50 protein-coding genes (1 of these 50 running past the window's edge) are annotated in these 57,671 nt (G+C 72.3%); 28 read left to right on the forward strand and 22 right to left on the reverse strand.

Annotated features, from left to right (window positions below; all coding sequences use genetic code 11):
* Positions 1-364: 364 nt before the first annotated feature.
* From AB0C36_RS14550 to AB0C36_RS14560, 3 genes are all read left to right on the forward strand, one after another.
* Entirely contained in the window at positions 365-2,377 is a 2,013-nt protein-coding gene (locus AB0C36_RS14550; protein ID WP_358353625.1) for an ABC transporter ATP-binding protein, read from the forward strand.
* A gap of 299 nt (positions 2,378-2,676) precedes the next feature.
* Positions 2,677-3,513 (forward strand): alpha/beta hydrolase family protein, encoded by an 837-nt coding sequence (locus tag AB0C36_RS14555; RefSeq protein ID WP_358353627.1) that lies wholly within the window; start codon positions 2,677-2,679, stop codon positions 3,511-3,513.
* A gap of 177 nt (positions 3,514-3,690) precedes the next feature.
* Positions 3,691-4,887, forward strand: coding sequence for a serine hydrolase domain-containing protein (locus AB0C36_RS14560; RefSeq protein WP_358353628.1), 1,197 nt, complete (start codon positions 3,691-3,693; stop codon positions 4,885-4,887).
* A 175-nt stretch (positions 4,888-5,062) separates the two neighbouring features.
* Here AB0C36_RS14560 and AB0C36_RS14565 read toward each other — a convergent pair whose 3' ends face one another.
* Together AB0C36_RS14565 and AB0C36_RS14570 are read right to left on the reverse strand one after the other, a co-directional pair.
* Positions 5,063-6,250 (reverse strand): hypothetical protein, encoded by a 1,188-nt coding sequence (locus AB0C36_RS14565; RefSeq protein WP_358353630.1) that lies wholly within the window; start codon positions 6,248-6,250, stop codon positions 5,063-5,065.
* A gap of 108 nt (positions 6,251-6,358) precedes the next feature.
* Positions 6,359-7,012 (reverse strand): TetR/AcrR family transcriptional regulator, encoded by a 654-nt coding sequence (locus tag AB0C36_RS14570; protein WP_358353632.1) that lies wholly within the window; start codon positions 7,010-7,012, stop codon positions 6,359-6,361.
* Positions 7,013-7,153: 141 nt separating this feature from the next.
* Here AB0C36_RS14570 and AB0C36_RS14575 point away from each other — a divergent pair, with 141 nt between their 5' ends.
* On the forward strand, positions 7,154-7,543 hold the full coding sequence (locus tag AB0C36_RS14575; protein WP_358353633.1) for a Dabb family protein: 390 nt from the start codon (positions 7,154-7,156) through the stop codon (positions 7,541-7,543).
* Here the strand turns inward: AB0C36_RS14575 and AB0C36_RS14580 are convergent.
* Positions 7,540-8,265, reverse strand: coding sequence for a TetR/AcrR family transcriptional regulator (locus AB0C36_RS14580; protein WP_358353635.1), 726 nt, complete (start codon positions 8,263-8,265; stop codon positions 7,540-7,542). The two genes, AB0C36_RS14575 and AB0C36_RS14580, sit on opposite strands and share 4 nt — an antisense overlap.
* A gap of 94 nt (positions 8,266-8,359) precedes the next feature.
* Between AB0C36_RS14580 and AB0C36_RS14585 the strand changes: the two genes are divergently transcribed.
* Entirely contained in the window at positions 8,360-9,394 is a 1,035-nt protein-coding gene (locus AB0C36_RS14585) for an alpha/beta fold hydrolase (protein ID WP_358353637.1), read from the forward strand.
* Positions 9,395-9,600: 206 nt separating this feature from the next.
* Here the strand turns inward: AB0C36_RS14585 and AB0C36_RS14590 are convergent, their stop codons facing one another.
* Positions 9,601-10,218 (reverse strand): helix-turn-helix domain-containing protein, encoded by a 618-nt coding sequence (locus AB0C36_RS14590; RefSeq protein ID WP_358353723.1) that lies wholly within the window; start codon positions 10,216-10,218, stop codon positions 9,601-9,603.
* Positions 10,219-10,306: 88 nt separating this feature from the next.
* Between AB0C36_RS14590 and AB0C36_RS14595 the strand changes: the two genes are divergently transcribed.
* Positions 10,307-11,521, forward strand: a complete 1,215-nt coding sequence (locus AB0C36_RS14595) for a saccharopine dehydrogenase family protein (RefSeq protein WP_358353639.1) — start codon at positions 10,307-10,309, stop codon at positions 11,519-11,521.
* A 72-nt stretch (positions 11,522-11,593) separates the two neighbouring features.
* Here AB0C36_RS14595 and AB0C36_RS14600 read toward each other — a convergent pair whose 3' ends face one another.
* The gene (locus AB0C36_RS14600) at positions 11,594-13,867 is read right to left on the reverse strand and encodes an MMPL family transporter (RefSeq protein ID WP_358353641.1); all 2,274 of its coding nucleotides are present in this window, start codon (positions 13,865-13,867) and stop codon (positions 11,594-11,596) included.
* 258 nt (positions 13,868-14,125) lie between these two features.
* On the opposite strand from AB0C36_RS14600, the gene AB0C36_RS14605 reads away from it, so the two are divergent.
* From AB0C36_RS14605 to AB0C36_RS14620, 4 genes are all read left to right on the forward strand, one after another.
* A complete protein-coding gene (locus AB0C36_RS14605; RefSeq protein ID WP_358353643.1) occupies positions 14,126-15,535 on the forward strand; it encodes a tetratricopeptide repeat protein in 1,410 nt (469 codons plus the stop codon).
* Positions 15,536-15,601: 66 nt separating this feature from the next.
* Positions 15,602-16,516 (forward strand): SDR family NAD(P)-dependent oxidoreductase, encoded by a 915-nt coding sequence (locus AB0C36_RS14610; RefSeq protein WP_358353645.1) that lies wholly within the window; start codon positions 15,602-15,604, stop codon positions 16,514-16,516.
* Between the two features lie 151 nt (positions 16,517-16,667).
* Positions 16,668-17,267, forward strand: a complete 600-nt coding sequence (locus tag AB0C36_RS14615; protein ID WP_358353647.1) for a TetR/AcrR family transcriptional regulator — start codon at positions 16,668-16,670, stop codon at positions 17,265-17,267.
* Positions 17,264-18,151, forward strand: coding sequence for a LysR family transcriptional regulator (locus AB0C36_RS14620; RefSeq protein ID WP_358353649.1), 888 nt, complete (start codon positions 17,264-17,266; stop codon positions 18,149-18,151). The genes AB0C36_RS14615 and AB0C36_RS14620 overlap by 4 nt, the downstream gene beginning before the upstream one ends.
* A gap of 147 nt (positions 18,152-18,298) precedes the next feature.
* On the opposite strand, the gene AB0C36_RS14625 is transcribed toward AB0C36_RS14620, so the two are convergent.
* A complete protein-coding gene (locus tag AB0C36_RS14625; RefSeq protein WP_358353650.1) occupies positions 18,299-19,276 on the reverse strand; it encodes a C40 family peptidase in 978 nt (325 codons plus the stop codon).
* A gap of 704 nt (positions 19,277-19,980) precedes the next feature.
* Between AB0C36_RS14625 and AB0C36_RS14630 the strand changes: the two genes are divergently transcribed.
* The 7 genes from AB0C36_RS14630 (at position 19,981) to AB0C36_RS14660 (ending at position 28,484) form a co-directional block, all read left to right on the forward strand.
* Positions 19,981-21,267: a condensation domain-containing protein gene (locus AB0C36_RS14630; RefSeq protein ID WP_358353652.1), complete on the forward strand. Its 1,287-nt coding sequence runs from the start codon at positions 19,981-19,983 to the stop codon at positions 21,265-21,267.
* Entirely contained in the window at positions 21,264-22,922 is a 1,659-nt protein-coding gene (locus AB0C36_RS14635) for an amino acid adenylation domain-containing protein (protein ID WP_358353654.1), read from the forward strand. The genes AB0C36_RS14630 and AB0C36_RS14635 overlap by 4 nt, the downstream gene beginning before the upstream one ends.
* Positions 22,923-23,036: 114 nt before the next feature.
* The gene (locus tag AB0C36_RS14640; RefSeq protein ID WP_358353655.1) at positions 23,037-23,429 is read left to right on the forward strand and encodes a DUF302 domain-containing protein; all 393 of its coding nucleotides are present in this window, start codon (positions 23,037-23,039) and stop codon (positions 23,427-23,429) included.
* A gap of 184 nt (positions 23,430-23,613) precedes the next feature.
* Positions 23,614-24,855 (forward strand): metal-dependent hydrolase family protein, encoded by a 1,242-nt coding sequence (locus tag AB0C36_RS14645; protein WP_358353657.1) that lies wholly within the window; start codon positions 23,614-23,616, stop codon positions 24,853-24,855.
* A gap of 459 nt (positions 24,856-25,314) precedes the next feature.
* A complete protein-coding gene (locus AB0C36_RS14650; protein WP_358353725.1) occupies positions 25,315-25,767 on the forward strand; it encodes a cell wall hydrolase in 453 nt (150 codons plus the stop codon).
* Between the two features lie 76 nt (positions 25,768-25,843).
* Positions 25,844-27,004, forward strand: a complete 1,161-nt coding sequence (locus AB0C36_RS14655) for a hypothetical protein (protein WP_358353659.1) — start codon at positions 25,844-25,846, stop codon at positions 27,002-27,004.
* Complete coding sequence (locus AB0C36_RS14660) at positions 26,991-28,484, forward strand: hypothetical protein (RefSeq protein ID WP_358353660.1); 1,494 nt, start codon at positions 26,991-26,993, stop codon at positions 28,482-28,484. Before AB0C36_RS14655 ends, AB0C36_RS14660 begins: the two co-directional genes overlap by 14 nt.
* Before the next feature lie 12 nt (positions 28,485-28,496).
* Here AB0C36_RS14660 and AB0C36_RS14665 read toward each other — a convergent pair whose 3' ends face one another.
* A complete protein-coding gene (locus tag AB0C36_RS14665; protein ID WP_358353662.1) occupies positions 28,497-29,906 on the reverse strand; it encodes an MFS transporter in 1,410 nt (469 codons plus the stop codon).
* A gap of 198 nt (positions 29,907-30,104) precedes the next feature.
* Here AB0C36_RS14665 and AB0C36_RS14670 point away from each other — a divergent pair, with 198 nt between their 5' ends.
* From AB0C36_RS14670 to AB0C36_RS14680, 3 genes are all read left to right on the forward strand, one after another.
* On the forward strand, positions 30,105-30,443 hold the full coding sequence (locus AB0C36_RS14670) for a hypothetical protein (RefSeq protein WP_358353664.1): 339 nt from the start codon (positions 30,105-30,107) through the stop codon (positions 30,441-30,443).
* Positions 30,443-30,595: a hypothetical protein gene (locus AB0C36_RS14675; RefSeq protein WP_358353666.1), complete on the forward strand. Its 153-nt coding sequence runs from the start codon at positions 30,443-30,445 to the stop codon at positions 30,593-30,595. The genes AB0C36_RS14670 and AB0C36_RS14675 overlap by 1 nt, the downstream gene beginning before the upstream one ends.
* Positions 30,596-30,679: 84 nt before the next feature.
* Positions 30,680-31,444, forward strand: coding sequence for an LppU/SCO3897 family protein (locus AB0C36_RS14680; protein WP_358353667.1), 765 nt, complete (start codon positions 30,680-30,682; stop codon positions 31,442-31,444).
* A gap of 23 nt (positions 31,445-31,467) precedes the next feature.
* On the opposite strand, the gene AB0C36_RS14685 is transcribed toward AB0C36_RS14680, so the two are convergent.
* The 3 genes from AB0C36_RS14685 to AB0C36_RS14695 all read right to left on the reverse strand — a co-directional run bounded on the left by AB0C36_RS14685 (position 31,468) and on the right by AB0C36_RS14695 (position 35,280).
* Positions 31,468-33,132 carry a SpoIIE family protein phosphatase gene (locus AB0C36_RS14685; RefSeq protein ID WP_358353669.1) on the reverse strand — a complete coding sequence of 555 codons (1,665 nt, stop codon included), beginning with the start codon at positions 33,130-33,132 and terminating at the stop codon, positions 31,468-31,470.
* 192 nt (positions 33,133-33,324) lie between these two features.
* Positions 33,325-33,966, reverse strand: a complete 642-nt coding sequence (locus AB0C36_RS14690; RefSeq protein ID WP_358353671.1) for a response regulator — start codon at positions 33,964-33,966, stop codon at positions 33,325-33,327.
* 6 nt (positions 33,967-33,972) lie between these two features.
* Positions 33,973-35,280: a sensor histidine kinase gene (locus AB0C36_RS14695; RefSeq protein WP_358353673.1), complete on the reverse strand. Its 1,308-nt coding sequence runs from the start codon at positions 35,278-35,280 to the stop codon at positions 33,973-33,975.
* A gap of 181 nt (positions 35,281-35,461) precedes the next feature.
* Between AB0C36_RS14695 and AB0C36_RS14700 the strand changes: the two genes are divergently transcribed.
* Positions 35,462-36,028 carry a GlcG/HbpS family heme-binding protein gene (locus AB0C36_RS14700; RefSeq protein WP_358353675.1) on the forward strand — a complete coding sequence of 189 codons (567 nt, stop codon included), beginning with the start codon at positions 35,462-35,464 and terminating at the stop codon, positions 36,026-36,028.
* A gap of 81 nt (positions 36,029-36,109) precedes the next feature.
* Here AB0C36_RS14700 and AB0C36_RS14705 read toward each other — a convergent pair whose 3' ends face one another.
* Positions 36,110-36,742 carry a carboxymuconolactone decarboxylase family protein gene (locus tag AB0C36_RS14705; RefSeq protein WP_358353676.1) on the reverse strand — a complete coding sequence of 211 codons (633 nt, stop codon included), beginning with the start codon at positions 36,740-36,742 and terminating at the stop codon, positions 36,110-36,112.
* 159 nt (positions 36,743-36,901) lie between these two features.
* Here AB0C36_RS14705 and AB0C36_RS14710 point away from each other — a divergent pair, with 159 nt between their 5' ends.
* Together AB0C36_RS14710 and AB0C36_RS14715 are read left to right on the forward strand one after the other, a co-directional pair.
* Positions 36,902-37,870 carry a metallophosphoesterase family protein gene (locus AB0C36_RS14710; protein WP_358353678.1) on the forward strand — a complete coding sequence of 323 codons (969 nt, stop codon included), beginning with the start codon at positions 36,902-36,904 and terminating at the stop codon, positions 37,868-37,870.
* Positions 37,867-38,622 (forward strand): 4'-phosphopantetheinyl transferase family protein, encoded by a 756-nt coding sequence (locus AB0C36_RS14715; protein ID WP_435839044.1) that lies wholly within the window; start codon positions 37,867-37,869, stop codon positions 38,620-38,622. The genes AB0C36_RS14710 and AB0C36_RS14715 overlap by 4 nt, the downstream gene beginning before the upstream one ends.
* Here AB0C36_RS14715 and AB0C36_RS14720 read toward each other — a convergent pair.
* Positions 38,607-39,218 carry a TetR/AcrR family transcriptional regulator gene (locus AB0C36_RS14720; RefSeq protein ID WP_358353679.1) on the reverse strand — a complete coding sequence of 204 codons (612 nt, stop codon included), beginning with the start codon at positions 39,216-39,218 and terminating at the stop codon, positions 38,607-38,609. The two genes, AB0C36_RS14715 and AB0C36_RS14720, sit on opposite strands and share 16 nt — an antisense overlap.
* 118 nt (positions 39,219-39,336) lie before the next feature.
* Here AB0C36_RS14720 and wrbA point away from each other — a divergent pair, with 118 nt between their 5' ends.
* The 3 genes from wrbA (at position 39,337) to AB0C36_RS14735 (ending at position 42,859) form a co-directional block, all read left to right on the forward strand.
* The gene (wrbA, locus tag AB0C36_RS14725; RefSeq protein WP_358353680.1) at positions 39,337-39,951 is read left to right on the forward strand and encodes an NAD(P)H:quinone oxidoreductase; all 615 of its coding nucleotides are present in this window, start codon (positions 39,337-39,339) and stop codon (positions 39,949-39,951) included.
* Between the two features lie 248 nt (positions 39,952-40,199).
* The gene (locus AB0C36_RS14730; protein ID WP_358353682.1) at positions 40,200-41,135 is read left to right on the forward strand and encodes a LysR family transcriptional regulator; all 936 of its coding nucleotides are present in this window, start codon (positions 40,200-40,202) and stop codon (positions 41,133-41,135) included.
* Between the two features lie 191 nt (positions 41,136-41,326).
* Complete coding sequence (locus AB0C36_RS14735; protein WP_358353684.1) at positions 41,327-42,859, forward strand: YfcC family protein; 1,533 nt, start codon at positions 41,327-41,329, stop codon at positions 42,857-42,859.
* Positions 42,860-42,923: 64 nt separating this feature from the next.
* Here the strand turns inward: AB0C36_RS14735 and AB0C36_RS14740 are convergent, their stop codons facing one another.
* From AB0C36_RS14740 to AB0C36_RS14750, 3 genes are all read right to left on the reverse strand, one after another.
* Entirely contained in the window at positions 42,924-43,700 is a 777-nt protein-coding gene (locus tag AB0C36_RS14740; protein ID WP_358353729.1) for an ABC transporter ATP-binding protein, read from the reverse strand.
* A gap of 150 nt (positions 43,701-43,850) precedes the next feature.
* On the reverse strand, positions 43,851-45,008 hold the full coding sequence (locus AB0C36_RS14745) for a FecCD family ABC transporter permease (RefSeq protein WP_435839045.1): 1,158 nt from the start codon (positions 45,006-45,008) through the stop codon (positions 43,851-43,853).
* Positions 45,005-46,081 carry a FecCD family ABC transporter permease gene (locus AB0C36_RS14750; protein WP_435839046.1) on the reverse strand — a complete coding sequence of 359 codons (1,077 nt, stop codon included), beginning with the start codon at positions 46,079-46,081 and terminating at the stop codon, positions 45,005-45,007. The genes AB0C36_RS14745 and AB0C36_RS14750 overlap by 4 nt, the downstream gene beginning before the upstream one ends.
* Before the next feature lie 276 nt (positions 46,082-46,357).
* Between AB0C36_RS14750 and AB0C36_RS14755 the strand changes: the two genes are divergently transcribed.
* Together AB0C36_RS14755 and AB0C36_RS14760 are read left to right on the forward strand one after the other, a co-directional pair.
* Complete coding sequence (locus AB0C36_RS14755; RefSeq protein WP_358353685.1) at positions 46,358-47,416, forward strand: ABC transporter substrate-binding protein; 1,059 nt, start codon at positions 46,358-46,360, stop codon at positions 47,414-47,416.
* A gap of 146 nt (positions 47,417-47,562) precedes the next feature.
* Positions 47,563-48,417, forward strand: coding sequence for a siderophore-interacting protein (locus tag AB0C36_RS14760; RefSeq protein ID WP_358353687.1), 855 nt, complete (start codon positions 47,563-47,565; stop codon positions 48,415-48,417).
* 226 nt (positions 48,418-48,643) lie between these two features.
* Here AB0C36_RS14760 and AB0C36_RS14765 read toward each other — a convergent pair whose 3' ends face one another.
* From AB0C36_RS14765 to AB0C36_RS14795, 7 genes are all read right to left on the reverse strand, one after another.
* On the reverse strand, positions 48,644-49,663 hold the full coding sequence (locus AB0C36_RS14765; RefSeq protein ID WP_358353689.1) for a nucleotidyl transferase AbiEii/AbiGii toxin family protein: 1,020 nt from the start codon (positions 49,661-49,663) through the stop codon (positions 48,644-48,646).
* Positions 49,660-50,376, reverse strand: a complete 717-nt coding sequence (locus tag AB0C36_RS14770; protein WP_358353690.1) for a hypothetical protein — start codon at positions 50,374-50,376, stop codon at positions 49,660-49,662. The genes AB0C36_RS14765 and AB0C36_RS14770 overlap by 4 nt, the downstream gene beginning before the upstream one ends.
* Positions 50,377-50,904: 528 nt before the next feature.
* Positions 50,905-51,216: a hypothetical protein gene (locus tag AB0C36_RS14775; protein WP_358353691.1), complete on the reverse strand. Its 312-nt coding sequence runs from the start codon at positions 51,214-51,216 to the stop codon at positions 50,905-50,907.
* An 88-nt stretch (positions 51,217-51,304) separates the two neighbouring features.
* Positions 51,305-52,114, reverse strand: coding sequence for an ABC transporter ATP-binding protein (locus AB0C36_RS14780; protein WP_358353692.1), 810 nt, complete (start codon positions 52,112-52,114; stop codon positions 51,305-51,307).
* Positions 52,111-53,133: a FecCD family ABC transporter permease gene (locus tag AB0C36_RS14785; protein ID WP_494410247.1), complete on the reverse strand. Its 1,023-nt coding sequence runs from the start codon at positions 53,131-53,133 to the stop codon at positions 52,111-52,113. Before AB0C36_RS14785 ends, AB0C36_RS14780 begins: the two co-directional genes overlap by 4 nt.
* A 220-nt stretch (positions 53,134-53,353) precedes the next feature.
* On the reverse strand, positions 53,354-54,445 hold the full coding sequence (locus AB0C36_RS14790) for an ABC transporter substrate-binding protein (RefSeq protein WP_358353693.1): 1,092 nt from the start codon (positions 54,443-54,445) through the stop codon (positions 53,354-53,356).
* A gap of 77 nt (positions 54,446-54,522) precedes the next feature.
* Positions 54,523-57,671, reverse strand: partial view of a thioester reductase domain-containing protein gene (locus AB0C36_RS14795; protein ID WP_358353694.1) — the 3' portion only. Its footprint extends 1,438 nt past the window's final position; 3,149 of the gene's 4,587 nt are visible here — the last part of the coding sequence; its start codon lies off the right edge, out of view — the gene reads right to left on this strand; its stop codon occupies positions 54,523-54,525.

Here is a 57,671-nt window from a genome sequence, read left to right on the forward strand (position 1 = left end):
CCGCTACGAACGCAAAGCCGAGCACTTCCTCGCCTTCACCGCCATCGCGTGCACCCTCATCTGCTACCGCCGACTCACCAAATGAGACGACGTCTAAGCCGCCGACCGCCGGCCTCGAACCTCCGGCGTGGCCTGTGCGCGCCGCCGCGGTCCCCACGCGGCCCGCTCCTCCGGAACGCCCGCTTCCCCTGACCGTCGCCAACTCCCTTGCCCGGCCGTGTGCTTCGCGCGCCCCCCGGAAACGGCTTGGCGGGAGCGCCCCGGCCCCGCAAGACTCGTCTACTCAACTTTCATATGCGATCACAAGGGTTGTTTGGGGGGTGATCGGGTGAGTTTCGTTTCCGACAAAAGCCGCGGTCGAGGCATGCCCTGGCGTGGTCGACGCCGCCGGGACCGGGCGGCCGAAGCCATCGCGGCAGGCGTCGCGTCAGGCCAGGAACTCTTCGGCGGCAACCTTGAGATGGACCACGCGTACTACCGGCACAACACCGCCCACCTCGAACTCACGCTGCTCGACACGTTCCGCCAACTCCCGCGCCTGGTGGCGCAGTCCGTACGCCTCGCCTGGCAGGCGGACCGCTCGGCGATGCTCATGGTCGCCGCCGCGGAACTGGGGCAGGGCCTGACAAGCGCGTTCAGCCTGCTGGCCACAAACCAGGTCCTCGTCGGCCTCTTCGCCCAGGGACCCACGCCCGACCGGGTACGCAACGCGCTCCCCGCGCTCGTCGCCGTCGCCATCTCGGGCGCTCTGACCGCGGTCCTGCATGCGGTCTCCACAGTCGCCGCGGGCCGCCTCGAACCGAAGGTCGAACGGGCCGCCGAGGTCACCCTGATGACCAAAGTGGCCCGCGTGGAGATGCGCACGCTCGAGGACGGCGACTTCAAACGCCTTCTGCAGTCCGCCGCTTGGGGCACCGACGCGTCCCGCCGGATGATCGGGCACAGCGTCGGCATCGTGAACGCGCTGATCTCGCTCGCCGCCGCCAGCGCGGTCCTCACCGTCCTGCACCCGATCCTGCTCCCCCTCCTGATCCTGATCACGCTCCCCCAGGCGTGGGGTGCCGTACGCGACGCCCGCCGCCGCTACCGCTCGACGCAGGCGTGGATCGACCACGGACGCCAGCAGTCCGAGCTGTCATGGCACCTGAAGGACCGCAACTCCGCGCAGGAAGTCCGCGTGCACGGCGTCGGCGCGTACCTTTTGCACCACTACCGCCGGATGGCGGCCGCCCGCGAGGCCGAGGAGACGCGCCTCGCGCGGGCCGAGGCGGTCACCGGCCTGGCCTCGTCGTCGCTCTCCGGCCTGGCGTCACTGCTGACGTACGCGGTCCTCGGCTGGCTCGTGCTCTCCGGCCGCACCGACCTCGCCGCGTCGGGCACCGCCGTGCTCGCCATCCGCACCGGCACCGGCGGACTGTCGCGCCTGGTCACGGAGGTCCAGGCAACGTACCGGCAGAGCCTCTACCTCGCGGACTACGAACGCGCCTGCCACCTGTGCGACAAGCACGCGATCCCCGAAGGCGGCACCCCCGTCGAGGACTTCCCGGCGCGCATCACCGTCGAGAACGTCTCGTACACCTACCCGGACCGCGAGAAGCCGGCGATCGACGGCGTCTCCCTCACCCTGGACCGCGGCGAGATCATCGCCCTGGTCGGCGAGAACGGCTCCGGCAAGACCACCCTCGCCAAGCTCATCGCCGGGCTCTATCGCCCGGACGACGGCCGGATCCTGTGGGACGGCACCGACGACAACGACCTGAACCGCGACGACCTCTTCTCCCAAGTCGCCCTGGTGTCCCAGTCGTTCACCGAGTGGCCGTTCACGGCGGCGGCCAACATCACCATCGGCCGCCCCCGCACGTCGCCCGCGCAACCCGGCCGGCCGAAGCCGCGGCCGGGGTTCCCCGACGCCCGGCTGACGTCCGCCGCCGAGTACGCCGAAGCGGACAGCGTCATCGACGAACTCCCCAAGGGCTGGGGAACGTTGCTCGACCGCTCCTACGTCGGCGGGGTGGCCCTGTCCGGCGGCCAGTGGCAACGCCTCGTCCTCGCCCGGGCCCGCTACCGCGACGCGGCGCTCATCATCGCCGACGAACCCACCTCGGCCCTTGACGCGCGTTCCGAGATCGCCGCCTTCGCCAAGATCCGCTCCCTGGCCGACGCGGGCCAGACCGTCATCCTGATCACCCACCGCCTGGCCAGCACCCGGCTGGCGGACAAGATCTACGTCCTCGACCACGGCCGCCTCATCGAACACGGCAACCACAGCACCCTGATGCACGCCAACGGCGCCTACGCCGACATGTACACCCTCCAGGCCGCCCAATACGCCACGCCCCCGGACGCGGAATCCGAGGCATCCCGGAATCTCCCGTGAACAAGCGTCCAGGAAGTCGGGCCATCGTCGAAAGCTTCTCGGGGAGAGCGAAGAGGTCGATCCGGCTCGCGCTCCGGGCCCGACCGTCCGGGGCGGCTGTCGCCAAGTAGAGCAGGGCCGTCCCGAAACGGAAGACAGCAGCCACCACCCCTCCGCGCCGGTGGCAAGCCATGCGACGACCGGAAGTTGGTCCTCGACTCCAGGTGAGGGCACCGGCTGTTCCTTCCGCTCTCCTTTCAGGTCGGGGTGACGGCGTCTCTAGAGTGGCGCTGGATTGTCGGTGGACGTGGGGAGCGAGAGTGTTTGATCCGGTTGGAGAGGATCCGCCGCTGGGGCTTGCGCCGCCGGCTTGGGCAGGCGGCGTCGTACTGGAGAGCGCGGGCGTGCCGCTCGCGGGGATGCTGCATGTGCCCGGCGGGCCGGGGCCGCATCCGGTTGTGGTGCTGTGCCACGGATTTCCGGGGAACGAGCGGAACTTCGACCTGGCGCACGCACTGAGCCGTGCGGGGTACGCGGCGCTGGTGTTCCACTATCGCGGCTCGTGGGGCATGGGCGGCACCTGGACGTGGCAGAACGTCCAGGAGGACGCCGCGAACGTGGTGGCCGCGGTGCGGGCGGCGGACTTCGCGGCCAAACACCGACTGGATGCGGGGCGGGTGGCACTGGTCGGGCACAGTCTCGGTGGGTTCACGGCGTTGCGGACCGCCGCGGCGGATCCGGCGGTACGGGCGGTCGCGTCGGTCGCGGCGTTCGACTTCGGGATCGTGCCGGCGGCGGTACGCGGCAACGCGCAGGCCCGGGCGATGCTGGTGGCGGCGTTCCAGGAGTCCGTGCTGCCGCTGTCCGGGACGAGCGGTGAGGCGCTGGTCGCGGAGTTGGAGGGGCTTGCGGAGGACTGGGGGCTGGCCTCGTTGGCGCCGCGGCTCGCGGGGCGTCCCGTGTTGCTGGTGGCGGCGGAGCGGGACACAGCCGCGGAGCCGGAGGCCCATCACGTACCGGTGGTGAAGGCGTACGAGGAGTTCCCGGTGGCGGGGCTCGAGCACCTGGTGATGCCGACCGACCATGGGTTCGCCGACCACCGGATCGCCTTGACGCGGGTGGTGATCGGCTTCCTGGGTCGGAGTGTGCCGGTGTAGGCCCCTTGCGGGGACGGGCTCAGGCAGAAGGTGCCCAGCGGCACACGGCACACGGCACACGGCACCGCCGAACGACGGAATTTGGCCGTGTCGGGGGCCGCGTGTCCAGCCCTGGCCCCGGGCGTCTTCATGCTTCCGGTGATGCCTCACGTCACTGCCTCGTCGGAAGGGCGCCGGATGGGAATCGCCAAGCGGATCACCGCCAAGGGGGCGGCCGTCGCGCTCGTGACCGGGCTCGCCCTGTCGCCCGGCTCGGCGCAGGCCGGGCACGAGCACGGACCCGGGCACGCCCCGGAGCACGGCCCGGCGAAGGGCCGTGACGCGGAACTTCGGCGGGAATTGGCCGAGTTGACCGCACTGCCGGACGGTCCGCCCGGAGTGATCGCGGTGCTGCGCGAGGACGGGCGGACGAAGGTCTATCAGGCCGGCGTCTCCGAGGTGGGCACGATGCGTCCGCCCATGCCGGACGACTTCATGCGGCTGGCGAGCGCCTCGAAGGCGTACAGCGGCGCGGTCGCGCTGTCGCTCGTCCGCTGCGGTCTCCTCGACCTCGACGACACGCTCGCGCGGCGGCTGCCGCAACTGCCGCCGGCCTGGGGCGCGGTCACTCTGCGGCAGTTGCTCAACCACACCAGCGGCCTGCCGGACTTCAGCGCGGCCCAGGCGTTCCGCGACATCATCATCGCCGACCCGCACCATGTGTTCGACTCGCAGCGCCTGCTCGACTTCGTGGCCGACAAGCCGCTCAACTTCCCGGCCGGGAGCCGGTACGAGTACTCCAACTCGGACAACATCGCCGTCGCGCTGATGGCCGAGGCGGCGACCGGACAGCGGTACGAGGACCTGCTCGCCTCGCAGGTCCTCCGCCCCCTCGGCCTGGAGCGCACGAGTCTGCCGTCCGGGTTCGAGATGGACGAGCCGTACATCCACGGCTATGTCGTGGACCCGCCCGACGCCCCCGAGGACGTCAGCGAACTCTTCGGCATGTCGGGCGTCTGGGCATCCGGTGCGATCACGTCGACGCCGCGCGAGACCGGTGCGTTCATGCGCGCGTGGGCGAGCGGGCGGCTGTCCGGGCCCGAGGCGTACGCGCAGCAGACCACCTTTGTCGAAGGCGGCGCCTCCGAACCGGCCGGTCCCGGGCGCAATGACGCCGGTCTGGGCATGTTCCGCTACACGACCCGCTGCGGCGTCATGTACGGGCACACCGGCAACACCGCCGGGTACACCCAACTGGCCGCCTCCACGCCCGACGGCCGGCGCTCGCTGACCTTCTCCGTCAGCGTCCAGGTCAACAAGACCGCGAACCCGGTGCTGCTGGAGCGTCTGCGTTCCGTACAGGAGGACTTCGTCTGCGCCCTGCTGCGCGACTGACACCGCACACACCTCGGGTCCCCAAGCCGATCAGGTCGGAAGGCGCGCCAAGCCGCGCCCGCAAAGTGATCGGAGCCAGTGGAGTGTTGCGGGAAGGGGGAAGTGCCGTCGGCGCCGCCGACCAAGCCCCTGCACCGTCGGCCCGTCGGCGGCGCCTACCCGTCGAGGACCGCCTTCACGCGGCGGCGGTGAACATCAGCGTACGCAGGTGCTCAGGTGCGCCCGGCCCCTCGACCCACCCGTTCGCGGCGACCGTGAGGCGGCCGTTCGCGTACCCGATCGCACCCGGCTGCTGGAGCTCGGTGCCCGAGTCCGGCAGGTCCAGGCGCCGCCAGTGGCCTCCGTCGAACCGGTGCACCGCATACCCGTCGCGGCTCATCGTGAGTGCCGCGAGGCCGGTCCGCGTCAGGGTCGCGTCGGTGATGCGTACGCCTGCCGGGACCGGGGCCCTGGTCCAGGATCGACCGTCGAAATGCCAGGCAAGGGCGCTCTCTTCACCGTTTTCGGCATCCTGCATGAAGCCGAGCGCCCACACGTCGCCGGGGCCGCGGGAGAGCAGTGCGGTCACGCCGGCCCAGAAGCTGTTGCCCTCGAACGGCAGCGCCACGTACTTCCACGCCGTCCCGTTGAAGTGCGCCAACGGCGGCGCCTGGCCGTCACTGGCGTGTCCGGCCACCCAGACGTCGTCCGGTGCCACGGCCTTCACGGCGTCGAATCCGGTCCAGCCCAAGGCGGCGGGCGGCGGAAGCGCGGCCGTGGTCCACGTACGCCCGTCCCAATGCGTGACGATCGGCTGCTGCGGCTCGGTGCCGGGCGGCGGCTCGAACATGTCGACGGTCCCGACCGCCCACATGTCGTTCGCGGAGAGGGTGTCGACGTCCTCCAGGCGGCCGTAGTCCACCCCCGGCGGTGCGGGCGCGACCCCGGTCCGCCATACCCCGTTGGTGCCATGCGCGGTGACGAAGCCCCCGAGTGCCGGGTCGAACGTCCCGACCGCGACACCGCCGCCGGACCCGACCGGGGCCACGTCGCGCAGTGACAGCCACGTACCTGCGGCCTTGAGCGGTTCCTGCCGCCACGTGCGGTTGCCGGCGTCCCTCGTGAAGATCGTGGGTGCGTAGCCGACGACTTCGCCGTTGTCCCGAATCCAGGTGCTGCCGGCCGCCAAGGCACCGCCGCGCCCGTCGTTCGCCACCAGGCTGTTGACGAGGGCGTCGCCCGGCTTGATCTCGGTGACCTGCCAGACGGGCAACCGGGTTGGCGCAGACTCGGCCTGCGCGGTCACGATGGTTGCCGCGCTTGCCGTCAGCCCGAGGGCCAGCGCGAGAACTACGGGACGACGGGCGAGACTTCGAGTGAACATGTGCAAGGTTCCTCCAGTCACAGGCGTGTCCGTGCTTTGCCTGGGACTGTCCGAGGGCGGTGGGCAGGTTCCGGGACTGTCCGATTCGCGCGCCGTCCCCGGACGCGCTCACGTGTCGGGGGACTCCGCCGCCCCGGGCGCCGCGTATGCCCGCAGGAAGGTGTCCACGCCCGCGGCCGCGATCGCCCGGGTCTCGGCCGCCGCGACCTTGCGCGTACCCAGTCGCGAACGCGCGTCCAGGGGGCCGGTCAGCAGAGCGAGGAACTGCTCGGCGGCGCGCGCCGGATCGCAGGAGCGCAGACGGCCCGCCAGCGACAGCCGCGCGAACCGGTCCGCGACGGCCTCGGCGATCTGGCACGATGTGCGCTCTTGAACGGTGTCGAGCAGTTCCGGGAACTGCCCGACCTGCCCGAACGTGAGTCGCCGCAGCGCCCGGGAGCGCTCGTCGCAGCACACCCGCAGCATGCGGAACGCCACGTCCTCCAGCGCCGCCCGCAGGTCGTCGCCGGGGTCCCGCAGGCGGTCGACGATCGCAAGGTTCTCCGCGGCCACCTCGTCGGCCGCGGCCGCCATCGCGTGCCGGAAGAGGTTCTCCTTGTCGTGGAGGTGGCTGTAGACGGTCGGCTTGGCCACTCCGGCCTCGTCGGCGATCTCCTGGACGCCCGCCCGCGCGTACCCCTGGCGGGCGAAGACCGTGAACGCCGCGGCCAGAATCGCCTCCCGCTTGTCGATTCGCCCCCGTGACACCGTCGTCTCCCGCATGGCGACAGCATAGCGTCCCGTCCTCCTGATTGAACGCACTGGTTCAATCTTCCGGTCGCACTTGACCAATGACCCGATGGGGCAGTCAAAATGAACCAACGCGTTCAATAGACGCGTCGAAGGCACCCGGGAGGGCAATCGATGATCGTCAACATCCTGCGTTTCGGCTTCAAGGACGGGACCCCGGCGGACGTGCGCGCCGACGTCCTGGCGGCGATGCGCCGTACCGCATCAGTCCCGTCGGTGTCCTTCGCGACCGTCGGCCGGGACCTGGGCGATCCGGCGGAGGGCTACACCCACGCGTACTGCGTGGGCGTCGAGGACCTGGCCGCACTGGAGGAGTACATGCACGACCCTGTGCACCTCGACGGCGACCCCGGGATTCTGCCCCATCTCGCCCGGCTCGCCCAGGTCCGCCTGTCCGACGACCCCGCGCCCGACCTGGGAGAAAGGATCCTGGCCATGCACCTCGCCAAGGTCGCCAAGTACCCCGACTGGGGCCTGCTCCTCGACGCCATCCCCAACCACTAGGCGTTCGCACCGTCGCCGGGGTCGCCGGTGCCGTCCGGGCGCAGGAGGCCCCTGAGCACGCCGGTCACGATGCGCGCGAAGAGTCGGTCCACCGATTCCGAGTCCTGCCCTTGGTCCGCGAACGCGGCGGCGAGATGGGGGTGTCGGCCCTCGGCGGCCACGTGCGTGAGGTAGGCCGCCTGGGCCCGCTGCCACTCCGGGATCGTCCGGCCGCCGCGGGCCTGGGCCACCTCGGTACGCGTGAGCGCCGACACGACCGCGCTCAGCACCGCGACGGCCTCCAGCTTGTCCCGGGTCGGCACGTCCAGCCCGGCGACGGCGCCGAGGGCGTGTTCGAGGAAGGCGACCGTGCTCGGCCCGAGGGGTGTCCGGGTCGCGGTCGCGTCGAGCAGCCACGTGTGTGCGAGGGTGATGCGGCGGCTTTCCCGGGCCAAGGCGAGGAGGTCGTCGAGCCAGGCGCCGGTGAGTTCCGGATACCGGATCTCGGCGTGCGCGCGGTCGACCATCAGTTCCACGAGTTCCTCGCGCGTGGCGATGTAGCGGTACAGCGATGCCGGGCCCGCGCCCAGGGCGTCGGCGACGGCCCGCATGGTGACGGCTGCGAGGCCCTGGGCGTCGGCGAGCGCGACCCCGGCCGCGGCCAGGGCGTCGCGGTCGTAGCCGGGTGCCGGGCCGCGCGAGGCGCGTTCCGGACGGAGCCAGATGCTGTCGGCGGCGGCCACGGCACACGCCTCCTCTTTCTGCGAACGGTGTATGCAGTACGGTAGTGCCCAGAAACTGCGAACAATGATCGCAGTTTGTCGAAAGGAGTACGCCATGACCGCCACGACCGGAGGTCTCCCCGAGCCGGGCACGGCCGCGCACGCAGGCACGGCCGGCAGGACCGCCGACGAAGAGCCCGGAACGGGGGCGACCGCGCGGCGGCAGGCGACCCGCACCTGGTCGCCGACGCGGTACGCCCACAACGGCGACGTCGACATCGCGTACGACCGCCTCGAGGGCTCCCGCGGAGAACCGCTGCTCCTCGTGATGGGGCTCGCCACCGCCCGCTTCTGGTGGCCCGACGGCCTGGGCGACGCGTTCGCGGACGCCGGGTTCGAGGTCGTCCGCTACGACCAGCGCGACGCGGGCGAGTCCACCCGGATGCCCGAGACGAAGACCGGCAATCCGTTCAAGGCACTGTTCGGCAGGCGCGGCGAGGCGTACACCTCGGAGGACATGACCGACGACGCCGTCGCCGTGATGGACGAACTCGGCTGGGAGCGGGCGCACGTCTTCGGGCACTCGATGGGCGGACTCATCGCGCAGCGCGTCGGGTTGCGGCACCCCGACCGCGTGCTCAGCGTCACGTCGTCAGCCGCGCTGCCCAGCGACGTGGCCGGGCTGCGGGTGCTGCGCTACCTGCGCTTCGGCCTGCTGTCGAAACTGGCCCGCACCAAGTTCCCCGAGGGCCGCGAAGGGGACATCGAGGCCTCGCTCGCGGTGTGGCGCGGCGTCGCGTCGCCGGGCTACCCGTTCGACGAGGAGGCCGCCCGGGCCTGGGTCGAGGCCGAGGTCGACAGCGGGCCGCGCGACAAGAAGGCGCAGAGCCGCCAGATCGGCGCCCAGTGGCACGGCGCCAGGCTTGCCGAACTGCGGCACCCGACGCTGGTGTTGCACGGCGAGGAGGACCCGATCCTCAAGGTGCGCGCGGCGCACGCCACCGCCAAGGCGGTCCGCGGCTCACGCCTGGTGACGTTCCCCGGCGTGGGGCACGACCTGCCCGCCGCGCTGTGGGACGACGTCGCGGCGGAGGTCGCGGCCGTCGCCGCTCTAGGTTCCGGTTCCGGCTCCGGTTCCGGGGCCAGTTGAGGTGCCGGTTCCGGTGCCGGTGCGGGCGCCCGGCCCTGAGGCCCTGAGGCCCTGAGGCCCTGAGGCGACGTTCGGCGACACCGCGGAAATCCGGGCCGGTCCGGGGAACATGCGTCGGGCCACGACGCACCCACCCCGACGCACCCCGCCCCACCGGACCGCGAGGGACCCGACCCGGACGGGCCCCGCCCTCACGCACCTGGCCCCTACGCGCCTGGCCCCGAGGTCTCCGCGTCCGGCGTCGGCGGGCTGATGATCCACAGGACCTCCGCGGTCTCTTCCCCCGCGTTGACCAGGCGGTGCGGTACGGAGGTCGCGTACTCGACGCTGTCCCCCTCCGCCAGCTCGTGCACCTCGTCGCCCAGGTACAGGCTCGCCCGCCCGCGCAGCACCAGGACGAGTTCCTGCGCGTCCCCGTGCGTGTACTGCTCCGCGCCCGTCGACCCGCCCGGCTCGAACTCCGCCGAGTACACCTCCAGATGCCGCAGCGGCGGCCTGGTGAGCATGAACTTCCGTGCCCCTGAACCGAGTCCGGCCTCGGGTCGGTCCTCGCGGCGCAGCACCCGGTGCGCGGTCGGCGCCCCGCTCTCGATCAGGTCCGCGACCGCCACGCCCAGCGCGGTCGCGAGGCGGCGCAGCGTCCCGACGCTGGCGTCGGTGCGCCCGTTTTCGAGCTGGCTGAGGAAGCTCGCACTGACGTCCGCCGCCGCGCCGAGCTGACGGAGAGTCAGTCTGCGCATGCGGCGATACTCGCGGACCCGCTCTCCGATGTGCACCGCGGAAACGTAGCGATCACAAGTTGCGCCGGGCAACCCGCCGCGCACGCCCGGGGTGCTAATCTCACTGAACAAGTTGTTCAGTGAGGATGAACGGCACGTTCATCCGCCAGTGACTCGAGGAGTTGCGTTCAGCATGAGGATCCTGCTGGTGGGAGCGGGCGGCGTCGGTTCGGCGGTCGTCCGGATCGCGGCCCGCCGGGACTTCTTCACCCATATGGTCGTCGCCGACTACGACGCGGACCGGGCCGCCGGGGCGGTCGCCGCGACCGGCGACACCCGGTTCTCGGCCGCTCGCGTGGATGCCTCCGACGAGGCGGCGGTCCGCGCGCTGCTCGCCGAGTCCGAGTGCGACGTACTTCTCAACGCGACGGACCCGCGTTTCGTGATGCCGCTGTTCCGGGCCGCGCTCGCGGCCGGCGCGCACTACATGGACATGGCGTGCTCGCTGTCGTATCCGCATCCCGAGCGGCCGTACGAGCTGACCGGCGTCAAGCTCGGCGACGAGCAGTTCGCGATGTCCGCGGACTGGGAGCGGTCCGGCCGGCTGGCCCTGCTCGGCATGGGCGTCGAGCCCGGCCTGTCGGACGTCTTCGCGCGCTACGCCGCCGACGAACTCTTCGACGAGATCGAGGAGATCGGGGTGCGCGACGGCGCGAACCTCACCGTCGACGGCTACGACTTCGCCCCGTCCTTCTCCATCTGGACGACGATCGAGGAGTGCCTCAACCCGCCCGTCGTCTACGAGGCCGACCGCGGCTGGTTCACCACGCCGCCGTTCAGCGAACCCGAGGTCTTCGACTTCCCCGAGGGCATCGGCCCGGTCGAGTGCGTCAACGTCGAGCACGAAGAGGTGCTCCTGATGCCGCGCTGGGTGGACGCCAAGCGCGTGACCTTCAAGTACGGCCTGGGCGACGAGTTCATCGAGGTCCTCAAGACCCTGCACAAGCTCGGCCTGGACCGGACCGCGCCGGTCGCGGTCGGCTCCGAGCAGGGCCGCGTACGCGTGTCCCCGCGCGACGTCGTCGCCGCCTGCCTCCCGGACCCCGCCACGCTCGGCGATCGCATGCACGGCAAGACCTGCGCGGGCACCTGGGTCAAGGGCGTCAAGGACGGCGCGGCGCGCGAGGTGTACCTCTACCACGTCGTCGACAACCAGTGGTCGATGGCCGAGTACGGGTCGCAGGCCGTCGTGTGGCAGACCGCCCTGAACCCGGTCGTCGCCCTGGAACTGCTGGCGACGGGTGTCTGGTCGGGCTCGGGCGTCGTCGGCCCCGAGGCGCTGGCTCCCCGGCCGTTCCTGGACCTGCTGACCGCGTACGGCTCCCCGTGGGGCATGCGCGAGCAGTGACCCGCCTTTGAACATGCCGGGATCCGCGAACCCCCCTGCTTTCCAGGGGGGTTCGCGGATCCCGGTGGTCGGTCAGCCCACGTGCCTGGCGGGCGCGTACGGCGGGGTCGGCGGTGCCTGGGGCGCGGGCGGAACCGCGCGCCGTCCCGCACCCGGTACCTTGCCCGGCCACCAGTTGCGGTGGCCCAGCAGGACCATCAGCGACGGCAGCACGACGATCCGCACCACGATCGCGTCGATCAGCACGGCGGCGGCGAGGCCGACGCCCATCTGCTTCATGTCGAGCATGCTGAGCGTGGCGAAGACCGCGAACACCGACACCATGACGATCGCCGCGCTGGTGATCACGCCGGCCGACGAGGTGATCCCGCGCTCGACCGCGTCCCGGGTGCCGAGCCCGCGCTCGGCGGCCTCGCGGATCCGGCTGACGACGAACACGTGGTAGTCCATCGACAGGCCGAACAGCACCACGAACAGGAACAGCGGCAGCCACGAGATCACCGCGCCGCTGGACTGGAAGTCCAGGATGCCTTCCGCCCACTGGTTCTGGAACACCACGACCAGCAGGCCGAACGCCGCGAGCGCGGACAGCAGGTTGATCGCGATGGCGCTGAGCGCGATGACCACGGACCGGAACGTGAAGGCCATCATCACGAAGGTCAGCAGCAGCACGAAGGCGATGACGAGCGGCAGTTTGTCCATGACGTGGTCCGCGTAGTCGCGGTTCTCGGCGGTCTCGCCCGCGACCGCGTACTCGGCGCCGTCCACCTTGCCGACGGTGTCCGGCAGGATCTCGCCGCGCAGGTCGTCGAGCGCGTCCTTGGCCTGCTCGCTGTTGCTGCCGAACGGGGACGTGACCTGGACCGAGAAGGCCCGGCCGTCCGCCGACACCTTGACGTCGGCGGGCTGGTCCTTCACGTACAGCGGGTTGTCGTGGATCCGGGCGACGGCGTCGTCCAGTGCGGCACGGGTCTCGGTGCCCTTGTCCTCGGGGGCGAGGACCACGATCTCGGTGGCGGCGTGCTCGCTCGGGAAGGCGGCGGTCATGCGGTCGTACGTCTGCATCAGCGACATCTCGCGCGGGAAGTCGTCGAACGAGGTCTGCTGCAGCTTCATCCCGAACGCCGGCAGGGCGAGCAGGCCCAGCGCGACCACGGAGATCCCCAGCGTGCGGCCCGGGTGGTTGAGCGCCGGGCGCAGCATGGCCTTCCACACGCGCGGCTCGCGGTCCTGACGGGCGGTCAGCCGCCACAGCACGGGGACGCGCGGCCGGTCGATCTTGTTGCCGAGCTTGGCGAGCAGGGCGGGCAGCACGGTCAGCGAGCCGGCGCAGGCGACGACGACCACGATGATGCCGGCGGTGGCCAGGCCGGAGAAGATCGCGTCGCCCGCGACGTACATGCCGGCCATGGAGACGGCGACGGCGACGGCCGAGACGACGACGGCGTGGCCGGAGGTGGCGGCGGCGATCTCGATGGCGTCGAGGCGGTTGTGGCCCTTGGCGCGTTCCTCGCGTTCGCGGCGCACGTAGAAGAGGGAGTAGTCGACGCCGACGGCCATGCCCATCATCATGATGACGTTCGCGGCGCTGCCCGGGTCCGGGAAGACCGCCGAGGCCAGGCCGTACAGGCCGATCGAGGCGGCGACCGCGGTGATGGCGAGGACCACCGGGACGGCGGCGGCGATGAGCGCGCCGAAGGCGACCATGAGGATGACCAGGGTGACCGGCAGGCTGAACAGCTCGGCCTGGCCGAGGTCCTTGCCGATCTGCTCCTCGATGGCCTTGGCGCCGGTGCCGTCGCCGATCTGCTCGACGCGCAGGTCCGGGAACTCCTTCGCGACCGACTTGGACGCCTTGACCAGCGCGCCGATGTGGTCCTGGGCGTCGTCGGGGTCGCCGGCGAGGTCGACGGGCACCAGGTAGGCGCTGCCGTCGGCGGATGCCACGACGTCGCCGACGCCGGCCACGTCCTTGGCGGCGCGGGCCCGCTCGGCGGCCAGGGCGGCGGCCCGCTCGCCTTCGGCCTTGTCGAGGGTGCCGTCCTTGGCGGTGATCAGGATGTTCTCGGTGGCGGGTGCGACCAGCCCGTATTCGCGGGCGATGTCGCCGGCGCGGCCGGACTGCCCGACCCCCAGGTCGCTGTTGGTGGCCTTCTCGGTCCCGGCCATGCCGCCGACCACGAGGCAGGCCACCACGAGCGCGACCCAGATGCCGATGGCGCGCCACGGGTTGGCGGCGCTCCACCGGGCGACGCGCACCGTGGCGGGCCTCTTGCGGGTCCGCGGCCGCTCCCCCTGGTACGGCCCTTGCTGCGGCGTTTGCTGCGGCGTTGCGTGCGGGCTCATGCCGACCCCGTCCCCTCGTCGATTCGTCGTCCCCGGTGTGCGCGATGCGTGCGGTGTGTGCGTGTTGCTCGACGTTTCGTCCACGGATTTGAGTCTGTTGCGGCGGCGGTCGGCGGACATTGCCCCCAGCCGCCGGGCCGGGGTGGGCCTAGCCCCACTGTTCGGCGCTGTCTGCACCCACCTCGTGACCTGGAAGGCGGTTGAATCGGTACAGATGGCACTGGGGTCCCCGTGGGCGGGGCCCGGATGGGAGTGGCGATGACCGCCGACCGGCACGGACAGCCGATGACCGAGACGGGCGACGAGGCCGCCGGGCACCTGGAACGCGCCCTGGACGCACTGGTGTTCTTCCGGCCGGAGGTCGTCCGGGAGACGTCCGCCGCCGTGCAGGCGGCACCCGGTTCGCCGCTGGCCCAGGTGTTCTCGGCGTACCTGGGGCTTCTGGGCACCGAGGAGTCCGACGCGGCCGAGGCGCGCGAGAGGTTCGGCCGCTTCCGCGCGGGCCTGGACCGGGCGGCGGCCACGCCGCGCGAACTGGCGCACGTGGACGCGGCGTCCGCGTGGCTGGACGGCGACCTCCAGGGGGCCGGGCGGCTGCTCGGCGAGCTGGTGGTGGCGCACCCGCGGGACCTGCTCGCCCTGGCGGTGGGCCACCAGATCGACTTCTTCACCGGCGACGCGGTGCGGCTGCGCGACCGGGTGGGCGGCGCGCTGTCCGCGTGGGACGAGCACGACCCGCACCACGGGCCGCTGTTGGGGATGTACGCGTTCGGCCTGGAGGAGTCGGGGCACTACGACCGGTCCGAGCAGATCGGGCTCGCGGCGGTCGAGGCCAACCCGCGCGACGTCTGGGGCATCCACGCCGTCGTGCACACGTACGAGATGCAGGGGCGCTTCGCGGAGGGGATCGCGTACCTCGACGCGCGGACCGGCGACTGGTCGGGCGGCAACTACCTGAACGTGCACAACTGGTGGCACTACGCGCTGTACGCGATCGAGGCGGGCGACACCGAACGGGCCCTGGCCATCTACGACGCGGCGCTGCACAACGAGGAGTCCGAGGGCCTGGCGATGGAACTCCTCGACGCCTCGGCCCTGTTGTGGCGCCTGCTGCTGGCCGGCGAGGACGAGACGGAGCGGTGGTCGCGGCTGGCGGACGCGTGGGCGGCGCGGCGCGACGGGCCGTTCTACGCGTTCAACGACGTGCACGCGGTGATGGCCTACCTGGGGGCGGGGCGGACCGCCGAGGCGGAGGCACTGGTCCGCGACCGTCTGGCGTGGCTCGCGACGCCGCATCCGGGGGTGTCGAACCACGCGATGACCGAGGAGGTCGGGGTCCCGGTGTGCCGGGCGCTCATCGCGTACGCGCAGGGCCGGTACGACCAGACCGTGGACCTCCTGCTGCCGCTGCGCCACCGCCTCAACACCTACGGCGGCAGCCACGCGCAGCGCGACGCCGTGCAGAAGACGCTGCTGGAGGCCGCGATCCGGGCCGGGCGCGAGGACCTTGCCCGGACCCTGCTGAGCGAGCGGATCGGGGTGCGGCCGAGCAGTCCGTACAACTGGCTCACCCGGGCGCGGCTCGCCGAACGACTGGGCCGCGCGGCCGAGGCGGCGGCGGCGCGCGACCGCGCCGGGAAGCTGACGGCCGGAGGCGCCGGCTCCTGACCGGACGGACCGCGCACGGCCCGAGAAGTACTGGACATGGTCAACTAAACCTGCCAGGGTGCGATCATGAGCACTCCCACTCAGCCGGACCAAACGGCAGGCGCCCCCGTCGCTTTCGTCACCGGCGGCAGCCGGGGAATCGGCCGCTGCGGCGCCCTCGCCCTCGCGCGGGCCGGGTACGACGTCGTGCTGACCGCACGTACCCTCCGCGAGGGCGAGGGCCGCAGCGGACCGACCACCTCCTCCGGATCCCAGGAGTCGGTCGCCGTCCCGGGCAGCCTGGAGACCACCGCGCGCGAGGTCGAGGCGCTGGGCCGCCGCGCGCTCCCGCTGCGCATGGACCTGATGGACCAGGACTCGATCGCCGCGGCGTGCGATGCGGCACTCGACGCGTGGGGGCGCGTCGACGTGCTGTTCAACAACGCCATCTACCAGGGTCCGGGCGCCATGGACCGGCTCCTGGACCTGCCGCTGGACGCCGCGCAGAACATGCTGACCGGCAACTACCTGCACCAACTTGTGCTGATCAAAAGGCTGGTGCCGCACCTGCTGCGGCACGAGCGGTCGTACGTCGTCAACATGACGTCCGGATCGGCCACGCTCAACCCGCCGGGGCCTGCGGGTGCGGGCGGCTGGGGTGTCGCGTACGCGGCCTCCAAGGCGGCGTTCGCGCGCGTCGCGGGCGTCCTGCATGCCGAGTACCGGGACCAGGGGCTGCGGGCGTTCAACGTCGACCCCGGACACATCCTCACCGAGGCGCAGAAGGCACGCGGCTCGGCGAAGCACCTGAGCGCGCACTTCCGCAGCGCCCCGGCCGAGGTCCCGGGCGAGGTCATCGGGTGGCTCGCGTCGTCGCCCGACGCGGACGCGTACTGCGGTGAGATCGTGCGCGCGCAGAAGGTGTGCAAGGACCTCGGGCTGGTGCCCGGATGGCCGCCGCCGCGGCCGAACGCCGACTCTGCGGCCGAAGTCGTCAACTGACCCGTCAGCCCACCACGGATTCCCTCTTCAGGAGGCTCTTCAGCAACGGATTCCCTTTCACGCCTGCCGTTCACCGTGCCGCCTCCCGGAATCTGTGTACACGTGTTCCGGTTCTCGGTACGGTGTCACGGCATTCAAGGGAGGGGGCCCGATGCTGTCGCGTGACCACTCCCGCCCGCCGCGCGGGCCTGCCGACCCGCGGCGCCGCGAGCGGGTCATCGCCGCCACCGAGGAAGTGCTGCTCGAGCACGGCCTCGACGGCCTGACACACCGGGCGGTCGCCCGGCAGGCCGAAGTACCGCTCGGCTCCACGACCTACTACTTCGCGACCATCGACGACCTCAGGTACGTCGCGCTGCAACGCGTGGTCCGCCGCTACATCGCGTGGATGCACCAATGGGCGGAATCCCTGGGCGACATCGGCCCCGAAGGGCTCGCGGACGCCCTCGCCGACCTGATCGTGACCGCCCACGCCGAGTACCGGCAGCAGGTCGTCGTCGACTTCGAGCTGACCGTCGCGGCCATGCGGCACCCGGAGTTGCGCGAGCTCGCCACCGTCTACTCGACGGCGACCACCGCGATGCTCGCCCGGCGCACCACGCCGGCCCGGGCGATGGCGCTGACCGCGGCGATGGACGGCATGTCGATGCTCGGGCTCGTCTCCCCCGAGCCGCTGCGCAGGGACGACATCCGGGCGGTGTTCCGGGCGATCCTGGTGCCCGGATCCGCCGCCGGGCGGGAGGCCGAGTGACCCTCCAGCAGCTGCGCTACCTGCTGGCGGTGGTCGAGCACGGGGGCATGACCGCCGCGGCGAACGCCCTCTTCGTCGACCAGTCCGCGCTGTCGCGTGCCTTGCAGTCGCTCGAACGCGAGCTGCGCACCGAGCTGTTCGTACGCGGCGGCCGGGCCGTCGTGCCGACCGCCGAGGGCGCGCGCATCGCCCATCTCGCCAAACGCATCCTGAGCGGAGTGCGGGCGATCGAGGACACCTTCCACCCGGCCGACGAGAGCGGCACCACCGGGCGCCTGGTCGTGGGGGCGACGCAGAGCCTCGCGATCGAGCTGATCAGCAACATCCTCCCGGCGTTCCGGGCCCGGCACCCGGAGATCGCCGCCGACGCGTCGCCGTACGAGAGTCCTGACCTGGCCATCGAGGCGATGCGCAAGGGCGAGGTCGACATCGTGCTGGTCGACCTGCCGGTGCCCGCCGACCTGCGGGTGCAGCCGCTGCACCACCACGAGATCGTGCTCGTGTCGCCGACCGGCCTGCGGCTGCCCGACCCGGTGCCGTGGCAGGCGCTGCACGGCGCCGACATGATCCTGCCGTCCCCGGGGAGCGTCCGCCGCAGGCAGTTCGAGCAGTGGTTCGCCCGGCACGAGGTGCGGCCGCGCGTCGTGATGGAGACCGACGAACGCGGCGCGTGGGTCGCCTGCGTGGTCGCGGGGCACGGATCGGTGCTGTGGTACCGCGAGTTGGCGCACCGGTTCGCGTCGTCCGTGGCCGTCCGTTCGCTGTCGCCGCCGCTGGTCCGCACGGTCGCGCTGGTGTGGACGCGCCGCCCGCTGTCCGCCGAGGCACGCCTGCTGTGCGCGTACGCGCAGGCGCGCGGCGTCGAGGAGACGGAGTACATCTGATCCCGTCCGTGTGGTCGCGGTACGTGTGATCGCGGTCCGCGTGGTCGCGGTACGTGTGATCGCGGCGCGTCTCGCGTTACGGCTGATACCGGCAAGTCCGGTTCCGGTACGTCCGGTTCCGGCACGGCAGGCCCGCGCCTTGAGGTCCTACCGGGTGGGCTCCCCCGGTGACTGCGGCCGTACGACGCCAAGGACGGGCAGCGAATCGAGCTTCGCCGTGGTGACGTGTCGGCCGGGCCGCGGCGCGTGCACCATCATCCCGGCGCCGAGGTACATCCCGATGTGGGTGGCGTCGGGAAAGTACACGACGAGATCGCCCGGCCGAACCTCCTGGAGTGGCACGCGCGGCAGTTGCGCCCACTGCTCCTGCGACGTGCGCGGCACGGTGGCGCCGACGCTCTGCCACGCGCGCGAGGTGAGGCCCGAACAGTCGTACGCGTCAGGCCCCGTCGCACCCCAGACGTAGGGGCGTCCGATCTGCGACACCGCGAACATGAGCGCGCCGCGCCCGCCCGGGCCGGGGTCCTGCCCCGGATGGGCCGGCTGTCCGACCAGATGCCCGGCCAGGTCGAGGCCGGTCAGCAGGCGCGTCGCCCGCGCGGACGCCTCGCGCAGGGCGGCGAGTTCGCGGTCGGCCGCGGCCTCGCGGTCGGTGAGCGTACGCGTCGTGGCGCGGGATTCGCCGAGGACGGCTTCGAGTTCGCGGTGCTGTGCCGCGTACGCCGCCTCCAGCGTGGCCTGCGACGTGGCGATGCGCGCGTACACCGCCCCCATGTGCAGGCGGTCGGTGCCGCCGCGGCGGAGGATGAGGTCGGCGGTGGGCGACATACCCGCGGACCGGTAGCGCAGACTGGCCAGTTGGCCGATCTCGGTGCTCATCGCGCTCAGCCGCGCCCGTGCCCTGCTCTCGCGGGCCTGGAGTTCGCCGAGGCGCCGCCGCTGCGCGTCGGCCGCCGCGCGGGCGGCTTCGGCACGGGCGTCGGCCTCTTCGATGTCCTTCGAGAGTGCGGCGACCTGCTGTCCCACGCGCAGCAGATCGAGCAGGGGCGCGGCGGCCGGCACCGGTGCGGAAGGGGGCGCACCGATGCCGGCCGCCGGGTTCGGCAGGGCAGACGGGGGCCGCACGCCGGGGGCCGGCGGTGCGGGAACGGGTGGCGCTGTCACGGGCCGTGCGGGACCGGGGCGGACCGGCATCGGCGGGGTGGGAACAGGCTTGGTGGGAACAGGCAGTGCGGGAGTGGCCGGGGCAGGAGTGAGGGGTGCGGCCTGTGCGGTGTGCTGTGGTCCGATCGCGAGGGCCGTCGCGGTCATTGCCGCTGCCGTCGCCGTCGTCGCCGCCAGGAACGCCCGGCGGCGCCGCCCTCCCCGTCCTCGCCGTCCTGCCCGCCCGGCAACGGTCTTGCCGGATTCCTGCGCTCGTACTCCGCGAAGTCGTCCTGCCACGCGGCCAATGGATCACGCCGTCCGGCGGCTGTCCCGTCGCGACGCCACGAACCGCACGCAATCCGCCCGTTCGGACCACCACCGGGTGGGCGCGACCGGGGAACCGCCTGCACATGCCGTACTGTCCGCACATCCAGTACTGCCGCACACCCCGTACAACCGGTACCGCTTGCGCAGCCCGAGCAGTCTGCGCAGCCCGTACGACCCGCGCAGGAACAGCGCATACCGGAGCAGACCGCCCACCTGGCGCAGGAACGCCCCTGCTTTGGCTGGTTTCCGCGTTCCTGGCGGCCCGCAGCGGCGGCACGATCATGCGCGTTCGCCCGTTGGAGACCGCCGCCGGCATTTCCCGCGTCGGCCGACCGAACCCAGCCATGGAGGCCGCGATGACCGCGCCCCGCATCGCCCCGCCGACATACGTCCAGCAGCTCATGCACGACGTCGACGCGCTCCAGCCCGGCACGGTGTTCAACCCGGGGTTCATCATGCGCGGTGTCTTCCGGATGGCCGACGACGTGGACGTCGAGACGCTGCGGCTGGCGCTGGCCGACGTCATAGCCCGGCACAGTGCGCTGCGCACGGTTCTGGTGAGCGGCTCCGAGGGACTGCGGCAGCGCGTACTGCCGCCGATGGCCGCGCGGCTGGTCGTCGACCGCCTGGACAGGGGCGTGTCGTTGGCGGAGTACGTGCACGACGTGACGATGCGCGATTACGGCTGGGAGGAGCCGCCGCTGCTGTGGGCGCACGTCGTCCGCCACTCCGAGGGGACCGCGCTGATCCTCGTCGCGCACCACATCGTGTGCGACGCGTGGTCGATGCGGTTGCTGGAGCGCGACGTCAACGCGGCCTACGCGGCCCGGCGCGAGCAGCGGGCGCCGCTCGGCGCGGACGTCCTGCAATACTGGGAGATCGGCGAGGACGACCACTCGGCGAAGGTGCGGGCGCGCATCGAAGGGGCGCTGCCGTACTGGCGCGACCGGCTGGCCGGGGTGGCGGGCCTCGGGCTGCCGGTCGAGACGCGGAGCCCCGAGACGGGCCCCCCGGTCGTGCACCCGTTCGCCGTGCCGGACACGCTGCGCGACGCGGTTGCCAAGGCCGCGCGCCGGGCTCGGACCACCCCGTTCACCCTCATGCTTTCCGCGTTCGCGTCGGCGGTCCTCCCGGACGGCGACAACGTCGTGCCGGTGCTGACGTCGGGGCGGCCCGCGGTGGAGTGGCAGACGGTCGGATGCCTGCTCAACCTGCTGCCGATCCGCATCGACGACACGGCGGACGAGGATCTCGCGGCGCTCGTGGGGCGGGTGGACCGCGCCTGCCGGGAGGCGTACGCGCACGACACCGCGCTCATCCATGTGCTGCGTGCGATACCGGAGTTGCTGACGACACTGCTCTCGCGCGACGTGCTGCCTCCGGTGTTCCAGATGATCCCGCGGATGCCGATCCCCGACACCGTCCCCGACGCCGGCCGGCTGCTGCGCCACGTTCCGGACGACGTGGTGCCGGCGCTGCCGCTGACGACGCCGTTCCTGTGGTCGATGCGCGAACGCGACCACCTCGACGGCTACGTGATGTACGACGGCTACGTCATGTACGACTCGAACCTGTTCTCGGCGGCGTGGATGGACCGGTCGGTCGCCGCTTTCCTGGACCGGCTCGCGGAGATCGCCCGGTGACAACGGACGTCCAACACGTGTTGCGGGGACCGGAGTTGCCGGGCCCGCCGCCGCACATTCTCGACCTGCTCGAACCGTGGTGGTACGGCCCGCGGTCCACGGCCGCGGCCGTGATCGACGCCGAAGGCACGCTCTCGCACGGCGAGTTGGCCGGGCTTTCCGACGACATCGCGGGCACCCTGCGCAAGCTCGGGGTGACGTCCGGCGATCCGGTGGTCGTGCACGGCGGCGCGAGCAGGTGGTCGATCGCCGCGATGCTGGGCGTACTTCGTGCGGGCGGCCGGTTCGTGCCGGTGGACGCGCACTTCCCGGCGGCGCGCCAGCGCATGATGGCCGAGGACTCCGGGGCGCGGGTGGTGCTCGCCGAACCGGGCCTGCCGCTGCTGTCCCGCGCCGCGGACACGGTGCCGACCGACACCTGCGGTCCGGGCGGCGCGAATGCGGCCGCCACACATGGGGACGGCGCGCACGCGGACGATGCGCATGCGGACGACGCGCGCTGGGCGGAGTCGCACGGCGACGACGTGGAGGGAAACGACGCCGGCGGAGACAATGCGGGGCCGCGGCCGGCGCCGGGGCTGCGCGGGCCGTACGCGTACACCTGCTTCACCAGCGGCTCGACGGGCCGCCCCAAGCCGGTGCTGGTGTCCGCGACCGCGCTGGGCGCCTCGACCGCGGCGCGGCTGGCGTACTACCGAGAGCCGGTGCAGCGGTTCGTGCTGGCCTCCGCCATCTCGTTCGACAGTTCGGCGGCCGGCATCTGGTGGACGCTGGCGTGCGGCGGCGCTCTCGTCCTGCCCGACGGGCGCCCCGGGGACCTGCTCGCGGCCGTGGGAGCCGCCGAACGGCACGCGGCGTCACACCTGTTGCTCGTGCCGTCGCTGTACGCAATCGCGCTGCGCGGCGGTGTCGGCAGCCGCCTGACCGCGCTCTCGACGGTGATCGTGGCCGGCGAGTCGTGCCCGCCCGACCTGGTGGGCAGGCACTTCGCGGCATTGCCGGGGACCGCCCTGTTCAACGAGTACGGGCCGACCGAGTGCACGGTGTGGAGCACCGTGCACCGGTGTGAGCCGGGCGACGCGGAGGCCGACGCCGTGCCCATCGGGCGGCCGGTGCCCGGTGTGACGGCGTGCGTGCGCCCGGTGGCGGACCGCGATGCCCCGGGCTCCGTCGGTCACAGCGGTGCGCGGGCCGGCTCGGACCTGGTCGGTGAACTGCTGATCGCCGGTCCCGGGCTGGCGGAGGGAGTGGCGGACGCGGTCTGCGACGGCCTCCCGGCGTACGCGACGGGCGACCTGGTGTCGCTGCGGGCGGACGGCGCACTGGTGTTCCGCGGGCGCGCCGACCGGCAGCTCAAGCTGGGCGGAATGCGTGTCGAGCGGGCCGAGATCGAACACGCGGTCGCCACGTTTGCGGACGTCGTGGAGGCGGGCGTGGGCGTCGCGCACGACGACGACCGTACGCGCGTCGTGGCGTTCGTGGCGGTTTCCGAGCCGCCGGACCGCGGGTCGCTGCGTACCCATGTCGCCGAGCGCCTGCCCGCCGCCGCTGTCCCCGGCCGCTTCGTGGTGCTCGACGCCCTCCCGCGCCTGCCGAACGGCAAGGTGGACCACGCCGAACTGGACCGGCTCGCGGCGGCCCGCGGACCCCGCTGAGGGCCGTGTCCCCGTTAAGTGAAGTTGCACCGACTCTGACCGCACCTTTATCGGCTTTCAGGGCATGCTTCGGAGGTGGGGGCCCACGAGAACGTTGAGAGAGGCTGCAGTCCCATGCCTTATGACCGCACGATCCGCGTCACCCGCGACTTCGCCACGACCGTGGCCGACGTGCGCGAGGCCCTGGCCGCCCAGGGCTTCGGCATCGCGAGCGAGATCGACATGGCCGCGACGCTCAAGGAGCGGCTGGGCGAGGACATGGAGGACTACGTCATCCTGGGGGCGTGCAACCCGTCGATCGCCCGGCAGACGCTGCGCGTCGACCGCTCGATAGGCGTCATGCTCCCGTGCAACGTGGTCGTGCGGCGCGAAGGGGACACCACGGTCGTCCAGGCCCTCGACCCGCACGTGATGCTGGAGGTCACCGGCCGCCCGGAGCTGGAGGCGGCCGCGACCGAGGCCACGCACCGGCTCAATGCCGCCCTCAGCTCGCTGACCTGCGCGTGAGGACCGATCGTCCAACCGGTCGGTGACCTTGCTCCTTGACCCGCCGCGTGGCATACAGACAGGCAAGTCACGTAGACACGCGATGCAGGTGCGCAAGGCAGCACATGATGCGCGTACGTGATGCAGGTAAGTCACGCAGGTGCGGAGCGGCGACGGCGGCGCTCCCCGGGGAATCGAGGCCGCAGTGGGTCGACTGCTCCTGACCAACGCCACGGTGCTGGACGGCGTCAACGGTCCCGCGGCCGGACGCACGGTGGTGGTGGCGGACGGACGTATTGCGGACGTCGCGGCCCAGGCCCCGGCCCCCGAGGACGGGGACGAACTAATCGACCTCGGCGGGCGCACGGTGATGCCGGGCATGTGGACGTGCCACTTCCACGCGACGTACCACGAGCTGGGCTCGCGGCCCAACGTGCCGTACGGCAACGACTTCCCGCCCTCGTACCAGGCGATCGTGGCGGCGAAGAACCTGCGTACCGCGCTGGAGCACGGCTACACGGGGGTCGTCGGCGCAGGCGGGGCGAACGAGGTCGAGCCCGGTGTCAAGCGGGCGATCGAGGACGGGCTCGTCCCGGGACCGCGGTTCTGGCCGTCGGGACGCGAACTGTCCACGACGGGGCACGCCAACGACGCGGTGCCGTGGCACTGGGGGATGCCGGCCCCCGGTGCGGTGCGCATCTGCGACGGCGCCGACGCCTTCCGGTTCGGGGTCCGTGACGAGATCAAGCGCGGCGCCGAGGTCATCAAGCTGTTCGTCACCGGCGGCCACGGGACCCTCGCCCCGAAGGACCGCATCGAGATGACGCGCGACGAGTTGGCGGCCGCGATCGACGCGGCGCACTCGCGCGGCGTGCTGATCCGGGCCCACCTGGTCAACAAGCCGGCCATCATGATGGCGCTGGAGCTGGGCATCGACATCGTCGACCACTGCGACGAGATGGACGACGAGATCATCGCGGCGCTGGTCGAGACGGGCGCGTCGGTCGTCCCGTCGCTGCATTTCCCGAAGCACTTCCTGGAACTGATGGGCGACGGCTTCGGGTTCGGCGCCGAGGCGATCCGCGCCGATCTCGCGCACATGTACGAGGCGATCCCGAAGGCGCAGGCCGCCGGCGTGCGCTTCGTGCTGGGCGACGACTACGGCGCCATCGGCTTCGCGCACGGCCTCTACGGACGCGAACTGCGCCTGTACACCGAGCATGCGGGCGTCTCGCCGCTGGAGGTCATCGGCTGGGCCACCCGCAACGGCGCCGAACTCGCGCGGCGCGGCCACGACCTCGGCACGGTCGAGACGGGCAAGCTCGCGGACCTGCTGGTGGTCGACGGCGACCCGGCCACCGACATCGGCGTGCTGGCCGACCGGCCACCGCTCGCGGTGCTCAAGGGCGGCGAGGTGGTGGCCGGCGCACTGCCGACCGTCGCCTGACCCGCCGTCACCACGCTTGGCGCCCACGCCCCGCCTCCAGATTCGCGGCGACCACCAGCGAGAACCGCTCCCCCACCACCAGACCGCACGGGAACTCAGCCACGATCAACGCCACTTCACGCGCATCCCCCCGACGTGCACCCCGATCTCCCAGAACTGCCCAAGCGACTCCACGGCTGGCGTCGGCCCCACACGCTCCCGCGGTGTGCACGCCGGGGCACCGCTGAGTTGTCGGGGCGCCGGCCATCCGGGCGAGCGTACGGGTGACGGTACGGGGACCCGCTGGGATTGCGAGGGGCGCGGGTGGGTGGGGGTGGGCTCTGTCGCTGACTCTGTTGCCACCTGGCGGGAGGGGCGGCCAACTGACAGAGTTGTTGTGTGGCCAAGGGGCAGGGCGCGCACGGGCGGCGCAAGGGGCACGGTGGGCGGGGCGGTTGGGGCGATCCGGATCTCGGGTTCCTGCCGCCGCATCTGCGGCGTGTGCCGTATGTATACGCGCGACATCCAGGTGCGACCGCGCCGGGTGATGTGGCGGGCGGGGCGAACTGCCAGGTGTATGCGTACGCGGTGCTCGCGCACTTCGGGCGTCTGGTGCCGCCGCTGCGCTCGTCGGAGCTGTGGGCGGATCGCGCCGCGACCGAGGTGGCCGAGGTGGCGGGGCCGCTTGACCTGGTGTTGTTCGACGGCGGGCGCCGGGCGGATGTGGAAGAGGGCTATGCGGCGCATGTCGGCATACACCTCGCGCCCGACCGGGTGTTGCATCTGTGCGCCGAGGTTGGTGTTCCGGCGGTGTGGACGTACGACGAGTTCGCGGCCCGGCCGCGCTACGCGCGTCTTCTCGGGATCAAGCGGGTGCGCCCCGCGCCCACCCCCGCGTCGCGTCCCGCGCCCTGGGCAGCGTCCCGTCCCTGAAGCGTGTGGACAGCCCGATTCGTCCCTGTCAGCCTGGGAGTTCGACGATCGACCAAGGCTGCGGGGGATGTGGCTCATGGGATTCTTCGACGCCGATTTGCCGCCCGTCCCCGAGGAGATGGGCGGCCACGTGCTCTATGCGCGCGCCGAGGGCGCGTCCTACGGAGTCCACGCCCGCGACTATGTCGTTCCGGCGGTTTTGCCGTGGGTCCGCCGGCTCGGGGTCGGGCCGGATACCCAGGTGTGGCTGCGCCGCGTCGATGTGTGGACGGGCGGATTCTCCCTGGAACTGGCGGTGTTCCGGCGGATCGTTCGGTCGGCGCCGTCGCTCGGGCCGACGATGCGCGACGACCCCTCGGTGCTGCGGATCGGGCTGGTGATGGCGGACGGGACCCGCGCCACGTCGGTGGGCCGCGGGTATCCGTTGCCCGCGCCGCCCGGCGCGCCGGGGCTGGACACCGACCCGGACGACCTTCCGCACGAAGGTGGGGACGGCTCCGGGGAAGGGGATGGGGCGGCGGGAACGGACTTGGGGGAGGTAGGGGCCGGGCGCGGGGCCGGGACCGGAAAGGCCGCGCGCAGGCGCTTGGGCATCGCTCTGATGGCGCGCGGCGGCAGCATGCACAACACCTCGTACCACGCCGAAGTGCCTTTGCTGCCACCGGAAGGGCCGGTGGCGGTCGTCGTGGAGTGGCCTGCCGAGCACGTGCCGGAGACGCGGACCGAACTGGACGGCACGGCGATACGCGAGGCCGCCGGCGACGCGGCGGAGGTGTGGCCCGACCTGCCGCGACGGCCGGACGGGGCGTTCCGGGCGTACCCGAGGCTCACGTACTACGCGGCGGCGCCCCAGCCGGCCGGCGGCATGGTCTCGCCCGGTCCGGGGTTGCCGGGCCCGCCGCAGCTGCCGTCGCCGTACAGCACCCCGCCGTATCCGCCGCCGTTTCCGATGCCGCCGTACCCCGATGCGCCGTACCATCTCGGGGCTCCGCCACCGCCGCACGCCGCGGGCACATGGCAGGGCCGACCACCATATGCGCCGCCCGCGTACGGGGTCGCGTACGGGCCACCCCCGTACGGCCCCCCGCCGTTCACGCCGCATCCGCAGTCGGTGCCTCCCCATTTACGACCACCCGAAGGGCCTCCGCCCCGGGACGACGAGCCGGACGAGCCGTCTCCTTCCCCGGCCACTCCCCCCTCGTCCGAGTCCGACGGGCGCGGCAATGGTGTGGGGTAGGCGCAAGACGCAGCACCCCCAACAGCCCGCGGCACCGCGCGAGCGGGATCTCGTGGAGCGCATGTTCGAGTGGCACGCTCGTGCCGATCTCGCGGTCGCCGTCGAGGACTTCGCCGCCGCACGGACCGCGCAGACCCTTGCCCTCGACATCGCGACCGCCCTCGCCGCCCGCACTCCGGACGACGTGCGGGCCTGGCAGGCGATCGCGGCGACGCGGTACGCCCTGATCGAATCCTGCGCCCGCACCGGGGACTTCGCCGCGGCATTGGAGTCCGCCGATGCCTGCCTAGCGGCGTACGCCAAGGTCGCAGAGTCCGGTGGTACACCCGGCGGTTCCGGCGCCGAGACGACCGCGCTGACCGCCGACGTACGTGCCCGGCGCGCGGTGGCGCTGGCCGGAAACGGGCAGATCACCGCCGCTCTGCTGGAGGCGGACGAGGCCGTCTGCATGTACGTCGGACTCGGCGCCGAGGACTGGGACAGCGGCTGTCTCCCGGACCTGGCAAGGGTGTTGAGCACCGTCGCGCCGGTGCGGGCGCGCTACGGCGAACCGGACCACGCGGCCGCGACCGCCGACTACGCGATCCGCCTCTACGTCGAGAACGCGGCGCGCATCAACCGGCGCCCGGACGCGCCGACGCACGCGCGCTGTCTGTTCGAGGCCGCGCAGATAGCGTCCGACCTGCACGCCGCCGCCGGGCGCACGGACCTCGCGCTGAGCGCCGCCAACGTGGGCCGGCAGACCGCCGCGGCGCGGCGGATCGACGGTTTCGTGCGGCGCGAGCAGGCGTACGCGGGTGCGCTCGCCCGCTACACGATCCGCCTGACCGAGGACGGCAAGTCCGACGAGAGTGAAGCCTTCCTGGCGGAGAGCTGCGCGATCGACCCGGGCGCATACGCGCGTGTCGCGGCCGAGGCGTACCCGCTGGCCAGGGCCCGCGTCGAGGTCCCGCCGCTGGCGGACGCGCTGCGGGCCGCCCAGGCGATGCTGCGGGACGTCGAACTCCCGGAGCTGCTGGACGGTTTGCTCGCCGACCCCTGGTCGGTCCAGCCGTCGCTGTCGGTGCCGGACCGGTGCCCGGCGGATGTGGCGCCGGAGATCGCCGAGACGCTGGCCGCGGCGGCGGTGCGCATGCTCGGCGAGGGCGACCCGCAGGGGCTGCGGCTGTGCCTGGAGGCGAACGTGGTGTTCGCCGGTGCGGCGGCGCGCGAAGTACCGGCGATGCGGCACGACTTCGCGGCGTACGGCACGCTCTGGGCGCAGGCCCTGGCGATGGCGGCGTGGCGGTTCCACGAGACCGGTTCGGAGGCCTTCCGGTGGTACGCCGCGGATCTGGCGGCGTGGCTGCTCGGCGTGCTGGACCGGCTGGCTCCCCTGGCGGCGGCGCAGCCGGACATCACCGAGTTGATCCGGGTGGGGACCACGGTCGCCCGCTCGGTCCTCGACGCGAAGCCGCGGGAGGGGGAACCGGCCGGGTAGCGGACGCCGGGCTCAGGCCCGCAGGGCGCGCGCCTCGGGGTCGCAGGCCAGCCGGACACCGACCGCGAGCATCGGGACCGCGGCCATCACGAAGGCCCAGCGGACGTCGGTGGCGACCAGAACACCCATCAGGGCGATCGAGACCGGTTCCAGGACCGTGCGGGGCAGGAAGACGACGCTGTTGACGCGGCCGAGGAATTCGACGGGCGTGCGGGACTGGACGAAGGCGGGCAGCGCGACGTCGCTGGAGTAGGCGACGCCGAAGCCGAGCACCACGAGGACCGCCGCCGCGCCCCACGCGGTCGGGGCGAACCCGAGGGCGGCGAAAGCCGTGCCCTCGCACAGGGTCATGCCGATGATCAGCAGGCCCCAGCGGGCGGGCAGGCCGGTGAGGGCGGCCGACACCGAGCCGAGGAGTTGTCCCAGCCCCCAGGCCGAGATGAGGATGCCGAGCGTCATGGAGCCGTCGGGGTAGGTCGCGGCGAGTGCGGGCAGGCCGACGGCGAAGAGCCCGGCGTAGGCGAGCGTGGCGGCGGAGATGAGCAGCAGGACGGCGCGAACCTCGCGGCTGCCGCGGGCGTACGCGAGTCCGTCCGCGATGTCGCGGCGCAGCGCGGCCTGGGCCGCCCGGATGCCGACGGGCCGCGGCTCGTCTGCGGGCTCCTCCGCCGGCCGCTCGGTGGTCGGCCGGTCCACCGGAAGGCGTGCCAGCGTCGCCGCCGCGACCAGGAAGGTCGCCGCGTTGAACCAGGCCGCCTCCGTGGTGCCGAGCGTGGTGACCAGGACGCCGCCGAGCAACGGCCCCGCAAGGCGGCCGCCCTGCTCGCCGAAACCGACCCACGCGTTGGCCTTGGCGAGGTCGCCGCGCGGCACGACCAGCGGCAGGATGCTGCCGCCAGCCGGCACCGAGAACGCCTCGGCGACGCCGACGACGACACCGAGGGCGAAGAACTGCCAGGTGTGCACCTGGTCGGCGGCGGAGGCCACGGCGAGAGCGGCCACCGCGCCCGCGCGTACGAGGTGACACGCGATCAGGACGGCGCGCGGGGACACCCGGTCGGTGACGGCGCCCCCGAGCAGCATGAGCAGCCCGCGCGGTACGGCCTGGGCGATCAGGACGGCAGCCAGGAGCGTGGTGGAGCCGGTGTGTTCGAGGACAAGCCACAGAAAAGCGACTTCGAAGCTGTAGTCGCCGAGCATTGAGAGGGTCTCCCCGGCCCATACGCGGCGGAACGCCGGTCGGGCGAAGGGGCCGCGCGCACGGTTGCCGCCCGAGGTGCCGCCTGAATTGCCCGAGCCGCCCCCCACGCCGCCGCCTGAGCCACCGCCTGAGTCGGCTGAGTCGCCGACCCGCTTGCCCGCCGAGTCGCCGACCGGGTTGTCGGCTGAGCTGCCGACCGATCCGCGCCCGTTCCCGCTCAACTGCCCTCCCTCGTCGACGCCCCCGGCACCGTACGCCGCCACTCCCCTGCACTGCCTGTGGTTTTGCGTCGCTCACACGGCTCAGCGCGCGACGGCGCCGCACGCGCCTCTGACAATTCACACTTAATTTCGCAAAAGGCGTCGACGGGTGTCATCACACGAGGGAGCCACCGCAGGTTCGGACGACTCCGCCGCCTGGTGGCGCACAACCGCCGCGATCGCGCTGGTTGCCTTCGCCCTAAGCTGTCGGACATCACGGACCAGGACACCGCGAGCTTCCTCCCGGACAAGTACAAGTCCGCCCAAGCCGCCGATCTGGCCGACCGGCAGTTCCCGCAGTCCCAGGACCAGACCGCGCAGAACGTCGCGAAGCGCACCGACAGCGGCCCGCTGCCGCCCGCCGACGCCGTGAAGACGCAGGAGATCACCTCGGTCAGCCAGGCGCAGGTCTCGCCGAACGAGCAGATCGCCGTCGCCACCGCCACCATCAAGGGCACCGCGCAGGACACCTCGGCATCTGCATCGCGGCGTTCGTGATGTCGATGTTCCTGGTGCCGTCGGTCACCGCCCTGATCGGCCACGTCGCCTGGTGGCCCGGCCACGCCGACCGCGCCAGACCCCCGGGCGGCTTCCCCGACCCCGGCCCCGACCCCGACCCCGACGCCGACGCCGACGCCGACGAAACGTGAGCGCGTGAGCCGAATATCTGTTCACGAACATCCCTGTCGGCACTAGTGTTTGCGCGCCCGCCCCGCGAACACACCGAGGTCTACGTGCCCGACACGACTGGAATACCGTCCGACCCGCCGTCCGACCTGCCGACGCCGCCGAGGCCGGGCATGCTGGGACCGGAGTACCGGCGGGCCCCCGACGTCGATCCGAACTACGCGGAGGGTGTGCGGTTCACCTGCTCCACGTGCGGCTCGTATCCCGCGGCGGACGTGAACCTCCGAGGGCACCGCGGGCTCGTCCTGTGGATGGAATTCACCAAGGAGAAGGGCCCGTTCTGCCGGTCCTGCGGCCTGTCCGAGTACCGCGACATCACGTCGGGGACCCTGGTCGGCGGTTGGTGGAGCCCGTTCTCGCTGGTGATCGCCCCCTTCGTGCTGATCGGCAATTTCGACGCGTACACACAGATCCGCGCGCTGGAGGAACCCGTGCCGGGCAGCCCGCGCTCGCCGATGGCCGTCGGCGCGCCGGTGCACCGGCGGCCGGCCATTCTCGGGCTCCTGGTGCCACTCCTCGTCGTGGCCGCAATTGTCGTCTGGGCCGTCGCGGCCCGCTCCGGCGGAACGTCCGAGCACGACATGGCGAATGCGCGTGCGGGCCACTGCGTCACGAACTCCGGATCGGCGCTCGCACCGAAGATGCGGTTCACCGACTGTGTCCCGCAGGCGTCACCGGTGTTCACGGTGCTCGCGCGCATCGAGGGATCCGGTGAAGTCGCGGGATGCCCTAAAGCCACGACGGAGACGCTGTATTCCTCGCGCCCGAGTGGAGTGGTGGAGTACGTCCTGTGCCTGGCGCCGCTGACGTAACGGGGGGCGTCCGGCGCCGGGCTTCAGCCTGCCGGGGCTCGGCGGGCGAGGAGGAGGGTGGCGTCGTCGCGGTGGCCGGTGGCGTCCGCGCGGGCGAACATCGTGGCGGCGAGGTCGTCGAGGGGTTCCGTGCGGTGCGCCGCCAGGTCGCGGGCGAGGCGCGCGATGCCGTCGTCGAAGTCGAGTTCCGGGCCCTCCAGCAGGCCGTCGGTGCACAGCGCGAGGATGCCGTCCGGCGGGAGCATCAGGCGGGTGGAGATGAAGCGCTGGTCGGCGGCCACCCCCAACGGCAGGGTGTCGCGCGGGTGTTCGACCGCCTCGACGCCGTGGCGGGCGGCCACGAGCAGGGGCGGGTGGCCCGCACTCGCGACGACCACTTCGCCGGTTCCGGTGTCGAGGTAGGCGAGCAGGCACGTCGCGTGCACCGGGGTCGGGAAGCGGCCCAGGAAGTCGTTGACGCGGGTCAGCACCATGCCGGGATCGCGGTAGTCGATGGCGTACGCCCGCAGCAGTGTGTGGAGTCGGGACATCATCGGCGCCGCCTCCGGTCCGTGGCCCTGGACGTCGCCCACCGCCAGGACGACGAGCCCGCCGCGCAGGGCGAACACGTCGTACCAGTCACCGCCGAGGTCGGCGGCTTCGTGGGCGGGGCGGTGGCGGACCGCCGATTCGATGCCCGGGACGCCGGTGGGCTGTTCGAACGAGGTGCCGGCCCGGAACGCCTCCACGAAGTCGAGGTAGGGCTGCGTCTCGACGGTGCGCACCAGGGCGTGTCCGGCCATCCGGGTGACCTCGCGGATCGCCGCCTGCGACGCGGGAGCGGGCCGGTGCGGATCGCGGAAGCCGAGCGTCCACGCGCCGACCGCGCGGCCCGATCCGTCGGTGAGCGGGAGCGTCCACCACGCCCGGGTGCCCGGCGCGGCGACCAGCGGCTTCGCGTCGCCGGGCAGCGCCTCGTGCTGTTCGACGGTCAGGAACCGGTCCTGGCCGGTGCGGGCCGCGACCGCGACCGGGTGCGCGGCGTCGAGCGGGACGAGGCGCGGCGCCACGACGCCCGGCGCGGGCTCGGGTACGCGGTGCATGTGCAGGCGCGTGCCGTCGCCGAGCGCGACCGCGGACTGGGTGGCACACAGCAGCGGCGGGAACGTACGCAGGAGCAGGTCGAGCACCTCGTCTCGTGAGGAGGTGCGGATCAGCGACTCGGAGGCGTGCCGGGCGAGGGTTTCGGTGTGGTCCATGCGCGGCGCGGCGACGGCCGATGGCCCTGGAGTTGCCGGCGCTTCCAGGATTCCCGGGGTTCTTGGGGTCTCCGGAGTTTCAGGAGTGCCGGCGATGGCGGCTGACGCGTCCGTGTCCGCGTCGGCGGCGGCGGGGGCGAATTCGCCGAGGGTGACCAGGACCGTGGCCGCGTCCCCGTCCGACGTACCGCACGGGTGTGCGACCGCCCAGACGTGGTGGACGGCGGCGTCGTCGGACGCGAGGACGAGCCGGCGGACGGGCCGCCCGTCGGGTTCCGCCGTCATCGCGGCGACGGTCAGCGCGCCCGCCGCGTCGAAGAGCGTGGCGAGCGGCCGTCCGAGGACGCGCTCGAGGTCGTGTCCGCCGAGCGTCGCGGGCGCGGGGGCGATGGCCGTCACCGTGCCGGATCCGTCCACCAGGAGGCGGACGGTGCTGTCACCGTCGTTCAACGTACGGGTCTTTCTGTGCCGGCGGCAGGACTGACTGCGCGCCGGGGCCTGCGTGGGCGCACCTAACACCTATCCCACGCAAACGGCCCGACCTGTGCTGGCAATCGGGTGAAGCGGACACGGGGCATCCGAAGGGTCGTTCCGGCCGGGCAACTCCACCGGGGTCGCTCCTCCGGGGTCGCTCCTCCGGGGTCACTGGAGCAGGCGCTGCTCCTTGGCGACGGCGACCGCCCCGGCGCGGGTGTCGACGCCGAGCTTGGTGTAGATGCGGACCAGGTGCGTCTTGACGGTGGCCTCGCTGATGAACAGCGCCCGGGCGATCTCGCGGTTGCCCAGGCCCCGGGCCAGCTGCCCGAGGATGTCGAGTTCGCGGTCGGTGAGGGACGCGCGCGGACTGCGCATGCGCTCCATGACGCGGTTGGCGACCGGCGCCGACAGCGCGGCCCGCCCTTGCGCGGCGGCCAGGATCGCCGCGAAGAGTTCGTCGGGCCGTTCGGCCTTCAGGAGGTAGCCGGTCGCACCGGCCTCGACCGCCCTGGTGACGTCGGCGTCGGTGTCGTACGTGGTGAGCACCAGCACGCGCGTACCCGGGATTTCGGCGACGATCCGGCGGGTCGTCTCGATGCCGTCGATGCCGGTGCCGAGGTGCAGGTCCATGAGCACCACGTCGGGGCGCAGCTTCGCGGCGGCGGCCAGGGCCTCTTCGCCGGTGGCCGCTTCGCCGACGACCTCGATGCCGGGCGCGCTGGCGAGCAGCGCGAGCAGGCCCGCACGGACGACGGTGTGGTCGTCGCAGAGGAGGACGCGGACATCCTGCGAGGGGGACGCGGACATGCCTGGCTACTCCTTGGGGCCGGGAACGGGACGGGAATCGGGACCGGAAGCGGGGTCGGGCTCGGGGCGGGAGTCGGGCAGCGGGACGGATGCCGAGACGACCGTGCCGTCGCCGGGCGAGGACTCGATCGTCAGTGTTCCGCCGAGTTGCCGCAGCCGGGCGCGCATCGCGCTGAGGCCGTGGCCGCGGCCGCCGTCGGCGGACTCCGGCCGCCGGGCCGCCTCGGGGACGAAGCCGCGCCCGTTGTCGGCGACGTCCAGCACGACCTGGTCGTCCAGGTAGCTCAGGCTCAGCGTCGCGTCGGTCGCGTGCGCGTGCTCGCGGATGTTGGCCACCGCGCCCTGGGCCACCCGCAGGAGTGCGGCCTCGACGATCGCCGGGAGGACGACGGGTCGGCCGTCTGCCGTGCAGCGGACGCGCAGGGCCCCGCGGTCGGACGCGGTGCCGGCGGCCTCCCCCGCCGCCGACTCGCGCTCCGCGAGCGCGTGGAGGGCCGCTTCCAGCCCGCCGCCGTCGGCGAGGTCGGCCGGGGCCAGGTCGTGGACGAAGCGGCGGGCTTCGGCGAGGTTGCGTTCGGCGATGGCGGACGCGGTCTCGACGTGCCGGTGCGCGGCCGCCGGGTCGGCCGCCCAGACGCGGTCGGCGGCCTGCAGCAGCATGCGCTGGCTGGAGAGCCCCTGCGCGAGGGTGTCGTGGATCTCCATGGACAGGCGTTCGCGTTCGGCGAGGGTACCGGCGCGGCGTTCGCTCGCCGCGAGGCCGGCCCGGGTGCGGATCAGGTCGCCGATCAGGGTGCGCTGGCGTTCGGACTGCCGCCGCATGTGCAGGAACACGGCCGAGGCCAGGCCCGCGACGGCGGGCGGGCCGAGGATGAGGAGCGGGTCGGTGCCGCTGATGCGCACCTGGGCCACGACCACGAGCACGGTGAGCAGCGCGATGAGGACCAGGGCGGCGCGCTCGGAGAGCAGCTGCAGCGCGGTGTAGACGATCGGGACCGCGCTCCACGCGAAGCTCGGCGCGATGCCCACGAGCACGATCCACGCGCAGGTGAAACCGGCCAGCCACAGCCGGGTCCAGTGCGAGACGGGCGCGTCGCCCACGCCGGGGCGTACCACGTACGCCAGGGCGACCAGCGCGGTGAGCGTGACCACCACCGGGGTGTCGGACGCGCCCGGGTGCCGGATCAGGAACCGGGCCATCGCTCCGACGAGCAGGACGACGAAGGACACCGACATCGCGGCGTCCATCCAGCCGGGCCCCGGGGCGGCGGGCCCGGTGTCGTCGCGCCGGGGGCGCTGGTGCTTCACGTCCATCCTTGCTTTGTAACCCGCGATCCGGTCGGCACCATCGACCGATCGGTTGATACGGGTGTCCTCCATCATGCCCCGCGGGGGCATCCAGTCCGGGGACCCTCGTGGCCCGGATCCGACCCGACGATGGATTCACCGCGGCAAAACGTGCCGCTTCCCCGTACGAATCCCGGAGTCGAGAACCATGAAGAAGCTGTCCGTGCGTGCCCGTGTCCTGACCGGTTCCGCCGCGCTCGTCGCCGTCGGCGGCGGTGCCTTCGGCGCGGTGGCCGCCGCTGCCCCGTCGCAGGCGGACAACTCCGCCGCCAAGCCGCCGGCCGCGGTGAGCGAGGTGAAGAACAAGGACACGTTCAACACCGAGCACCTCACCGTCGACGCCGCGACCCGCGCCGCGCAGGCCGCGCTCGACGCCGCGAAGAAGGCGAACCAGCGGGTCACCGTGGCGGTCGTCGACCGCAACGGCAACACGGTGGTGACGCTGCGCGGCGACGGCGCCGGCCCGCAGTCGTACGAGTCGGCCGAGCTCAAGGCCTACACGGCGGTGTCGTGGAACGCCCCGACCTCGGTCCTGGCCGGCCGCCTCCAGCAGGCTCCGAACCTGAAGGACATCCCCGGCACGCTGTTCCTCGCGGGCGGTGCCCCGGTCCAGTCGAAGGGCGCGCCGATCGCGGGCATCGGCGTCGCGGGGGCGCCGAGCGGCGACCTGGACGAGCAGTTCGCGCAGGCGGGCGTGGCGGCGCTCGACAAGTGACGCGGTAGCGCTTCGGTGCGGGAGTGATGGACGGCTTGGCGGCGTACGGGTGTTCGGCACCTCGTACGCCGCCACGCCGCGTCATGCCGGTGCCGGTGCCGCGGCCGGTGCCTGAGCCGATGCCTGAGCCGGTCCCGACTCCGACCCGTCGGCGGCGGTCGGCGGGTGCCAGGCGAAACGGGCCATCGGCTCGTCCACCGGGGCGTCGACGAGCCGGTTCGCGAACGTGGACAACGTGTAGGCGCCGATCCCGAGCACGACCTCCAGCGCATTGCGCGTGGTGAAGCCGTGGCCGAGGAACTCCCGCATGCGGTCCGGCTCGACGGCCCCGGCGGTGGCGAGCACGTGCAGGGTGAAGCGGCGTACCGCCTCCAGGCGCGGATCGGGCAGTGGCGCCTGGTCGCGCAGCGCGCCGACGACCTCCGGGTCGGCGCCCACGGCGGTCAGCACGCCGGTGTGCATCGCGACGCACAACTCGCAGCCATTGCGGGTGGCGACGGTGAGGACGACCGTCTCGCGCGCCAACTTGTCGAGCGTCGTGAGTTCGAACGTGCTGCTGATCCTCAGGAACGCCTCGAGCGTTTCCGGGGATTCGGCGAGCCGCGCGACCGCGGAGGGCAGGTAGCCGAACTTCGCGGCGGTGCCCTCCATCGCGCGCCGCGAGCTGGGCGGTGCGGTGTCGGGGGTGTGGTCGTGGAAGAAGGCCTCGGTCAAGGCGGTCCTTTCGGGTGCGGACGCGGCCGTCCGCGTCAATAGACAATCAGGTTGTCGATAAAGGTAACCAGGTTGTCTATGTGTGGCAAGCCCCGAAGTTCCCCCGGAGTTGGCGTGGCCCTCTCGCCCCTGCGCCGGGAGCGCGCATATCGTCACCGAATGAGCGCAACTCCCGCACGCGAGACCGCAGCCGAGACGGGACCACAGAAGGGAACGCAGACGGGATCCCAGCCGGGACCCCAGGCCGGACCCGAGTCCGAGCCCGCGCTGTACGCCGTCAGCGACGTGCACACCGCCATTCCGTCGAACTTCGCGATCGTGGAGGGCATCCACCCCCGCAACGAGGGCGACTGGCTGATCGTGGCGGGCGACGTCGCCGAGCGGCCGGACGACATCGCCAAGACGCTCGGGCTCTTCACCGACCGCTTCGCGCAGGTGCTGTGGACACCCGGCAACCACGAACTCTGGTCCTCCGAACCGGACGACGCCGATGCAGCGGCGACCGGCACCGACCCCGACACCTTGCGCGGCGAGGCGCGGTACCGGCATCTGGTGGAACTGTGCCGGGAGTTGGGCGTACACACGCCCGAGGACCCGTACCCCGTGTGGACCGGGGCGGGCGGGCCGGTGACGATCGCGCCGTTGTTCGTGCTGTACGACTACACGTTCCTGCCGCCCGGGACGACCACGCGCGAGGAGGCGCTCGCCGCGGCGTACCGCGCCGGAGTGGTGTGCACCGACGAGTTCGTGCTGCATCCGGACCCGTACCCGAGCCGCCAGGCGTGGTGCGAGGCCCGGGTGGCGTACACCGAGGCGCGGCTCGCGGAGGCGGCGGACCCGGACGCGCCGTACGTGCTCGTCAACCACTTCCCGACGGTCCGCACACCCACCGACGTGATGTGGTTCCCCGAGTTCGTGCAGTGGTGCGGCACGGTGCACACCGCCGATTGGCACACCCGCTTCCCGACCGCGGCGGTGGTGTACGGGCACCTGCACATCCCGCGGACCACGTGGTACGACGGCGTGCGCTTCGAGGAAGTGTCGCTCGGCTACCCTCGCGAACGGCGCGACGGGCTGCGGCGGCCCGTACCGCGGCGAATCCTGCCGGAGGAGAGGGCGAACGCGTGACCGAGACGACCGGCGATTCCGCGACCGCGTCGGCCCCCGCGACGGCTCCGGCTCCGACCTCGGCGACGGCTCCCGCGCTGCTGGCGTCGATCCTGCCGTACGGCGTGATGGCCGAGGAGTGCTTCGACGACCCTCCGGGGACCGAGCTGTTCCCCGAGGAAGAGGCGCACATCGACCGGGCGGTGGACAAGCGGCGCCGGGAGTTCACGACCGTACGCCGGTGCGCGCGCCTGGCGCTCGGCCGACTCGGCTTCGCACCCGCACCGCTGCTGCCCGGCCTGCGCGGCGCACCGGGTTGGCCCGAAGGCGTCGTCGGCAGCATGACGCACTGCGCCGGCTACCGCGCGGCGGCGGTCGCAACCGGGGCGAAGGTGCTCACCATCGGGATCGACGCGGAGCCCGCCGAGCCGCTGCCCGCCGGCGGCGTCCTGCACTCGGTGACGTCGGAGCTGGAGCGGGCACGGCTCGCCGAGTACGCCGCGGCGCACCCGGAAATCGCCTGGGACCGGCTGCTGTTCAGCGCCAAGGAGGCGGTCTACAAGGCGTGGTTCCCGCTCACGCGGCGGTGGCTCGGCTTCGAGGAGGCCGACGTGGCGTTCGACCCCGAGGGCGGGACGTTCACCGCCCGCCTCCTCGTGGCGGATCGTCCGGTCGACGGCTTCACCGGGCGCTGGGCCGTCGCGAAGGGGATCGCGGTCACGGCGATCGCGGTGCCGGCGGACGGGTCCGCCGCGCGTCACCCGAACCCGTAGAGCCTCAGCGACTCGTCGATCGTCGACTTGATCGCCGCCACGCCCATGCCCCGGTCCGCGATCAGGTGGTGCAGCATGCTGGGGCTGACCGGCGCGAGCACGAACTCGGCGAGCGCGCCCGCGTCCACCCCCGGGCGCAGTTCGGCGATCAGCATCGCCACATGCGTCTGCCTCGCCCGTTGGGGCGGCGACGTGTAATGCGCGCACGGGTCGGCGACCTCCGCCGCCAGCAGAATTTCGTGCTGCTCCGTCGTGCGGTCGACCAGCGCGTGCAGGAACGCGCGCAGCCGTTCCGCCGCCGGTGCCCCGGGTCCGAGCGGCGGCGGCCCGGCGAGGAACTGCCCCTGGAACTCGCGCTCACGCACGTCGAGGAGTGCCGACAGCAGCTGCGCGACGTCGCCGAACCGGCGGTAGACCGTGCCGACCCCGATGCCGCTGGCGTGCGCGACGGCGTTCATCGTCAGCGCGTCCGTGCCCTTCTCGGCCACGATGCGGGCCGCCGCGTCGAGGATCCGGCGGCGGTTGCGGGCCGCGTCGGCCCGCTCGGGCGGGGCCTCGCCGGCGATCGGAAGCCGGTGCCTCGGGGCTGTGTCCATGCCACCCACCGTATCGGATAGCTATCCACTTGGGCTTGCCAAGCGGATAGCGATCCGTTTAACTGGGCGCACCGCGAACCGGATAGCAATCCGCTTCATTGCCCTCAGGAGAGGTCCCATGGCTGCCAAGATCGCCGTCGTCTACTACTCGTCGACCGGCAACGTCCACCAGCTCGCCGCGGCGGTCGCGGAAGGCGCCGAGAAGGCCGGTGCCGAGGTGCGTTTGCGGCGCGTACAAGAACTCGCCCCGGACGCGGTCGTCGACTCGGTGCCCGCATGGCGCGAGCACCACGACGCGACGAGCCACATAGAGGTGGCGACCTTGGACGACCTGGCGTGGGCGGACGGGTACGCGTTCGGCACGCCCACTCGCTTCGGCAACATCGCGTCCCAGCTCAAGCAGTTCATCGACACCACCAGCGGGCTGTGGGCGCAGGGCGCCTTCGCCGACAAGCCCGCCACCGGCTTCGTGAGCGCCGGGAACATGCACGGCGGCAACGAGTCGACGCTGCTCGCGCTCTACAACACGCTGCACCACTGGGGTTCGCTGATCGTGCCCGTCGGCTACACCGACCCCGTGGTGTTCGGCGCGAACGGCAACCCGTACGGCACCGCGCACGCCTCCGAGGCCGGCGCCCCCGGCGAGAACATCCTCGACGCCGCGCGCTACCAGGGCACCCGGCTCGCCACCATCACGCAGCGCCTGCTCGCCGGCACCGCGGCCGCCGCCTGACAGCCCGGCCTTCGCCCCCCGCCCCGGCGGGACCCCCGACACTGCGGCCCGGCCCCGACATGGGGCCGGGCCCTTGCGCGTCCGCCGGATGACTCCTCTCCCGAGTGCGCCGGCGCCGGGCGCCCCGCCAGGCCCCCCGCCGAGCGAACGTTCATCACCGGTGATCGTCGCGTTAGGGTGGCGTGCACGCCGACGGCGAAGGGCTCGTGGTCGGCGGCGAACGGGGCGGCGCTGATCGTTCACCGAAGGTGAACGATCTCGGGGAGGTGGGGTCGGGCTTGGAACGCCACGAGATGGAGATATTCCTGACGCTGGCCGAGGAACTGCACTTCGGCCGCACCGCCGAACGCCTGCATCTGTCAGGCGCGATGGTGAGCCAGACCCTCAAGAAGATCGAACGTCGCCTCGGCGGACCGCTGTTCGAACGCACCAGCCGCCGCGTCACGCTGACCCCGCTCGGCCGTCAGCTCTACGACGACATGCGCCCGCACTACGATGCGCTCCGGGCCGCCGTGCAGCGGGCGACGAGCGCCGCGCGCGGCATCGAGGGCACGCTGCGGGTCGGATTCCTGGGGGTCATGTCCGGAATCCGGGCACACCAGGGCGCCGCACTGTTCCGCGAACGCCACCCCGACTGCGCGGTCGAGGTCGTCGAGGTCCAACTCGACGAGTACGTGCACCCGCTGCGCGACGGCACCCTCGACATGCTGGTGACGCTGGTGCCGATCCAGGAGCCGGACATCACCATCGGCCCGCTCCTGCTCGACGCCCCGATCTATCTGGCGACGTCCGCCACCAGCCCGCTCGCCGCGCGTGCGTCGCTGACCCCGGAGGACCTCGCCGGCCAGGTGTTCCCGATGGTGAGCGACCGGGTGCCGCAGCACTGGCTGGACCAGTATCTGCCGCAGTTGGCGGCGGGCGGGACGCCGATCGGGCGTACCGAGCAGAGGTGTTCGACGTATCAGGAGATCCTGGCCCTGGTGTCGGCGGGCAAGTGCGTCGCGATCGGCGACCACCAACTCGTGCAGTACTACGCGCGGCCCGACATCGCGTACGTCCCGCTCAGCGGGGTCCCCAACCTGCGGCACGCGCTGGTGTGGCGCACCGCCGCCGAGAACGCCCGGATGCGCGCGTACGTCGACGCCGTCACCGACCTCCTGCGGGAGCGCGCCCAGGCCGCGTGACGCGGGGGCCGCGGGCGTGAGCCCGCGGAGCGTGTGCTGCGGGCCGCGGGCCATCCGGGTGAACAGCGGGGTGTCGGGCACCCGGTGACGGGTCCGGGTCTCGATGCTGCGTGCATGAGGGAGCGAAGCGAGCGAAGCAGCGAGAGATTGCGTTTCGCGAATGCGGCCGCCGAGCGTAGCGAGGTGGGGGCATGAGTAGCGCCGAGGCGAGTCCGGATACCGAGGAGCAGCCGCCCGAAGGCCGCGGGTTCCGATTCCCCAGCGCGCTGACCGTGCTCGCGATCGTCACGATCGCGGTGTGGGCGCTGGCCTTCCTCATCCCGTCCGGGCAGTACGAACGGGATGCCGACGGCAAGCCCGTGCAGGGCAGCTTCCGCGAGATCTCGTCCCCCCAGGACTTCGTCCAGCGGCTCAACGACCTGTTCCTGTCGCCAGTCAACGGCCTCTACGGCATCCAGGACACCCAGACCGGCCAGGTCGCTCCGGACAACTCGGGCGATCTGTACGGCAGCGCCGCGGTGTTCCTGTTCGTGCTCGCCATCGGCGCGTTCATCACGGTCGTGTTCGCCACCGGCGCGCTGGACCGGGGCATCGCGCGGCTCGCGCACCGCCTCCGGACCCGGGGCGCGGTGCTGATCATCGCCATCATGGCGGTGTTCTCACTGCTCGGATCGGTCGAGGGGTTCGCCGAGGAAACGCTCGGCTTCTACGGCCTGATCGTGCCGCTCATGCTGGCGCTGGGCTACGACCGCATGGTGGCCACCGGCACGATCATCCTCGGCGCCGGGGTGGGCGTGCTGTGCTCGACGGTCAACCCGTTCGCCACCGGCGTCGCCTCGTCCGCCGCCGGGATCTCGCTCGGCGACGGCATCGTGCTGCGGCTGCTCATGCTGGTGGTGCTGACCGCGGTGACCATCGCGTACGTCGTGCGCTACGCCGCGCGCGTCAAGGCCGACCCGTCCCGTTCGATCGTCGGGTTCCTGCCGGGCGACCGGGAGCAGGCGGAGGCGTCGGCGGGCACCGAGCCGGAGCCGCTCACCGGCACGCACAAGATCGTGCTGGTCGCGGTGACGGTGACCTTCGTGTTCATGATCTTCTCGATCATCCCGTGGGCGCAGGTGCTGACCGGCGACGCGGACGCCACGCCGTACGGCTGGGAACTCGACTGGTCCTTCGCGCAATTGGCCGCGCTGTTCATCGTCGCGGCGGTGGTCGTCGGGGTGCTCGCGCGGCTCGGCGAGAAGAAGCTGAGCGCGACGCTGATCCAGGGTGCGGGCGACTTCGTGTCCCCCGCGCTGATCATCATGCTGGCCCGCGGCGTCACGGTGATCATGAACAACTCCAAGGTCACCGACACCGTGCTGCACTCGATGGAGGGCGCGGTGTCGGGGACGTCGTCGGCGGTGTTCGGGATCCTGATCTTCGTGGTGAACCTGCCGCTGGCGTTCCTGATCCCGTCCACCTCGGGCCACGCGACGCTCGCGATGCCGATCCTCGCCCCGCTCGCCGACTTCGCGGACGTGCCGCGCGCGCTGGTGGTGACGGCGTGGCAGGCCGCGTCGGGGTGGATGAACCTCTGGGTCCCGACGACGGCCGTCATCATGGGCGGCGTGTCGCTGGCGAAGGTCGGCTACAACCAATATCTGCGGTTCGTGGCACCGCTGTTGGCGATCCTGTTCGTCCTCATCTGCGGGTTCGTGGCGTTGGGCGCGGGGTTGTCGTAGGCGCGGTCGACCGGATCCGTGCAGGCTGACCGCCGGCCGGGTCGGTCACCGGCCCGGCCGGCGGTCAGCGGATGCTCAGCGGGGTGCCGGGAGCGGCCGGGATCACCAGCGGGGTACCGGTCTCGGGGTCGTCGATGATGCGGCACGGCACGTGGAAGACCTCCTCGACCAGTTCGGCGGTCACGATGTCGCCGGGGCGGCCCTCGGCGACGATGCGGCCCTCGCGCATGGCGATGAGGTGGGTCGCGTACCGGGTCGCCTGGTTGAGGTCGTGCAGGACCGCGACGAGTGTGCGCTCCTCCTCGCGGTGCAGCCGCGCGCACAGGTCGAGCACCTCGATCTGGTACGCGATGTCGAGGAACGTCGTGGGCTCGTCGAGCAGCAGCAGCGGCGTCTCCTGGGCGAGCGCCATGGCGATCCACACGCGCTGCCGCTGTCCGCCGGAGAGTTCGTCGACCGCGCGGTCCGCGAGTTCGAACACGCCGGTCGCCCGCATCGACGCGTCGACGACGCGCTCGTCCTCCGGCGACCACTGCCGCAGCAGCTTCTGATGCGGGTAGCGGCCGCGGGCGACGAGGTCGGCGACGGTGATGCCGTCCGGCGCGATCGAACTCTGCGGCAGCAGGCCGAGGGTGCGGGCGACCTGCTTCGCGGGCATCGACGAGATGTCCCGGCCGTCGAGCAGCACCTGACCCGACGACGGCTTGACCATGCGGGCGAGCGCGCGCAGGAGCGTCGACTTGCCGCACGCGTTCGGTCCCACAATCACGGTGAAGGACCGGTCGGGTATCGCGACGCTGAGGTCCTTGGTGATGACGCGCTTGTCGTAGCCGAGGGTCATCGCGTCGCCGTGCAGGCGGGTCGACGCGGTGGCGCCCGGAGTGGTGCCGCGGGTGTCGTCGTCCACCGCCGTCGGGCCGACCGCGTTGTCGGCCGCCGGGGCCGTGACGGTGTCCGGAGTGCCGGTCGTTCCTGAGGTCTTCACTGTCCGTCAGATCCTTCCCGCGCGGCGCTGGGCCGCGAGCATCACCACGAGATAGCCGCCACCGAGCAGGCCGGTCACCACGCCGACCGGCAGCGGGTCGTCGGCGAACGCCCGCTGTGCGATCCAGTCCGAGCCGACCAGCAGCACGGCGCCCATGCACAGTGAGGGCAACAGGTTGGGCCCCGGCGCGGCCGTGAGGCGGCGGGCCAGCTGAGGGGCCGTCAGCGCGACGAACGACACCGGTCCGGCGGCCGCGGCGGCCAGTGACACCAGCACGATCGCACCGAAGAGGAGGGTGAGTCGTACGCGTTCGACCCGTACGCCGAGCGCCGCCGCCGCGTCGTCACCCATCTCCAGCATGCGCAGGGCGGGACCGCACCCGATCAGGATCGCCGGGACGAGCACCGCCATCGCGACCGCGAGCGGCATGACGTCGGTCCAGTCCCGCCCGTCCAGGCTGCCGGTCTGCCACAGCAGCGCACGGGACGCCTCGGCGAGCTTGGCGCGCGTGAGCAGGTAGCCGTTCACGCCGGTCAGGATCGCGGTGACGCCGATGCCGGTGAGGATGAGCCGGAAGCCGTGGACGCCGCGGCGCCAGGCCAGGACGTACACGAGCACGCCTGCGGTCAGCCCGCCCGCGGCGGCGCCGAACGCCACCGCGCCCGTGCCGCCGCCGAGCACGACGACCGCGAACAGCGCCCCGGTGCCGGAGCCGGCGGTGAAGCCGAGGAGGTCGGGACTGCCCAGCGGGTTGCGTACGACGGCCTGGAAAACCGCCCCGGACAGGCCCAGCGCGGCGCCGACGAGCAGGGCCACCCCCGCGCGCGGCAGCCGGAGTTCGCGGACGATGAACTCGTCGGCGGGGCTGCCGCTGCCGAGCAGGGCGTCGACGACGCGGCCGAAGCCCATCGGGTAGTCGCCGCTGCCGATGCACAGGACCGCCAGGGCGAGCGCGGCGATGAGGCAGAGGGCGCCGGCGGCCATCGCGCGGGGGCGGTAGCGGACGGACATCGGTCCGACGCGCAGGGCACGGTCCGAGGCCGCGCCGGAGGCCGGGCGCGACGTCGAGGCAGGAGTCGAGGCGGGCGTCGAGGCAGGGGGCGAGGCTGCGGTCGAGGTCGAGGCGGACGTCGACTTGGGTGCGGTCAGCCGGCTGCCGCTCATGCGCGCACCGCCTGCGCGCGGCGCAGCAGGATGAGGAAGCACACGCCGCCGACCACCGAGGTGACTGTGCCGACCTGTACCTCGGCGGGGCGGGCGACCAGGCGTCCGACGACGTCCGCGAGGAGCAGCAGCGCGGGAGTCAGGATCGCGCAGTAGGGGATCAGCAGGCGCAGGTCGGGTCCGGTGAAGACGCGTACCGCGTGGGGCATGATCAGGCCGACGAAGACCAGCGGCCCGCAGGCGGCGGTGGCCGCGCCGCAGAGCAGCGTGACGGTGAGCATGGCCCCGGCGCGGGTGCGGGCCGGGTTGCCGCCGAGTCCGCGGGCGGCTTCGTCACCGAGGGCGAGGGCGTTCAGCGGGCGGGCGAGGCCGAGGGCGAGCAGGAGGCCGGCGGCGATGAACGGGCCGACCTTGGCGGCGGTGCCCATCTCGGCGCTCGCGAGCGAGCCGATCGTCCAGAAGCGCAGGTCGTCGAGGGCCGAGCTGTCGAGGAGCATGACGGCCTGGACGTACGAGTACAGCGCCGCGTTGAGTGCGGTGCCGGCCAGCGCGAGGCGGGCGGGGGTGGCGCCGCGGCCGCCGCTGACGGCGTACACGAGGACCGAGACGACGGCCGCACCCGCGAACGCAAACCACACGTATCCGGAGAAAGTTGACACACCGAGCGCCGTAATTGCCGTGACGACGGCGGCGGATGCGCCCGCATTGATGCCCAGGAGTCCCGGATCGGCCAACGGGTTGCGGGTCACGGCCTGCATGACCGCACCGGCGACGCCGAGGGCGAGTCCGACGAGCAGGCCGAGCACGGTGCGCGGCAGGCGCATGTCGTGCACGACCGTGTAGCCGGTGGAGTCCACGTCGAACAGGCCGTTCCAGACCTGACCCGGGCTCAGGTGGCGTGAGCCGAGGGCCAGGCTGAGGACGACGGCCGCGAGGAGAAGCGCGAGCGCGACCGCCATGCCGACCGCTGTCGGTATGTGGCGGCGGGGCGGCGTCTTCCGCTCGGCGGCGCCCGTGCCGACGGCGGGCGGCGCGTCGCGGCCGGCACCCGTCGCGGTCCGGTGACCGGCCAACGGGCCTGCTCCGGCACCCACTTCGGGCGACACCGCATCGGCCCGTCCGGACACCGGCGGGCTACTGGACTGCGCGGGTCCCACTCACGTGCTCCGATCGCGCGCCTGCCGGTGTTCCCCCACATCCGGCCCTGGACAGAAACGAAGGTTAGGTTAACCTAAGCCTCCTGACCCGCCGGTAGCTACCCGCCGCGGCCGCGTTCTCGCGGTGGTGGGCGTACGCGTGCCGGTCCCCGCAACCACAGCAGTCCGCACGTCCAGCACAAGGAGCAGTCCATGCCGCACGTTCCCGCCGTCTCCCCGACCCGGCGCAGAATCCTCGCCGCGGGCGCCGCCCTCGGCATCGGAGCGCTCGCCACCGCGTGCGGCGACGACAAGAAGGACAGCGCGGGCGGCGCCGGGAACACCGGCGGTTCGACGGCACCGAACGGAGGTTCCGCGGACGGGGCGTGGGGCTTCCGGGACGACCGCGGCCAGGATGTCTCCGCGAAGAAGCGGCCGAAGAACATCGTCGCCTTCGTGGGCAGCGCCGCCGCGCTGTACGACTACGGCATCGAGTGCACGGGCGTGTTCGGCCCGACGAAGGGCACCGACGGCAAGCCCAACGTGCAGGCCGGCGACATGGACATCAGCAAGCTCACGATCCTCGGCGAGGAGTGGGGCCAGTTCTCCGTCGAGAAGTACGCGGCTCTCCAGCCCGAACTGCTCGTCTCCGCCGTCTACGACAACAACACCCTCTGGTACGTGCCGGACGACAGCGCGGACAAGATCCTCCTGCTCGCCCCCAGCGTCGGCATCCGGGTGGCCAAGGTGTCGCTGACCGAACCGCTCGCACGCAACGCCGAACTGGCCGCGTCCCTGGGCGCCGACCTCAACGCGCCGAAGGCCGTCGACGCCAAGAAGCGCTTCGAGGCGGCGTCCGAGACCCTGCGCCAGGCGGCGAAGGCGGCAGGCGGCCTCAAGGTCATGGCGGCGTCGGGCGCCGCCGAGCAGTTCTACGTGTCGACCCCCGACCCCTCCGCCGACCTGCGCTACTTCAAGGAGCTCGGCGTCGAGTTCGTGCTGCCGAAGAACCTCGACGCGGATGGTTACTTCGAGGTCCTCAGCTGGGAGAACGCCGGCGCGTACCACGCCGACGTGATCATGATGGACAACCGCTCGGTGGCGCTCCAGCCCAAGGACCTCACCAACAAGCCGACCTGGAACGAACTGCCCGCCGTCAAGGCCGGCCAGGTCATCCCGTGGGCGAGCGAGCCGCGCTTCACGTACGCGGGCGTCGCCCCGCTGATCGAGCAACTCGCCGCCGCCGTCCAGAAGTCGCGCAAGCTCGCGTGACCCTCGCCGGGTGCGCGGGGCGGCCCGGGCCGGCCCGCACCGGCGGCCCAACTCGGCCCCGCGCTCCCGGCTCCTACGCCACGCACGCCGACCGCCGCCGCAGGCGGCCGGGAACCCGCAGCACGTATCACGATCGGAGTCACGCGATGGGCAACCCCGAGGTCCCGTTCCGGTTTTTCGACCTGCACGTGCTGCGGGTCGCGCAGGTCGGTCCCGGCATGGTCCGCGTCACGTTCGGCGGCGAGGACCTGAAGGCCCTTGTCAGCGACGGCCGCGACCAGCGGCTCAAGCTCTTCCTGGCACACGAGGGACAGGACGCGCCGATAGTGCCAGTCGAGGCGGGCGAGGAGTGGTTCGCCGCCTGGACGGCCATGGACGCGAACGAGCGGGCCGTCATGCGCACTTACACCGTACGCGACGCCCGCCGCGACCCGGACGAGATGGACATCGACTTCGCGATGCACGGGGACACCGGCCCCGCGTCGCGCTGGGCGCGCCGCGCGCAGCCCGGGGACCGCGTCATCGTGATCGGCCCGTCCGCACCCGACAACGGCGGTGCGGACTTCAACCCGCCGGAGGGTTCGGAGTGGGTGCTGATCGCCGCCGACGAGACGGCGCTTCCGGCCGTCGAGGGCATCCTGCGCTGGCTGCCCGCGGACCTGCCCGCACGCGTCTGGCTGTCCGTCGACCATGCGGGCGACAAGCGCGAACTCCTCAGCGCGGCCCAGGTCGACGTGCGGTGGCTGGTGCGCGACGGCGGCCCCGACACGCTCGCGGCGGCCGTCGAGGGCGCGGAGCTCCCGGACGGTGTGGTCTACGCCTGGATAGCGGGCGAGGCCGGCATGGTCCGCGCCGTGCGCCGCAACCTGGTCCGCGACCGCGGCATCGACCGCAAGGCCGTGACGTTCACCGGGTATTGGCGCCGCGGGGCCACCGACGACGACCTGCTCGCCGAATCGCTGGCCGGCCAAGAACCGCACCTCCCCGGCGCGGACGAGTAACCCCCTCACCGCCGCGGGCATTCGCGGACAGCGTGCCGGCCGTCCCGATCCCCGGGCGCCGCGGCACGCACGCGGAGTTGTGGGGTGCGGTTCCACTACTGACAGTGGACCGGGGTCCGCAACCCGAGTTCGGCGCCGAACAAGAGGTCCGCCGCGCGAGGCCAGTCGGCTGCGAGGGAGATGCGATCGCCCCCCTTGTTTGGCCTTGGCGCGCGTTGGGGGAGGGCTATGACGGCGATTCGTTGTGCTCGGCCAGCAGTGGGGCGATTGCCCTGGCGAGGCGGGCCTGCCAGGCGTCGGCGTCACCGCGCACGGCGGGGTGCTCGGCGTGGAAGGAGCGCCAGTCGACCGTCCAGTTGCGTACGTCGTGGTCCGTCAACGGGCCGATGCCGAGCGCGCCCGCCTTGGCGAACACGCGGCGAAGCAGCCCCGGTTCGAGGCGGGTGCGCGGCGATTCGGCGAGCAGTACCGCGTCGAAGAGGTCCTTGCCGCGGGCCCTGTCGTCGCCCGCCGAGTCCACGTGCAGCCACAACAGCTTCCATGCCAGCGAGAGTTCGCGGCTCGCCGTACGCACGACCGTCGGCCCCAGCTCGTCGGCGCGCGGCACCAGCGCGAACACCGGCGGTTCGGGCATCGGTTCGTCCAGCGCGAAGTCGAGCTGCACCTGCCCCTCGAGACCGCCGTCGGCGTGCCACGGCAGGCGGACTCGGACTCCCCCGCCGCCGGTCGGTCCGAAGTCGTATTCGTCGTAGTCCCAGGTCGAGTCGATGTCGTACCGGCTCGGCGCGAGGCGTACGCCGCATGGGGTCACCGGACGCTGTTCGAGCAACGACAGTACGGCGCCGCTCGGATCGCGCTCGTCGTCGTACGGATCCTGCACCCAGTGCGTGCCCTCCGGCGGCACGACGGGGTGGCGGCCGCCGGTGTCGAGCAACTCGCCCTCGTCGCGGTACAACTCGTACGCGGTCGCTCCCCCGTCGGCCTCCGGCCAGTCCTGGACGCGGTCGACGCTGTCGACGTAGGGGTACGGGTCAAGGCGGTCGACGGGGACCGCGGCCGGGGGCAGCACGATCCAATCGAGATCGCGCGGCGGGCGCGCCCGGTCGCCGGCCCACGCGACCATGGCCATGCTGCCGCGCAGGACGAGAGCGTCGGACCAGGGGGCCGTCGAGACCAGCGCGAGGACGTGGTCGAGGGCGGCGCGGTGGGCGCGTTCCCACGCGTCGGTGCCGGGTGCGTGGGTCAAACTGCACCGCCGACTGCGCCGAACCACCCGGCGTCGACTGCCGGATTGTCGTCGTGGACGACGAACTCCTGCTCGATCTCGACGACTTGCAAGCCCGCTTCGGCGAGGGCGTCGCGGAGGAGGCGCAGTCGGCTGTGCGCCTCGGACCGTCCGACGCCGTGGCAGCGCTGGGTGACGAACCGCTCGTGGCCGCCGGTGTCGGGGCGGAGGCGGCGGGCGTTGCGGGAGACGCGGGCGCTGTGGCGTACGGCGATTGCGGTGACCTGGCCGATGTCGGCGTGGGTGGTGAGCACGAGCTTGACGTGGTGCTCGAAATAGCAGTCGGGCGGGAGGGTCTTCGCCTCGCCTGACGTGCGCGGAACCCCCTGGTTGGAGGGCGCGGCCTCGATCTTGACGCGGACGACGTCGAAACCGGCGCGGCGCAGGTCGGCGGTGTGGGCGGCAACGGCCGCACGCTGGGTCGTGAGGGTGCCGCGGCCGCGCAGGGTCAGCATGGGCTGGTCGGGGACGCGGCCGGCGTCGAGGAGGATCCGCGTGTACTTCGCACCGTTGCTGGCGGCCCAGTCGCGCAGTTGGGTGTCGGTGGCCGGTCCGGCCGCCGACACGGTGACGTGCGTCTCGAAGTCACCGGTGAAGTCGGGGCGGGCGTCGGTGCGGACGTCGGTGCGTGCGGCGGGGTGTACGCGCGCCGCGTCGTCCATGCGTTCGGTCACGGGCAGGGACGCTAGCGGGTGGCGCGGACACGGGGCCGGAGCTGGCGGGGAGTGCGCGATACGCGCGCGCGGGGCAGTGGGCGCGGGGCAACAGGGGGGTGCGGGGCGCCGGGAGGGGCTCTGGCGATCACGAGTCGGGAAAATCGGCGGGGTGAGGCCCCCTACCCACCCGACGGGTGGGTGAAGGGGTGGGTTCCGGGAAGCAGGGTGGGCTCCGAGGAGCGAGGCGGGTGCCGGGAAGCGGGGTGGATCCCAGGGGATGGATCCCGGGGGATTGGATCCCAGGGGGTGGATCCCGGGGGGGTGGATCCCGGGGGATGGATCCCAGGGGGTGGATCCCGGGGGGTGGATCCCGGGGTGGATCCCGGGAGGCGGATCCCGGGAGGCGGGATGGATCCCAGGAGGCGGGATGGATCCCGGAAGGCGGGATGGATCCCGGGAAGCGGGATGGATCCCAGGGGGGCGTGAGTCCCGGGGAGCGGGTTCCGGTCGCCCTGCTCGTCGCGGCTGGTCGACCTTCACCTCGTGCTACTTCTCGCTCGGCTCGTCACCCTGCTCGTCGAGATACTCCTGCCTGCCGTCCGGATACAGCCGGTAGTACCGCCCCTTCCCGTCGCCGTGGGTGGTCGGCAACCCCAGGGCGTGGTGCTCCTCGACGGCCTTGCGTACCGCTTCGGCCATCAACTCCTGCGCGCGCTCGCGCCCGATGCGGTCGATCAGCGACATCGGCACGTGGCGCTTCTCCGCCTGACCCCCGCCGGAGTCGGCGTCGGCCGCCCCGTCTTCGTCCGCCACGTCGCGCAAGGGTTCACTGCGTGGATCGTCCGCCTCGGTCGCCATACGCCGCACGATACGCCCTACGGCCGCGCGTGCTCCAGGGTGTCCGACCGGCCCTCGGCCTCCCGGCGCCCCACGGCCAAACCCGTCCTCAGGCGGGCTGTTCCTCCACCACCGGCCCCGGTCCGAACCGCGCGAGCGGCTGCGCGTCGTAGCCGATCCGCACGACCCCGTCCGCATGCCGCGCCGCCTCCGCGTTGACTCCGAACACGTCCCGCATCACCCCGGGCGTCAACGTCTCCAACACTCCCCCGGCCGCCACCACCCGGCCCCGGTCCAGCACCACGAGACGGTCGCAGGTACGCGCCGCCAAATCCAAGTCGTGCAGCACCGCCAACGTCGTCAACCCGAGCTCCGCCACCACACCGAGCAGTTCGAACCTCGCCCGGATGTCCAGGTGGTTCGTCGGCTCGTCGAGCAGCAGTACGCGCGGCTCCTGGGCCAACGCCCGGGCCAACAACACCCGTTGGCGCTCACCGCCCGACAACCCGGCGACCACACGATGCGCAAACGCGTCCGCGCCGGTCCTCCGCAACGCGTCCGCCACGATCTCCCGGTCCCGCTCCGTGTCGCGGTCGAACAACCCGTGGTGCGGCGTACGCCCCAACGCCACCAACTCGCCGCCCGTCACCCCGTCCGGCGCCGGGCTGTCCTGCAGCACCGCAGCCGTGCGCCGCGCCGCCTCCCGCGCCGACATCCCCCACACGTCGTCCCCGCCCACGACCACGACTCCGCCCGTCGGGCGCAGCGACCGGTACACCGTCCGCAGCAGCGTGGACTTGCCGCTTCCATTCGGACCCACCAGGCCGACGAACTCGCCCTCCCCGACCGACAGGTCGACGCCGCCGAGGACTTCCGTCGCACCGAGCCGAGCGCATACGCCCGACAGGTCGAGCCTCACACGCCTCGCCCCGCTCCCCCGTCGCGCCGCAGCAGCCACAACAGCACGGGCGCGCCCACCGCCGCCGTGAAGATCCCCAACGGAATCTCGTTCGGCGAGTCGACGGTGCGCGACAGCAAATCGACCGCCACCAGGTACAACGCCCCCGTCAGTGCCGACAACGGCAACACCCGCCGATGGTCCGCGCCGAAGCCGAGCCGCACGATGTGCGGGACCAGTAGCCCCACGAAACCGACGCCGCCCGTGACCGCGATGATGGTCCCGGTCAGCAACGCACAAGCGGCCAACAGCAGTACGCGCAACCGGTTCACGTCAATGCCGAGAGCCGTGGCCTGTTCCTCCCCGGTGACGAGCGCGTTCAGCCGCCGCCCGCACAGCAGCAGGAGCACCGTCAGCACGACCACCGCGACCGCGACGACTTCGAGCTGGTCCCATCGGGCACCCGCCACCGAGCCGAGCAACCAGAACATCACCCGCCGCAACTCGTTGGGACTGGCCTGGAGTTGCAGGTATCCGGTGGCCGCCTGGAACAGGTAGCCGATAGCCACCCCGGCCAGCACCAGCCGCAGCGGCGACAAGCGGCCGCCGCGCCTCCCCAACGCGAAGACCAGAACCGTGGCGACCCCGGCCCCCACGAACGCCGCCGCCGACACACCGAGTCCGCCGGTCGACGCGCTGCCGGCGGTCATCACCAGCACGGCACCGGTCGACGCGCCGGAACTGATCCCGAGCACGTACGGATCGGCCAGCGGGTTCGCGACCAGTGCCTGCAACACGACGCCCGCGACAGCCAGTCCCGCGCCGGCGAGCGCCGCGAGCAGCACGCGCGGCATCCGGTACTCCCAGACGATCTGGTCCTGGACCGGGTCGAGCCCTTCGCGCGAACCGCCCGTCAGGTGCCGTACGACGATGCGCCACGAGTCCCGGACCGGCACGTCCACCGACCCGATGCCCACCGCCAGGAGCATGACGGCCACCAGCACGACCGAGAGCACGATGATGCAGGGGGCCAAGGGCATTTGGTGCAGCGGTGCGGGACGCGCGGCCTCACGGGCCGAGCCCTGGCGACGTGGCAGGTGTCGCCATGGTCGCGTCTCGCGTCGTCCCCCAACGGGTCGCGCGTCGGCGCCCGCGGTGCCCTTGGTGCCGGTGCCGGTGCCGGTGTCGGCGCGCGTGCCCGTACTGCCGTTGTTGTTGGTGCCGTTGGTGTTGTTGCTGCTGCCGTGGACGACCTTCATCTCAGAACCGGTCAGGGTGGATGACCCGTGCCAGCTTGTCCACGGCCGTCGCGTTGTCGGGTCCCAGGTACACCGAGTCCGACAGCACCACGAAGCGGTTGCTCTTGGCCGCCTCCCACTGCGGGAACTGCGCGAACAGCTTGGCCGCGTCCCCGGCCGGGTCCGGGTTCATGAAGGCGACGATGATCACCGCGTCGACCTGTGCCGCCGCGACCTGCTCCTTGCTCAGGTTGGCGAACATGCCCTTGGTGCTGCCCTCGAACGCGTTCACGCCGCCGGCCTTGCCGATGATGTCGTTCCAGATCCCGTTGGCGCCGATCGAGCTGAACTCGGCGGCTCCCATCGTCATGCCCGGGATGATCAGCATCACCTTCGGTTTCGACGTCGTGCCCGCGACCTTGCCCGCCGCGTCGGCGACTTGCTTCTGCGACGTGGCGATCAGCGACTCCGCTTTGTCGCTGACCCCGAAGATGCGCCCCAGGTCGCGCAACACGGCGTAGCTGTCCTCGATCGTCTGGCTGCCCGCCACTTCGCCGGCACCGCCGCATGTCGCCCGCGGGACATAGGTGTTGGCGCCCACTCCGGCCAGGTCCTCACGCGTCGCGAAGCCGCTGTCGGCGGCGAAGCCACCGCCGTACGTCGACATCACGAAGTCCGGCCGCAACCCGAGCATCGCCTCGCGTGGGATGTCCATGGCGTCGTTGAGCTTGATCCCGCCGGTGGGCAGCGCGGCAATGGCCTCGGCGCGGCCGGGCTCGTCGGAGGCCCCGTACGACTGCGCGTTGGCGACGATGCGATCACCGAGCCCCAGCGCGACAAGCGCGGAGACCTCGGCCACCGAGCCGCCGTTCATGACCACGACCCGGGAAGGAGCCTTGTCGAAGGTGTACTTCTTGCCGCAGTTCTCGATCGTCACCGGGTACGCGGCCCCGTTGTTCGGTACGCCGCCACTCGCCGGGCTCCCCGGGCTGCCCGGACTCACCGCGGACGAAGAGGACGTCGACCCCGCGTCGTCGTCATCACCGCAGGCCGCCGCGCCGAGCAACGCCGAAATGACCAGTACGGCCGCACACAACCGCGTCCGGAGCTTCACGGGGATTGTTCCTCCTCCTACCCGCCGCACCCCGGGGCGCCGAGGTGGGGCCGACACGCTTCCTGCGCGTGCCGTGCTCAGTGGTAGTCGGACGCGGCACGGTCGGAGTTCCCGGCCTGCGCGGACGGGTGTGCGGCCGCGGCGGCCAGGGCGCCCGGGGCGGGAAGTCGGCCTCGGCGGACGCAGTGGTCGAGGTAGCGGTGCATCAGGGCGGCGTCGACGGGGCGCACCGATGATCCGGCCCCGCCGAGGGCACGAAACTGGGACGCGGCACGGATCGCCCTCGCGGTTGCCGCAACCGCTCGCGCCCCGGGCGCGGACCCGTCGAACAACGCCAGTGTCGCCGCCGATTCGTCGTCCGTTCGCAGCGCCGGGTCGGCCGCCCAGGTCGTGGCCGGAACGACGGCGAAGCGGTAGCCGTATGCCCGCAGCCACTCGTGCACCGTCGCCAACGCCACCGTCCCCTGTGGCGCGTGGTTCAGGACGAGCCCGGGCTCGGGAGACCGGGTGACGAGGCGGGCCAGATCGCTGGCGAGTTCGTCGGCGGGCGTCCAGACCTCCGCGTCGTGGAGCTGCGGCAGCCGCCCATGGGGCAGCCCGGCGAAGAGGATGCGCCACAGGATGTCGCGTTCGTTGACGATGCCGGTGCTCCGCGCCCCGGTGACGCGGCCGAGTCGGTGCACGGCGGCCGGAACTCCCCGAGCCACGGCCTGTTCGACCAGCTGTTCGGCGATCCATTTGCTGTGCGCGTACCCGCCACCCTCCTCGCCGACTTCAATGAACTCGTCGGCTGTATACGGGGGTTCAGGCCGCGCCGCGGAAAGTGTCGACAGGTGGTGTACGGAAGCCCCTGCCTCGGCGGCGAGTTCGAGGACCGCCGCAGTCGCGTCGATGTTGACCGCGCGAAGCGAACGGGTGCCGCGCAACAGGCTGACTTCTGCCGCCGCGTGGACGATCGTGTCGACACGGGTGGCGCGGTTGTCGACGAGCGCTCGACGGTCGGCCGCCGCCAGTCCGAGATCGGGTCGGCCCAGGTCGGTTCGGACGAACGCGACGCGGTGGGCCGGTGGATCGGCGGGAAGACCCCACGAGGTGAGGGCTCTGTGCAGCCGATTCGACGGCGCGTCGCCGCGTACCAGGCACGTGAGGTGCACGTCCTCGAAGTTCGCCAGGAGTTCGGCGCAGAGGTGGGCTCCGACGAATCCGGTGGCGCCGGTGAGCAGGATGCGACGGGCGGACGTGCCGGGCCGCGGTACGCGACGAGCCGGTCGTACATGCCCGGGCAGCACCGCCCCTTGGCGGTCTGAGCCCGCGCCCCGGTCCGAGCCGGGATCCGAGCCGCGGTCCGAGCCCGAGGACCGGCCTGAAGCAGAAGCCAGGTCCGACGGCGAGTCCGAGGCCGTCACCGAGCCGAGGTAGGCCGCGAGTTCACGCAGCGTCGGCCGCGCGAAGACCGCCGCCACCGCTATCTCGGTGCCGGTCGCGACCGACAGGCGGTTCGCTACCTGGATCGTCTGGAGAGACTGCCCGCCGAGCGCGAAGAAGTCCTCGTCGGGTGCAGGTGCGTCGACGCCGAGTATGTCGGCCCACACAGTCGTGACGAGAGCCTGCAACCCCTCTTCGGTATGCGACGCCGACGGCGCGGGCAAGGGTGACGGCGACCGCGACCGCATTGCGGCCGGCAGCAGCTCGCGGAGGGCCGCTTTGTCGGTCTTTCCGGCACGCGTCAACGGCAACTCGTCGACGAAGTGGAACGTGCTCGGCACCACCGCACTCGGCAACTCCCGCAGCAGACGGGCACGCAGCGCGTCGACCCCGGGGAGCGCGGTCGACGGCTCCGCCACCACGAATGCGACAACCGACCGCAGTCCCGGCGCGTGTTCGTGCCCGACGACGGCGGCGTGGCGCACGCCCGGCAGCGCCACCAAGGCCGCCTCCACCTCGGCGGGGTGCACCCGGTGTCCGCTGATCTTGAGTTCGTCGTCGGCGCGGCCGACGAAGCACAGCAGCCCGTCGCGACGCGCGCGCACCAAGTCCCCTGTCCGATACGCACGCGGCGAGCCGGACACCGCACCGACAGGGCCGAAGCGCGCCGCGGTCTCCTCGGGACGACCGTGGTAGCCGTCGGCGAGTTGGTCGCCGATGACATACAACTCACCCGTCTCGCCCGGTGCCACCTCCGACCCGTCACCGCGCAGCACAACTGTGTGCATGCCGGGTAACGGAGCACCGATCGGCACATCCCCGCTTCCGTCGTACACCGCCGTCGGGCCGGCGAGTTCGGCGGTCAGCGCGACGACGCAGGCCTCGGTGGGACCGTACGTGTTCACCAGTCGCACCCGATCCGCCCCCGCGGCGCGGCGCCACGAGCGCACGTGCTCCGGCAGCGCCGGCTCTCCGCCGATCACCACCGTTCGCAACGCACTCGGCAGCGGCACGGCATTCGCGGCCGAACCACCCAGTGCGTAGGCGACTTCGTGCCAGTAGGCGGTCGGCAGGCCGAGCCAGGTGATCCGTTGCTCGGCGCAGGTACGCAGCAGCGCGGCCACCGACTCGGTCGCCCCCGACCCCCGGGGCACCAAGGTCGCTCCGGCGCCCAGCGCGAGGAAGACCTCCTCTACGGCGGCATCGAAGTGCAGGGGCGCGAAGTGCAGTAGACGCTCGCCTGAGCCTGAGCCGGAACCCGAGCCCGAACCGGAACCCGAGCCCGAGCCGGAACCGGAACCCGAGCCCGGACCGGAGCCCGAGTCGAAGTCCGAGCCGAAGTCCGAGCCGAAGTCCGAGCCGGAACCGGGCCCGTACCGCTCGCCCGCCGCCGCGACGAAAGACGCGAGGGCCGCGCGCGACACGACAACGCCCTTCGGGCGCCCGGTGGAACCGGACGTGTGGATGATGTACGCCGCCGCGTCCGGCCGCACAGGACGCACCGCGCTGCCACGCACCGGCGTTGCGCCGGAAGCAAGTTCGGCGTACACCTCCGGGGTGACCACCAGCGCCGGACGCACGTCGTCCACGACGAACCTGTTGCGCTCCGGCGGACCTTCCGGGTCGAGCGGCATGTACGCGGCGCCTACGGCAAGGACAGCGAGCAGCGCGATCACCGCCTCGGACCCGTGTGGCAGGGAGAGTGCCACGACGTCCTCCGGCCCTACGCCGAGATCGGCGAGTCGCGCCGCGAACGCCTCCACCTTGGCCGTCAGTTCCCCGTACGTCAGCCGTACGGAGG

Origin of the sequence: Streptodolium elevatio (genome assembly GCF_040649515.1) — a bacterium.
Classification (GTDB): domain Bacteria; phylum Actinomycetota; class Actinomycetes; order Streptomycetales; family Streptomycetaceae; genus Yinghuangia; species Yinghuangia elevatio.

Coding starts and splice junctions, on each gene's coding strand:
- AB0C36_RS14700 (WP_358353675.1), top strand. CDS start 35,462: ATGAAGAAGCTGTCCGTGCGTGCCCGTGTCCTGACCGGTTCCGCCGCG.
- wrbA (WP_358353680.1), top strand. CDS start 39,337: ATGGCTGCCAAGATCGCCGTCGTCTACTACTCGTCGACCGGCAACGTC.
- AB0C36_RS14755 (WP_358353685.1), top strand. CDS start 46,358: ATGCCGCACGTTCCCGCCGTCTCCCCGACCCGGCGCAGAATCCTCGCC.
- AB0C36_RS14710 (WP_358353678.1), top strand. CDS start 36,902: ATGAGCGCAACTCCCGCACGCGAGACCGCAGCCGAGACGGGACCACAG.
- AB0C36_RS14610 (WP_358353645.1), top strand. CDS start 15,602: ATGAGCACTCCCACTCAGCCGGACCAAACGGCAGGCGCCCCCGTCGCT.
- AB0C36_RS14690 (WP_358353671.1), bottom strand. CDS start 33,966: ATGTCCGCGTCCCCCTCGCAGGATGTCCGCGTCCTCCTCTGCGACGAC.
- AB0C36_RS14575 (WP_358353633.1), top strand. CDS start 7,154: ATGATCGTCAACATCCTGCGTTTCGGCTTCAAGGACGGGACCCCGGCG.
- AB0C36_RS14735 (WP_358353684.1), top strand. CDS start 41,327: ATGAGTAGCGCCGAGGCGAGTCCGGATACCGAGGAGCAGCCGCCCGAA.
- AB0C36_RS14660 (WP_358353660.1), top strand. CDS start 26,991: ATGGTGTGGGGTAGGCGCAAGACGCAGCACCCCCAACAGCCCGCGGCA.
- AB0C36_RS14585 (WP_358353637.1), top strand. CDS start 8,360: ATGACCGCCACGACCGGAGGTCTCCCCGAGCCGGGCACGGCCGCGCAC.
- AB0C36_RS14655 (WP_358353659.1), top strand. CDS start 25,844: ATGGGATTCTTCGACGCCGATTTGCCGCCCGTCCCCGAGGAGATGGGC.
- AB0C36_RS14640 (WP_358353655.1), top strand. CDS start 23,037: ATGCCTTATGACCGCACGATCCGCGTCACCCGCGACTTCGCCACGACC.
- AB0C36_RS14745 (WP_435839045.1), bottom strand. CDS start 45,008: ATGAGCGGCAGCCGGCTGACCGCACCCAAGTCGACGTCCGCCTCGACC.
- AB0C36_RS14595 (WP_358353639.1), top strand. CDS start 10,307: ATGAGGATCCTGCTGGTGGGAGCGGGCGGCGTCGGTTCGGCGGTCGTC.
- AB0C36_RS14775 (WP_358353691.1), bottom strand. CDS start 51,216: ATGGCGACCGAGGCGGACGATCCACGCAGTGAACCCTTGCGCGACGTG.
- AB0C36_RS14615 (WP_358353647.1), top strand. CDS start 16,668: ATGCTGTCGCGTGACCACTCCCGCCCGCCGCGCGGGCCTGCCGACCCG.
- AB0C36_RS14785 (WP_494410247.1), bottom strand. CDS start 53,133: ATGCCCTTGGCCCCCTGCATCATCGTGCTCTCGGTCGTGCTGGTGGCC.
- AB0C36_RS14675 (WP_358353666.1), top strand. CDS start 30,443: ATGTCGATGTTCCTGGTGCCGTCGGTCACCGCCCTGATCGGCCACGTC.
- AB0C36_RS14605 (WP_358353643.1), top strand. CDS start 14,126: ATGACCGCCGACCGGCACGGACAGCCGATGACCGAGACGGGCGACGAG.
- AB0C36_RS14560 (WP_358353628.1), top strand. CDS start 3,691: ATGGGAATCGCCAAGCGGATCACCGCCAAGGGGGCGGCCGTCGCGCTC.
- AB0C36_RS14565 (WP_358353630.1), bottom strand. CDS start 6,250: ATGTTCACTCGAAGTCTCGCCCGTCGTCCCGTAGTTCTCGCGCTGGCC.
- AB0C36_RS14695 (WP_358353673.1), bottom strand. CDS start 35,280: ATGGACGTGAAGCACCAGCGCCCCCGGCGCGACGACACCGGGCCCGCC.
- AB0C36_RS14630 (WP_358353652.1), top strand. CDS start 19,981: ATGACCGCGCCCCGCATCGCCCCGCCGACATACGTCCAGCAGCTCATG.
- AB0C36_RS14720 (WP_358353679.1), bottom strand. CDS start 39,218: ATGGACACAGCCCCGAGGCACCGGCTTCCGATCGCCGGCGAGGCCCCG.
- AB0C36_RS14570 (WP_358353632.1), bottom strand. CDS start 7,012: ATGCGGGAGACGACGGTGTCACGGGGGCGAATCGACAAGCGGGAGGCG.
- AB0C36_RS14740 (WP_358353729.1), bottom strand. CDS start 43,700: ATGACCCTCGGCTACGACAAGCGCGTCATCACCAAGGACCTCAGCGTC.
- AB0C36_RS14760 (WP_358353687.1), top strand. CDS start 47,563: ATGGGCAACCCCGAGGTCCCGTTCCGGTTTTTCGACCTGCACGTGCTG.
- AB0C36_RS14600 (WP_358353641.1), bottom strand. CDS start 13,867: ATGAGCCCGCACGCAACGCCGCAGCAAACGCCGCAGCAAGGGCCGTAC.
- AB0C36_RS14550 (WP_358353625.1), top strand. CDS start 365: ATGCCCTGGCGTGGTCGACGCCGCCGGGACCGGGCGGCCGAAGCCATC.